This is a genomic window from Leucobacter luti, from assembly GCF_004217175.1.
In the GTDB taxonomy this organism is placed as follows: domain Bacteria; phylum Actinomycetota; class Actinomycetes; order Actinomycetales; family Microbacteriaceae; genus Leucobacter; species Leucobacter luti.
In genome coordinates this window covers 1-55,175 of record NZ_SHKI01000002.1, presented here as the reverse complement: position 1 = coordinate 55,175, position 55,175 = coordinate 1, and the positions used below count along the sequence as shown (strand labels likewise).

55 protein-coding genes, 1 tRNA gene, 1 rRNA gene and 1 pseudogene (1 of these 58 running past the window's edge) are annotated in these 55,175 nt (G+C 69.1%); 20 read left to right on the top strand and 38 right to left on the bottom strand.

The features are described 5' to 3' along the window. The 4 genes in view from cmtR to EV139_RS00290 are tightly spaced (each overlapping or abutting the next) and all read left to right on the top strand, a layout consistent with a single transcriptional unit that may run on beyond the window. Positions 1-298: the 3' portion of a Cd(II)/Pb(II)-sensing metalloregulatory transcriptional regulator CmtR gene (gene cmtR, locus EV139_RS00305; protein ID WP_130452339.1), read on the top strand. The gene continues 62 nt to the left of window position 1, outside the view; the window shows 298 of its 360 coding nt (coding positions 63-360); the start codon falls outside the window, past its left edge; it ends in the stop codon at positions 296-298. Continuing rightward, positions 295-2,208 (top strand): heavy metal translocating P-type ATPase, encoded by a 1,914-nt coding sequence (locus tag EV139_RS00300; RefSeq protein WP_198677426.1) that lies wholly within the window; start codon positions 295-297, stop codon positions 2,206-2,208. Before cmtR ends, EV139_RS00300 begins: the two co-directional genes overlap by 4 nt. Further along, positions 2,205-2,771, top strand: a complete 567-nt coding sequence (lspA, locus tag EV139_RS00295; RefSeq protein ID WP_130452337.1) for a signal peptidase II — start codon at positions 2,205-2,207, stop codon at positions 2,769-2,771. The genes EV139_RS00300 and lspA overlap by 4 nt, the downstream gene beginning before the upstream one ends. Further along, positions 2,768-3,076: a hypothetical protein gene (locus EV139_RS00290; protein ID WP_130452336.1), complete on the top strand. Its 309-nt coding sequence runs from the start codon at positions 2,768-2,770 to the stop codon at positions 3,074-3,076. The genes lspA and EV139_RS00290 overlap by 4 nt, the downstream gene beginning before the upstream one ends. 133 nt (positions 3,077-3,209) lie before the next feature. On the opposite strand, the gene EV139_RS00285 is transcribed toward EV139_RS00290, so the two are convergent. From EV139_RS00285 to EV139_RS16035, 14 genes are all read right to left on the bottom strand, one after another. Beyond that, complete coding sequence (locus tag EV139_RS00285) at positions 3,210-3,617, bottom strand: arsenate reductase ArsC (protein WP_130452335.1); 408 nt, start codon at positions 3,615-3,617, stop codon at positions 3,210-3,212. 11 nt (positions 3,618-3,628) lie between these two features. After that, positions 3,629-4,636 carry a metalloregulator ArsR/SmtB family transcription factor gene (locus EV139_RS00280; protein WP_130452334.1) on the bottom strand — a complete coding sequence of 336 codons (1,008 nt, stop codon included), beginning with the start codon at positions 4,634-4,636 and terminating at the stop codon, positions 3,629-3,631. After that, complete coding sequence (gene arsB, locus EV139_RS00275; RefSeq protein ID WP_130452333.1) at positions 4,633-5,721, bottom strand: ACR3 family arsenite efflux transporter; 1,089 nt, start codon at positions 5,719-5,721, stop codon at positions 4,633-4,635. Before arsB ends, EV139_RS00280 begins: the two co-directional genes overlap by 4 nt. Beyond that, the gene (gene trxA / locus EV139_RS00270) at positions 5,718-6,044 is read right to left on the bottom strand and encodes a thioredoxin (RefSeq protein WP_130452332.1); all 327 of its coding nucleotides are present in this window, start codon (positions 6,042-6,044) and stop codon (positions 5,718-5,720) included. The genes arsB and trxA (EV139_RS00270) overlap by 4 nt, the downstream gene beginning before the upstream one ends. Further along, a complete protein-coding gene (gene trxB, locus EV139_RS00265; RefSeq protein WP_130452331.1) occupies positions 6,041-7,015 on the bottom strand; it encodes a thioredoxin-disulfide reductase in 975 nt (324 codons plus the stop codon). The genes trxA (EV139_RS00270) and trxB overlap by 4 nt, the downstream gene beginning before the upstream one ends. 89 nt (positions 7,016-7,104) lie before the next feature. After that, a complete protein-coding gene (locus EV139_RS00260) occupies positions 7,105-8,385 on the bottom strand; it encodes a hypothetical protein (RefSeq protein WP_130452330.1) in 1,281 nt (426 codons plus the stop codon). A 464-nt stretch (positions 8,386-8,849) separates the two neighbouring features. Further along, positions 8,850-9,176: a helix-turn-helix domain-containing protein gene (locus EV139_RS00255; RefSeq protein ID WP_130452329.1), complete on the bottom strand. Its 327-nt coding sequence runs from the start codon at positions 9,174-9,176 to the stop codon at positions 8,850-8,852. Positions 9,177-9,180: 4 nt separating this feature from the next. Next, the gene (locus EV139_RS00250; RefSeq protein WP_130452328.1) at positions 9,181-10,260 is read right to left on the bottom strand and encodes a tyrosine-type recombinase/integrase; all 1,080 of its coding nucleotides are present in this window, start codon (positions 10,258-10,260) and stop codon (positions 9,181-9,183) included. Positions 10,261-10,607: 347 nt separating this feature from the next. After that, positions 10,608-10,988, bottom strand: coding sequence for a rhodanese-like domain-containing protein (locus EV139_RS00245; protein ID WP_130452327.1), 381 nt, complete (start codon positions 10,986-10,988; stop codon positions 10,608-10,610). 11 nt (positions 10,989-10,999) lie between these two features. Then, complete coding sequence (locus EV139_RS00240; RefSeq protein ID WP_130452326.1) at positions 11,000-11,593, bottom strand: DUF4395 domain-containing protein; 594 nt, start codon at positions 11,591-11,593, stop codon at positions 11,000-11,002. Continuing rightward, positions 11,590-12,378, bottom strand: a complete 789-nt coding sequence (locus EV139_RS00235) for a sulfite exporter TauE/SafE family protein (protein WP_130452325.1) — start codon at positions 12,376-12,378, stop codon at positions 11,590-11,592. Before EV139_RS00235 ends, EV139_RS00240 begins: the two co-directional genes overlap by 4 nt. Before the next feature lie 43 nt (positions 12,379-12,421). Next, positions 12,422-13,852: an MBL fold metallo-hydrolase gene (locus tag EV139_RS00230; RefSeq protein ID WP_130452324.1), complete on the bottom strand. Its 1,431-nt coding sequence runs from the start codon at positions 13,850-13,852 to the stop codon at positions 12,422-12,424. A gap of 194 nt (positions 13,853-14,046) precedes the next feature. Further along, a complete protein-coding gene (gene trxA, locus EV139_RS00225) occupies positions 14,047-14,418 on the bottom strand; it encodes a thioredoxin (RefSeq protein ID WP_130452323.1) in 372 nt (123 codons plus the stop codon). A 25-nt stretch (positions 14,419-14,443) separates the two neighbouring features. Next, a complete protein-coding gene (locus EV139_RS16035) occupies positions 14,444-14,629 on the bottom strand; it encodes a hypothetical protein (RefSeq protein WP_130452322.1) in 186 nt (61 codons plus the stop codon). Between the two features lie 138 nt (positions 14,630-14,767). Here EV139_RS16035 and EV139_RS00215 point away from each other — a divergent pair, with 138 nt between their 5' ends. From EV139_RS00215 to EV139_RS00175, 9 genes are all read left to right on the top strand, one after another. Next, on the top strand, positions 14,768-15,052 hold the full coding sequence (locus tag EV139_RS00215; protein ID WP_130452840.1) for a metal-sensitive transcriptional regulator: 285 nt from the start codon (positions 14,768-14,770) through the stop codon (positions 15,050-15,052). A gap of 113 nt (positions 15,053-15,165) precedes the next feature. Beyond that, the gene (locus EV139_RS00210; RefSeq protein ID WP_237462947.1) at positions 15,166-17,808 is read left to right on the top strand and encodes a hypothetical protein; all 2,643 of its coding nucleotides are present in this window, start codon (positions 15,166-15,168) and stop codon (positions 17,806-17,808) included. 114 nt (positions 17,809-17,922) lie between these two features. After that, a complete protein-coding gene (gene dprA, locus EV139_RS00205; RefSeq protein ID WP_130452321.1) occupies positions 17,923-18,939 on the top strand; it encodes a DNA-processing protein DprA in 1,017 nt (338 codons plus the stop codon). Positions 18,940-19,053: 114 nt separating this feature from the next. Further along, the gene (locus tag EV139_RS00200; protein ID WP_130452320.1) at positions 19,054-19,602 is read left to right on the top strand and encodes a hypothetical protein; all 549 of its coding nucleotides are present in this window, start codon (positions 19,054-19,056) and stop codon (positions 19,600-19,602) included. Further along, on the top strand, positions 19,599-21,413 hold the full coding sequence (locus EV139_RS00195; protein ID WP_130452319.1) for a type IV secretory system conjugative DNA transfer family protein: 1,815 nt from the start codon (positions 19,599-19,601) through the stop codon (positions 21,411-21,413). Before EV139_RS00200 ends, EV139_RS00195 begins: the two co-directional genes overlap by 4 nt. Positions 21,414-21,485: 72 nt before the next feature. Further along, a complete protein-coding gene (locus EV139_RS00190) occupies positions 21,486-21,941 on the top strand; it encodes a single-stranded DNA-binding protein (protein ID WP_130452318.1) in 456 nt (151 codons plus the stop codon). A 5-nt stretch (positions 21,942-21,946) separates the two neighbouring features. Then, entirely contained in the window at positions 21,947-22,561 is a 615-nt protein-coding gene (locus EV139_RS00185; protein ID WP_130452317.1) for a hypothetical protein, read from the top strand. After that, positions 22,503-22,736, top strand: a complete 234-nt coding sequence (locus EV139_RS16245) for a helix-turn-helix domain-containing protein (RefSeq protein WP_130452316.1) — start codon at positions 22,503-22,505, stop codon at positions 22,734-22,736. Before EV139_RS00185 ends, EV139_RS16245 begins: the two co-directional genes overlap by 59 nt. Further along, entirely contained in the window at positions 22,729-23,928 is a 1,200-nt protein-coding gene (locus EV139_RS00175; protein WP_130452315.1) for a tyrosine-type recombinase/integrase, read from the top strand. Before EV139_RS16245 ends, EV139_RS00175 begins: the two co-directional genes overlap by 8 nt. A 229-nt stretch (positions 23,929-24,157) precedes the next feature. On the opposite strand, the gene EV139_RS00170 is transcribed toward EV139_RS00175, so the two are convergent. Together EV139_RS00170 and EV139_RS00165 are read right to left on the bottom strand one after the other, a co-directional pair. Continuing rightward, a tRNA-Pro gene (locus EV139_RS00170) sits at positions 24,158-24,231 on the bottom strand. Positions 24,232-24,563: 332 nt separating this feature from the next. Then, positions 24,564-25,001 carry a pyridoxamine 5'-phosphate oxidase family protein gene (locus EV139_RS00165; RefSeq protein ID WP_130452314.1) on the bottom strand — a complete coding sequence of 146 codons (438 nt, stop codon included), beginning with the start codon at positions 24,999-25,001 and terminating at the stop codon, positions 24,564-24,566. A 177-nt stretch (positions 25,002-25,178) separates the two neighbouring features. Here EV139_RS00165 and EV139_RS00160 point away from each other — a divergent pair, with 177 nt between their 5' ends. Further along, positions 25,179-26,096, top strand: a complete 918-nt coding sequence (locus EV139_RS00160; protein WP_130452313.1) for an NUDIX hydrolase — start codon at positions 25,179-25,181, stop codon at positions 26,094-26,096. Here the strand turns inward: EV139_RS00160 and EV139_RS00155 are convergent. Beyond that, a complete protein-coding gene (locus EV139_RS00155; protein WP_241988924.1) occupies positions 26,041-26,739 on the bottom strand; it encodes a lysoplasmalogenase family protein in 699 nt (232 codons plus the stop codon). The genes EV139_RS00160 and EV139_RS00155 overlap by 56 nt on opposite strands. Positions 26,740-26,770: 31 nt before the next feature. Further along, positions 26,771-27,241, bottom strand: a complete 471-nt coding sequence (gene rraA / locus EV139_RS00150; protein WP_130452312.1) for a ribonuclease E activity regulator RraA — start codon at positions 27,239-27,241, stop codon at positions 26,771-26,773. Positions 27,242-27,381: 140 nt separating this feature from the next. Here rraA and EV139_RS00145 point away from each other — a divergent pair, with 140 nt between their 5' ends. Next, complete coding sequence (locus EV139_RS00145) at positions 27,382-28,104, top strand: TetR/AcrR family transcriptional regulator (protein ID WP_130452311.1); 723 nt, start codon at positions 27,382-27,384, stop codon at positions 28,102-28,104. Between the two features lie 275 nt (positions 28,105-28,379). Further along, positions 28,380-29,927 (top strand): MFS transporter, encoded by a 1,548-nt coding sequence (locus EV139_RS00140; protein WP_130452310.1) that lies wholly within the window; start codon positions 28,380-28,382, stop codon positions 29,925-29,927. 637 nt (positions 29,928-30,564) lie between these two features. Here EV139_RS00140 and EV139_RS00130 read toward each other — a convergent pair. The 9 genes and pseudogenes from EV139_RS00130 to EV139_RS00090 all read right to left on the bottom strand — a co-directional run bounded on the left by EV139_RS00130 (position 30,565) and on the right by EV139_RS00090 (position 39,832). Continuing rightward, complete coding sequence (locus EV139_RS00130; protein WP_237465665.1) at positions 30,565-31,668, bottom strand: DUF817 domain-containing protein; 1,104 nt, start codon at positions 31,666-31,668, stop codon at positions 30,565-30,567. Between the two features lie 252 nt (positions 31,669-31,920). Further along, positions 31,921-33,492 (bottom strand): ribosome biogenesis GTPase Der, encoded by a 1,572-nt coding sequence (der, locus tag EV139_RS00125; RefSeq protein ID WP_130452309.1) that lies wholly within the window; start codon positions 33,490-33,492, stop codon positions 31,921-31,923. Beyond that, positions 33,489-34,271 carry a (d)CMP kinase gene (gene cmk / locus EV139_RS00120; protein WP_130452308.1) on the bottom strand — a complete coding sequence of 261 codons (783 nt, stop codon included), beginning with the start codon at positions 34,269-34,271 and terminating at the stop codon, positions 33,489-33,491. Before cmk ends, der begins: the two co-directional genes overlap by 4 nt. Continuing rightward, positions 34,256-35,365, bottom strand: a complete 1,110-nt coding sequence (locus tag EV139_RS00115; protein ID WP_130452307.1) for a prephenate dehydrogenase — start codon at positions 35,363-35,365, stop codon at positions 34,256-34,258. The genes cmk and EV139_RS00115 overlap by 16 nt, the downstream gene beginning before the upstream one ends. 353 nt (positions 35,366-35,718) lie before the next feature. Further along, positions 35,719-36,426, bottom strand: a pseudogene (locus EV139_RS00110) (pseudouridine synthase); the annotation flags it as partial. A gap of 148 nt (positions 36,427-36,574) precedes the next feature. Then, positions 36,575-37,138 carry an SMC-Scp complex subunit ScpB gene (gene scpB / locus EV139_RS00105; protein ID WP_130452836.1) on the bottom strand — a complete coding sequence of 188 codons (564 nt, stop codon included), beginning with the start codon at positions 37,136-37,138 and terminating at the stop codon, positions 36,575-36,577. Positions 37,139-37,337: 199 nt separating this feature from the next. Continuing rightward, positions 37,338-38,213, bottom strand: a complete 876-nt coding sequence (locus tag EV139_RS00100; protein ID WP_130452306.1) for a segregation and condensation protein A — start codon at positions 38,211-38,213, stop codon at positions 37,338-37,340. 8 nt (positions 38,214-38,221) lie between these two features. Next, the gene (locus tag EV139_RS00095; RefSeq protein ID WP_130452305.1) at positions 38,222-39,076 is read right to left on the bottom strand and encodes a ParA family protein; all 855 of its coding nucleotides are present in this window, start codon (positions 39,074-39,076) and stop codon (positions 38,222-38,224) included. Between the two features lie 273 nt (positions 39,077-39,349). After that, positions 39,350-39,832: an Lrp/AsnC family transcriptional regulator gene (locus tag EV139_RS00090; protein ID WP_130452304.1), complete on the bottom strand. Its 483-nt coding sequence runs from the start codon at positions 39,830-39,832 to the stop codon at positions 39,350-39,352. 191 nt (positions 39,833-40,023) lie between these two features. Here EV139_RS00090 and EV139_RS00085 point away from each other — a divergent pair, with 191 nt between their 5' ends. From EV139_RS00085 to EV139_RS00075, 3 genes are read left to right on the top strand one after another with little or no spacing between them, the layout of a single operon-like run. Then, entirely contained in the window at positions 40,024-41,454 is a 1,431-nt protein-coding gene (locus EV139_RS00085; protein ID WP_130452303.1) for a sodium:solute symporter family protein, read from the top strand. Then, the gene (locus EV139_RS00080) at positions 41,441-42,118 is read left to right on the top strand and encodes an SDR family NAD(P)-dependent oxidoreductase (protein WP_157992954.1); all 678 of its coding nucleotides are present in this window, start codon (positions 41,441-41,443) and stop codon (positions 42,116-42,118) included. Before EV139_RS00085 ends, EV139_RS00080 begins: the two co-directional genes overlap by 14 nt. Positions 42,119-42,148: 30 nt before the next feature. After that, on the top strand, positions 42,149-42,682 hold the full coding sequence (locus EV139_RS00075) for a YbhB/YbcL family Raf kinase inhibitor-like protein (protein ID WP_237465669.1): 534 nt from the start codon (positions 42,149-42,151) through the stop codon (positions 42,680-42,682). Between the two features lie 271 nt (positions 42,683-42,953). On the opposite strand, the gene EV139_RS00070 is transcribed toward EV139_RS00075, so the two are convergent. From EV139_RS00070 to EV139_RS00025, 10 genes are all read right to left on the bottom strand, one after another. Then, positions 42,954-43,958, bottom strand: coding sequence for a site-specific tyrosine recombinase XerD (locus tag EV139_RS00070; RefSeq protein WP_130452301.1), 1,005 nt, complete (start codon positions 43,956-43,958; stop codon positions 42,954-42,956). Then, on the bottom strand, positions 43,958-44,617 hold the full coding sequence (locus EV139_RS00065; RefSeq protein ID WP_130452300.1) for an NUDIX domain-containing protein: 660 nt from the start codon (positions 44,615-44,617) through the stop codon (positions 43,958-43,960). The genes EV139_RS00070 and EV139_RS00065 overlap by 1 nt, the downstream gene beginning before the upstream one ends. After that, the gene (locus tag EV139_RS00060) at positions 44,610-46,316 is read right to left on the bottom strand and encodes a CTP synthase (protein ID WP_130452299.1); all 1,707 of its coding nucleotides are present in this window, start codon (positions 46,314-46,316) and stop codon (positions 44,610-44,612) included. The genes EV139_RS00065 and EV139_RS00060 overlap by 8 nt, the downstream gene beginning before the upstream one ends. Before the next feature lie 54 nt (positions 46,317-46,370). Then, the gene (locus tag EV139_RS00055) at positions 46,371-47,636 is read right to left on the bottom strand and encodes an AI-2E family transporter (protein ID WP_130452298.1); all 1,266 of its coding nucleotides are present in this window, start codon (positions 47,634-47,636) and stop codon (positions 46,371-46,373) included. Positions 47,637-47,805: 169 nt separating this feature from the next. Next, positions 47,806-49,494 carry a DNA repair protein RecN gene (gene recN, locus EV139_RS00050; protein WP_130452297.1) on the bottom strand — a complete coding sequence of 563 codons (1,689 nt, stop codon included), beginning with the start codon at positions 49,492-49,494 and terminating at the stop codon, positions 47,806-47,808. After that, positions 49,491-50,420: an NAD kinase gene (locus EV139_RS00045; RefSeq protein ID WP_130452296.1), complete on the bottom strand. Its 930-nt coding sequence runs from the start codon at positions 50,418-50,420 to the stop codon at positions 49,491-49,493. The genes recN and EV139_RS00045 overlap by 4 nt, the downstream gene beginning before the upstream one ends. Further along, positions 50,417-51,307 carry a TlyA family RNA methyltransferase gene (locus EV139_RS00040; protein WP_198677393.1) on the bottom strand — a complete coding sequence of 297 codons (891 nt, stop codon included), beginning with the start codon at positions 51,305-51,307 and terminating at the stop codon, positions 50,417-50,419. Before EV139_RS00040 ends, EV139_RS00045 begins: the two co-directional genes overlap by 4 nt. Then, positions 51,297-51,476 (bottom strand): hypothetical protein, encoded by a 180-nt coding sequence (locus EV139_RS00035; RefSeq protein ID WP_130452295.1) that lies wholly within the window; start codon positions 51,474-51,476, stop codon positions 51,297-51,299. Before EV139_RS00035 ends, EV139_RS00040 begins: the two co-directional genes overlap by 11 nt. Positions 51,477-51,538: 62 nt before the next feature. Next, positions 51,539-52,579 carry an HAD-IIA family hydrolase gene (locus EV139_RS00030; RefSeq protein WP_130452294.1) on the bottom strand — a complete coding sequence of 347 codons (1,041 nt, stop codon included), beginning with the start codon at positions 52,577-52,579 and terminating at the stop codon, positions 51,539-51,541. Next, positions 52,576-53,628: a hypothetical protein gene (locus EV139_RS00025; protein ID WP_237465671.1), complete on the bottom strand. Its 1,053-nt coding sequence runs from the start codon at positions 53,626-53,628 to the stop codon at positions 52,576-52,578. Before EV139_RS00025 ends, EV139_RS00030 begins: the two co-directional genes overlap by 4 nt. On the opposite strand from EV139_RS00025, the gene EV139_RS00020 reads away from it, so the two are divergent. Then, positions 53,593-55,008, top strand: coding sequence for a hypothetical protein (locus tag EV139_RS00020; RefSeq protein ID WP_130452293.1), 1,416 nt, complete (start codon positions 53,593-53,595; stop codon positions 55,006-55,008). The two genes, EV139_RS00025 and EV139_RS00020, sit on opposite strands and share 36 nt — an antisense overlap. 80 nt (positions 55,009-55,088) lie before the next feature. Here EV139_RS00020 and rrf read toward each other — a convergent pair. Further along, positions 55,089-55,175, bottom strand: a 5S ribosomal RNA gene (rrf, locus tag EV139_RS00015); the annotation flags it as partial.

Below are 55,175 nucleotides of genomic sequence, written 5' to 3'. Positions count from 1 at the left end.
GACGCGCTCCCGGATCCTGATGACCCTGCTCGGCGGCCCGAGCTACCCCGCCGTGCTCTCGCGCGAGCTGGAGCTGACGCGTTCAAACGTTTCGAACCACCTGACCTGTCTGCGCGACTGCGGGATCGTGGTCGCCGAGCCCGAAGGGCGGCAGACGCGCTACGAGATCGCCGACCCACACCTCGCGGCGGCACTGACCGCGTTGGTGGACGTAACGCTCGCGGTCGACGAGCACGCGCCCTGCGTGGACGCTTCGTGCACGGTACCGGGCTGCTGCGGCACCGGAGCGGGCGAGTGAGCGCGGCGTGCGGCTGCGAGCACGACGAGCCCGAGACCACAGTCGGCGAGGAAACTGAGGCGGCGGAGCGCCCCTGGTGGCGGGACCGCGGGATCATGGTCCCGGTCTTCTCCGGCATCGCATTCCTCACCGGCCTGGCCCTGGAGTGGTCCGGGATGGAGATCCCGGCCTTGGCGCTGTTCTGGATCGGCCTACTGCTCGGCGCGTCGACCTTCACCCCCGGCGCGATCCGGAAGCTGTTCAAGGGCAAGCTGAGCATCAGCCTGCTGATGACGATCAGCGCAGTCGGCGCGGTGATCCTCGGCTACGTCGAGGAGGCCGCCGCCCTGGCGTTCCTGTACTCGATCGCCGAGGCACTGGAAGACAAGGCCATGGACCGCGCCCGCGGCGGGCTCCGGGCGCTGCTCAAGCTCGTCCCCGAGACCGCGACCATCCGCCGAGACGGCGTATCGGTCGAGGTCGCCGCGAAGGACCTCGCCGTCGGCCAGCTGATGCTGGTGCGGCCGGGTGAGAGGATCGCGACCGACGGCATCGTCCGTACAGGACGTTCCAGCCTGGACACCTCCGCGATCACCGGGGAATCGATCCCGGTCGAAGTCGAACCCGGCGACACGGTCTCGGCCGGCGCGATCAACACCGCGGGTGCGCTGGAGGTCGAGACGACCGCGGCCGGCACGGACAACTCGCTGACCACGATCGTCGACCTGGTGGAGAAGGCGCAGGCGGAGAAGGGCGACCGCGCCCGGCTCGCCGACCGCATCGCCCGACCCCTCGTTCCGGGCGTGCTTATCCTCGCCGCCCTGGTCGCGATCATCGGGTCGCTGTTCGGCGACCCGGAGCTGTGGATCACCCGCGCCCTCGTCGTGCTGGTCGCCGCGTCTCCGTGCGCGCTGGCGATCTCCGTGCCACTGACCGTGGTGGCCGCGATCGGGTCGGCGAGTAAGTTCGGCGTGATCATCAAGTCCGGGGCCGTGTTCGAACGGTTCGGCGTGATCCGCCACGTCGCGGTCGACAAGACCGGCACCCTCACCCGCAACGAGCCCGCCGTCACCGCCGTGCTGACCGCCGACGGCGTCACCGAGGTGCAGGCGCTGGCCTGGGCGGCCGCGCTCGAACAGCACAGCACCCACCCCCTCGCCGCCGCGATCACCGCCGCCGCACCGGGAGACCCCGCGGCCGAGGGCGTGACCGAGCAGGCCGGGCACGGCATCGAAGGCGAACTCGACGGGGCCCGGATCACGGTCGGCAGCCCCCGCTGGCTCGACGCCGGACTCCTCGGCGACCGGGTCGCCGGGCTCGAGGAGCAGGGCATGACGGTCGTGATCGTGCACCGCGACGGCGAGTCTGTCGCGGCGATCGGCGTCCGCGACGAGCTGCGCCCCGAGGTCCCCGAGGTCGTGCGCACGCTCGCCGCGCAGGGCGTCGGGGTCACGATGCTCACCGGCGACAACGCCCGCACCGCCCGCGCCCTCGCCTCCCAAGCCGGCATCGAGGACGTGCGCGCCGAGCTACGCCCGGAGGACAAGGCCGCCGCGATCGCAGAGCTCAGTGCGAAGGGGTCGGTCGCGATGATCGGGGACGGCATCAACGACGCCCCTGCGCTGGCCGCCGCGGACATCGGGATCGCGATGGGCGCGACCGGGTCGGATGCGGCGATCGAGTCGGCCGATGTCGCGTTCACCGGCCACGACCTGCGCCTGCTGCCGCGCGCGTTCAACCACGCCCGTCGTGGACGCCACATCATCAACCAGAACATCATCCTGTCGCTGCTGATCATCACCGCCCTGCTCCCGCTCGCGCTCTTCGGCGTCCTGGGACTTGCCGCGGTGGTGCTCGTGCACGAGATCGCCGAGGTGATCGTGATCCTCAATGGCCTGCGAGCCGCCCGCACACGCAAGGTCAGCGCGTGACCGCCCAGGACGTCGCTGGGACGGTCAATGAAGAGTACGCGGACCAGCGGACACGGCCGCGGGAGAGGAAAGCCCTTGGCATCGCCCTCGTTGTGGCCGTGCTCGCTGTGGTGCTCGACCAGGGTTCAAAGGCCCTCGCCGTAGCGCAGCTGACGCCGGGCGAACGGGTCCCGCTGGTCGGCGACCTGTTCGGCCTGTCCTTGGTCTACAACCCCGGAGCCGCGTTCTCACTCGGCTCCGGGACCACCTGGATCATCACCCTCATCGGCTTCTTCGCCTCCGTCACTGTGATCGTGTTCGCCGTGCGGCTGCGTGGTGTCCGTTGGGGTCTCGCGCTGGGGTTGGTCCTCGGCGGCGCGGTCGGCAACCTCATCGACCGGATGCTGAACCAGCCAGCGTTCGGGCGCGGGTACGTGACCGACTTCCTCGCCTATGGCGACCTTTTCGTCGGGAACGTGGCCGACGTATTCGTCGTGATCGGGGTCGGACTGGTCTGCCTGAACCTCCTCGGATCTACCCCTCGCGCGGAAGCGGACAGCGAACGTACGGAGCCCGCTTCATGAAGGTCGAATTGCTGCACATCGTCGACTGCCCGAACACGGACATCGCCGAAGCCAACGCACGCGCGGCGCTGGACGCTCTCGGGCTTGGGGGCGTTCCTGTCGAGGTGGTGACGATCCGGACGGAGGCAGAGGCGGCGAGCACTCAGTTCGGAGGGTCGCCCACGATCCTCGTCGATGGCGTCGACTTGTTCCCGACGGCCCCGGTTCGCTCGCTCGCATGCCGGGTCTACGCGACCGAGAGCGGGTTTGCCGGAGCGCCCACACCGGAGCAAATCGAAGCAGCGCTGCGGGGCGCATCTCGATAGAGAGGGAATGATCGGTGACGCGATCACTGGGTCACACCACGGCACAACGGTGTTCGCCGCAGAGATCGAGAACCCAGAAACACAGTGGAGGGGCAGGGCCATTGGCTTCTGCCCCTCCGGTGCTCGTAGCTTCTCAGACGAGCAGTTCTGCGAGAAGGGTCTCGATGCGGCCCCTGATGTCGTCTCGGATCGGGCGCACCGACTCGATGCCTTGCCCGGCTGGGTCGTCGAGCTTCCAGTCCTCGTAGCGCTTGCCCGGGAAGAACGGGCAGGCGTCCCCGCATCCCATCGTGATCACGACATCCGAGTCCTGCACGGCCTCAGTGGTGAGGACCTTCGGCGCCTCGGCGGTGATGTCGATGCCCTCTTCGCGCATCGCCTCGACCGCGACCGGGTTGATCTGTTCAGCGGGCATGGACCCGGCCGAGCGGACCTCGACGCGGTCGCCCGCGAGGTGGCGGAGGTAGCCGGCGGCCATCTGCGAGCGGCCCGCGTTGTGCACGCAGACGAACAAGACGGAGGGCTTCTGGGTTTCGGTCATTCTTGTTTCCTTCATGCTTGGCTGGTGAGAGTAGTGAGGAGGCCACGAACCCGGGCCTCGATATCGTCGCGGATTGCTTCGATCCCTTCGGGGGAGGCAAGAGCCGGGTCGCCCACGGCCCAGTCCTCGTAGCGGACACCGGGGATGATCGGGCATACGTCGCCGCAGCCCATCGTGATCACCACGTCGGCCGCGCGCACGGCGTCATCGGTGAGCGGCTTCGGGAACGCCGTCTCAGCCTCCTGCTCGCCCTCGATCTCGGTGAGCAGAGAGCGCACGTGCGGGTGCACCTCCGACGCAGGGGTGGAGCCCGCCGACCGTGCGATGACGGTACCGTCAGCGAGCTGGTTGACGATGGCGGCGGCGAGCTGGGATCGTCCTGCGTTCTGTACGCAGACGAACAGCACTTGCGGCACCCCAGAGGAGCGATCCTTGGCCAGGTCGGTGAGACGCTGCCGAGCGAACCGTTCGGTCAGCGGGATCATGTGCTGCGTCAGCTTTGCCGACCGCACGAGCCCCGCGTAGGACTCGCGCACGATCGCGATCACGAGATCCCTGCTCAGTCCGGTCAGTTCATCCGCGAGCTCGTCGGCGAGGCGGGTGACCCGGGCGTCCATCTGCTGCAGCGCTTCGGCTCGTTCGGAGGGGCTCTCAGGCTCACCGGAAACTGCAGCCGGTGCGAAGGCATCGAGGAGGGCGGCGACGGCGCGCTGTTTGCCTGGGGCGATCCGGTACCAAACCCAGGTGCCGCGCCGCTCCGACAGCAGCATCCCGGTCTCCTTCAGCACCTTTAGATGGTGGGAGACGGTGGGCTGAGACACCTCGGCCAGCTCCGCGAGGTCGCACACGCAGGACTCGCCGCGCGGCCCGTTCGCGATCGCCGACAGCATCCGCAACCGCAGCGGGTCAGCGAGCGCCTTCAGTGCCCCGGCCACGGTGGTCGCGGTCTCGGCGCCGATCGCGTGCGATGCGGAAGGAGCGCATGCGTCGGCGTCGGCGATGACGGTAGTGTCGGTCATGACGTCCTCGATTCGGTAGCGTAAGGGTTGGTGTGAAACCAGGCTCGCGCAGCCCAGAGCGAGACGTAGACCAGGGCCACGAGCACTGGCACCTCGATGAGCGGGCCGACGACACCGGCCAGCGCTTGCCCGGACGTGGCGCCGAAGGTTCCGATCGCGACAGCGATCGCGAGCTCGAAGTTGTTGCCAGCGGCAGTGAACGCGAGCGTTGTCGACCGGGCATAGCCCAGGCCGAGGGCCTTCCCGAGGAGGATGCCCGCGAACCACATCAGCGCGAAGTAGACCAGCAGCGGCAGCGCGATACGGGCGACGTCCATCGGGTGGGAGGTGACTTGCTCACCTTGCAGTGCGAACAGCAGCACGATGGTGAACAGCAGACCGTACAGCGCCCACGGTCCGATCTTCGGGAGGAACTTCTCCTCGTACCAGTCGCGCCCCTTGCGCTTCTCACCGATGAAGCGGGAGGCGAAGCCCGCGATGAGCGGGATGCCGAGGAACACGAGCACGTTCAATGCGATCTGCCAGACCGAAATCTCCAGCCCTTGTGTATCCAGCCCCAGCCAGCCCGGCAGCAAGGTCAGGTAGAACCAGCCCAGCACTGCGAACATGACGACTTGGAAGACCGAGTTGATCGCGACCAGCACCGCAGTCGCCTCACGGTCACCGCACGCGAGGTCGTTCCAGATGACCACCATCGCGATGCAGCGGGCGAGACCCACGATGATCAGCCCGGTCCGGTACTCCGGCAGATCGGGCAGGAAGATCCACGCAAGAGCGAACATGACCGCGGGGCCGACGAGCCAGTTCAGCACGAGCGAGGAGACGAGAAGCTTCTTGTCTCCGGTGACGGCGGCGACCTTGTCGTAGCGGACCTTCGCGAGCACCGGATACATCATCACCAGCAGGCCCAGCCCGATGGGAATCGAGATCCCGCCGACCTCCATCGCCGAGAGCGCATCTGAAAGTGCGGGCACGAAACGGCCGAGCAGGAGGCCTGCGACCATCGCGAGGCCGATCCACAGCGGCAGCCACTTGTCGAGGGTGGAGAGCCGCTTCGGGGCGGTACGGGTCAGGGCGCCGGTCATGCGAGCAGCTCCTCGATCTTCGCGATGTAGACGGGTTTCGGGTGCGCGCCGATCAGCACGTCGACACGTTCCCCGTTCCGGTAGAAGCCGAGGGTCGGGATCGAGGTCACGCCGGCCGCGGTTACGGTCTGGGGGTTCTGGTCGGCGTCGACCTTCACGATCTTCACCCGGCCCGCGTACTCGCTGGCGAGCTGGTCCAGGATCGGGGCGATCGCCTTGCACGGGCCGCACCAGGTCGCCCAAATGTCGACCACGACGGGCAGCTCGGACTCGAGCACCTCCGCCTGGAAGGTGGTGTCGGTGACGGGAGTGACGGTGCTCATGCGGAGACCTCCCGAACGGGCTCGGAAGGGGTGGCGGGTGCGAGGTTCGACAGGTAGTGCTGGGCGTCCTGCGCGGCCGCGCAACCGGTGCCTGCGGCCGTGATCGCCTGCCGGTATGTGTGGTCGACGAGGTCCCCGGCTGCGAACACCCCGGCCAGGTTTGTCCGCGTTGACGGGTGCGCGACTCGCACGTACCCGTCCGCGTCGGTGTCGACCTGCCCGGTCACGAGCTCGGAGCGCGGGTCGTGACCGATCGCGACGAACACCCCCGTCGCGTCGAGCGTGCGCTCAGCCCCGGTGATCGTGTCGCGCAGCGTGAGCCCGGTGACCTGCTCGTCGCCGAGGATCGCGGCGACCTCGCTGTTCCAGGCGACCTCGATCTTCGGGTCGTCCAGCACGCGCTGTGCCATGATTCTCGACGCCCGGAACTCGTCCCGGCGGTGCACGACGGTGACTTTCGATGCGAACCGGGTGAGGAACAGGGCCTCCTCCATCGCGGAGTCCCCGCCGCCGACCACGACGATCTCCTGCTCGCGGAAGAAGAACCCGTCGCAGGTCGCGCACCAGGACACTCCGTGCCCCGACAGGCGCTCTTCCTCGGGGAGGCCGAGCTTGCGGTAGGCGGATCCCATCGTCAGTACCACCGCCCGCGCGCGGTACGTCGCGTCGGCGCCGGTCTCGATGGTCTTCACGTCGCCGTCGAGATCGAGGCGGGTCGCGTCGTCGTAGACGATCTCGGCGCCGAACCGCTCCGCTTGCGCCCGCATCGCCTCCATCAGCTCCGGGCCCTGCACGCCATCGACGAAGCCTGGGAAGTTCTCGACCTCGGTCGTCGTCATCAACGCACCGCCCGCGGTCACTGAGCCCGCGATCACGACCGGCGCGAGACCCGCACGCGCGGCATAGACCGCCGCGGTGTACCCGGCGGGGCCGGATCCGACAATGATCAGTTCGACTTCTTGATTCGACATACTTCTATATTGACGTGTATCGAATTAGTCGGCAAGTCGAGGAGCCGCTTGAGGGCCAGTGTTTGCCGAAGGTTCACCTTCAGCGGCGGCTATGCGCTGTCGACCGTGGTGTTGGGCGGGTCCGCGACGGTGCGGGCGTAGTGGAGGGCGGTGGCGATGGTGATGCCGAAGAGGTCGCAGACCCGACGAACGTCTCCACCGGTCTGCTCGATCTCGTAGAGGATGCGGTCGGTGCGGAGCGACTGAGCGGAGATTCCGGCCTTCTTCCAGGGGAAGTTGCGGCCGGGCGGGGTGAGCCTGGGTCCGGTCTGCTGAGTCACGAGCAGATACGGGTTCCGCGTCTCGGGCCATCTTCGGGTGCGGTGGTCGAGCCACGCCGTGAGCCGCACGAGCACGGGTTTCGCGAGCGGGATGATGCGGCCGTCTGGCATGGTGAGGCGTCCGTCGGCGACGTCGGTCAGGAGCAGATGCTGGACTTGCCGGGTCGTGAGCGCGTGGAACGCGACGAGGGAGACGGCGAACGCGACTGCTGGGTCGGGACTCGTGAGGGCGTCGCGGATCGAGTTCGGGTGCATCGGGAGCGGTGCGTTGCGCTTCGCTGGACGTAGCGGGATTCGCTTCGTGGGGTCGTGGAAGATCTGCTTCTGCCCGTGCAGGATGCTGAACAACGTGCGTAGGCCGAGCAGCATGAGGTGCCGTGCTGATGGCTCGTCGGGCAGCACGGCACGGATGTCGTCGGTGCTGATCTCGGCGAAGCTCGTGTGCCCATTCTCGGCCCAGGTGGTCACGGCCGGGAGGATGCCGTACATCTGGGCCTTGACTGTCGATGCTTCGCGGGGCTGCCTGCGCGGTGGCTTCGATGACCCGTTCACCATGATGGTTCGCCAGAGCTCGAGTTGGGTGCGCATCGGGTCCGGGATATCCACCGTCTTGCGCGCGAAGAGCAGGTCGAAGCTGGGGGCCCGGTCATCGATGAGGAGGCCGGCGTCTTCGAGGACTTCGATCGTGGAGCGGACGTTGTGGTCGTTGTAGCTGCGTAGCGCGAGAATGTCGGATGCCCGGAACTGGAGGTTCGCGCCGGGGAACACGAGTTGCAGGACCTTGAGGGTGCGCCGAACCTGATTCGTCTGCCGTTTGCTCCAGGCGTACTCGCTGGCGCGGGCGGTGAGGAAGTGCTCGGTTCGGGAGGTGATGTCGCGATGGGCGACCTCGTTCGCTCGCTGCCGCAGCAACTCGGGGTCGGGGTCGACGTGGAAGAGGACCTGCTGGGTGCTCTCGGGCGGTGGCGGCGCGTTGATGAGGAGTAGCGCCTCGGCGATGCCCATCGCTGGCCGCGTTCGGAGCGCGGCAGGTCGGCGAGGGTCGTTCATCGACGCGAAGAAGAGTTGCTGTCCCCACTTCTGTGCGGCGCCGAGATCGAGTGGTTCGCCGGGCTGTTGGTGGTAGCGGGCGGTCTCCAGGCAGAGCCGGCAGTAGCCTTGCTCGCCGGTCGTGACCGTGCGGTGACAGGAGGAGCACTCGCCTAGGGGGTAGTGCTGGAACCACCATCGGCACTTCCAGCAACGCCAGTTGTGCTGCCGATAGACGCCGTAGGCGAGGCAGTCTCGGCAGGAGCCGACGAAACCCGGGCTGCCGGGATGGCAGTGCGCGCAGAGCCCCTGGCTGTAGTAGCTCGCTGACCCGCACTTCCGGCAGGGCGGTGGCGTGAAGGGGCCGCCCGGGAGGCAGTCGTAGCAGTAGTCGACTCGGGGCGTGAGCCACGCGGCCGGATTGACCCCGCACGCGGTGCAGGCCAAGGGTGGGCTGAGCGGCCCGTCCCGGCCGCGGGCGGGACTCATACCGGTGGTGCTGGTCGGTCGGTCGGTCCGAACCGGGGCTTCACCACGCCCGGTGCGTCGTTCACCGCGCCCTTGTCTGCGGGCTGCTGTTTCTGCGAAGCGACTTTGTCGGGTTCGGGGACGAGGAGGTCGGTGGGTTGGCAGCCGAGGACGTGGCAGATGACATCGAGGTCGTCCAGCCGGATCGTGGTCGGGGTGCCGGTCCAGAGGGCCGACATCTTTCCCAGACTGATCTCGAGTCCCGCGTCCGCGAGCATCCGTCGTAGCTCGGCGGACTTCCAGATCCCGCGTTCAGCGGCCTGCACTCGGAGATTCCATTTCATTGCTTCAGCTCATCCCCTCAAATCGGTCTTCAAGTCTCTGGTTCGCGTTCATCCATGACTCCTCCACGTGCCCATCCGAGACGTGTATGTACTGCGTTGTGGTCGAGAGCCATTGGTGCCCGAGAAGTTCTTGCAACGCTTTCAGATCCATGCCCGCGAGATACAGCGACGATGCGCAGTAGTGACGGAGCACATGTGGGGTCATTCGGCCGTCCCAGGCCGGAAGGAAGCGGATCGTTGCCTGCCGCAGCCCGCGGCGCAGGACATCGTCGCTCGCGCGGCAGCACCGTGCGAGTTCGGGATCGAAGCGCTCGGACGGAATCATCGGTGCATCCGGGTTCTCCCAGTCATCGCCAAATCGATGCCGCACGTCACCCAGCCACCAATCGATCAAGCGATCAGTCCCGTTGATCGCCGGCACGAGGCGCTGCTTGGAACCGCGCCCCCGCGATCCTTTCCCGAAACGGACATGCAACTTTCCCAACGAACCGAGGTCCGGACGCCAGTCACGCAAGTCGAGCATCGTGCTCTCGGTAATGCGGATCCCGACCCTGCGCCACAGTGACGCGGCGAAGTAGTTCCGGGCCGCCGGCAGGTAGCGACGCTCGCTCTCCAACGAGGCACCCCAGGACGTGAACAGCTTCTCGACTTCTACGTCAGATGGCGGAACCCGGACCTTGCCCAGCGACGCCCCAGACTGCCGGTTGAACTCGTCGACGGGCTGTTCGATCACGAACTCCGTCAGTGCATTGATGTCGGCCTGGTAGCGGGCGATCGTGAAGTCGTAGAACTGCGCGATTGCACCAGCCCGATTCGCCCGCGTCGAGGCGGCGAGTCCCGCCCGGCGCAGGCCCGCGAGGTAGGCATCCGCATCGGCTGGCTTCGCCTGCCACAGCGGCAACCCGAAGTGGTGGCGGAACTCGAACACCACCGAACGGCACTGCGAGATGTACCCATCGCTCAGCCCGGCAGCGGCCATCGCGAGCGCGAACTGGTCGATGATTTCTTGCTCGAAATCCGCGGCGTCGGCCTCGGTCTGCCACCCGCGGGCAGTCCCGATGCTCCGAACCGCGGCGAGCTTCATCGTCCCGCGTCTTCAGCAATCGCGATCATATTTCGAGAATACGCTGAAATCTTCGGAATTCCTGAACAATCTTCACGATTCTCGATCTGTGTTGTCGTGGAGACCTCCGCAGGCCCGGCGGGCCAGAAGCGCCGAGAACCGGCTCAGCTAGATGCGGGTCTAGAGACAAAACCCCGTAGGCTCACGAATCGTGAACCCTGAAGCAGCGGGAACTCACGGGCGGTGGAAGCCCAGCGCACCTCACGAACCTGAAGAACTCAGAGCGTGACGCGCATGTCCGAACTCACGGCAGTTGAGGCAGGAGGTCGGAGAGATGTCGCTAGCTTGTAGGCACCTGAAAATAGTGCCTACCGCACGATGCTGGTTCCAGTGACCTCCGCGGCTTGTTCGAGTGAGCCGAGGTTCGTGAGACTGGTGAACCCGGCCTGTTCCATGAGAGAGATGGCTTGGCCTGCACGGTTCCCGGAGCGGCAGTAAATGAGATAGTCCGCGTCGGGGTCGAGGTTCGGAATGGCTTCAGCGACCTCGCCAGCGGTGAAGTCGAGCAGTTTCGCTCCGTCGAGGTGCCCTGCCGCGTATTCCTCCGGGGTGCGCACATCGAGAATGATGGCGTCCGCCGGGATATCGGCGGCTTCCGTGGGGGTGGGTGCGCTGGTGCAGGCGGCTAGGCCGAGCGCGAGCGCTCCAGCGGCCAGGGGAAGGGCGATTTTCGAGAGTGTATGGCGCATGAGCGGTCCTTTCATCGTGCGGTTGGATGTTGAGGGAGCGTGGTGAGTGTTGATGCGGGTGCGATGTCGTCCGGGATTTCGCAGGTACCGCCTGCGCAATACTTCGGTGGGGTTTTGGTGAGGAGAGATTGGAGTCTGCAACCGACGCAGATGCCGAACGCGGTTTCAAGGAAGAGCATGGTGAGGCAGATACCGCAGAGGACGAGCGTCACCCAGAGCGGGGCCTGCAGGAGGCCGGTCGCGAGACAGGCCAAGAGTCCCATGCCGTAGCCGAGCCACCAGGCGAACAGCTTTTGGGGCGCCCCGACCCATTCGGGCTGTTGCCGGGAGACGATGATGCGTGCGAGCGCGAGGGAGGGCGCGTATCTGTCGCCGACAAGGACGCGGATCAGCATGTCGAGCACGAACACGGCGCCGAAGGGCTTCAGCGGTTGGGCAGTACCTGCGTGTATGGCGGTGAGGTAGAGCACGATTCCGGGGAGGAAGAGGAGACCTGCGGCGGCTCTGGCTTCGCGTTCGTTGATCACCGGGACGGCGTAGCCGGGGACGATCCGGCCGATGCGCGGCCACGGAGTTGCCGGCGCGCTTCCGGGTGCGCGGGTCACGTGAGGCCTGCCATCAGATTCGGAGCTTCCTGGGCGAGGACGAGTACGCCCATGGCGAGTACAAAGATGCCGAAACTGCGGCGGAGGGGCCGTTCGGGAATACGGCCTGTGAGCCGGGCACCAAGGAGAGAACCGGCGACCGCGACACCGGTGAAGGCGAGCACGATCGGCCAGTCGAGCGGCACAGACATGAGCGCCCCAGTGAGCCCGGAGGTGGTGTTCATGACGATCACGAGCAGGGAAGTCGCGACCGCAGCGGCCATCGGCAGCCCGCCGAGGAGGTTCAGAGCGGGCACGATCAGGAACCCTCCGCCGGCCCCCACGAGCCCGGTCGCGAGGCCCACGAGGAATCCGACGGGCAGGATCCGGGTGAGTGGCGGTCCGACCCCGTCGTTCTGCGTCTGCTCGTCGTTTGCGGGTGCTCTGCGTCCGCGGATCATCGCGGTGGCAGTCGCGATCATCATGACTGCGAACAAGATCATCAGCACAGGCCCGGGGATCCAGTCACCGATGAAGCCGCCCGCGAGTGCCCCGACCATGCCCGCGACGCCGAACAAGGCTCCGGCTCTCCATTGCACGCGCCCTGCCTGTGCATGCGTCATCAGACCGACAGCGCTGGTGACACCGACGACGAACAGGGAGGAAGCGATCGCGGCGCGCGGCTCCATCCCCAGCACATAGGTGAGGATCGGGACAGTGAGGATGGATCCGCCCCCGCCGAGGAGCCCGAGCGAGAGACCGACGAGTACCGCGAGCAGCAGCGCGATGACGAGCGTCAGTTCCATGCACGGACTCCTAGTGAGGAAAGGCTGCAGCCTATGAGACGGGTCAGACCGGGACCGGCGTGCTGGTCTCGGGGGTGTTGCCTGCCGCGGTCCAGGCGGCGTAGCTGCCGTTGAGCTCGGCGATGTCGTAGCCCGCCCGGCGCAGCGCGCTGGCCGCAACGCTGTTGCGGACTCCACTCTGGCAGTACGACACGATCGTCCCGGCTCCGGGATCGGGAAGCAGATCGAGATTCCACATCACCCTCCCGCCCGAGACCTGACGCGCACCGGGCAGGTGCCCCTCCGAATACTCAGTCTTGTTGCGCACATCGAGCAGCATGACCCGCTCGATGCTGTCAAGCTCTTCCGGCTGCACGAGCCTCGGAGTCACCAATTCGAGACCGTCGAACGAGGTGATGTACCCCCGCACGGTGTCGATCCCGACGCGGATCAGGTGATCCCGCATCGCCTCGGCCTCTTCGAGGTCGGCGGCGAGCAGCACTAGGGGGCGCTGCTCGACCAACGGATCCACCACCCAGGCACCGTAGCTCGCGGCCTTGTCGACCCCTGGAATGTTGAGCGAACGCTTCACGGTGCCCAGGTGCACTTCGCTGTTGTGCCGAGTATCGATGAGAATGGCCGTATCGGCGGCAAGTTCCGTCGACAGCTGCTCGGTCGTGTACTCGACGAGCGCGGGCGCCTCGCCGATCACCGCGGGCCCGACCTTGTTCTCCATCTTCATGCGCCCGAAATAGGCGTGCGCATCGGGCTGACCGCTGAGGAGCTCGTCGACGAAGCCCTGTTCGTCGTCGTTCCTCAGGTACTGGCTCCACCAGGAGAAATTGCGTTCGTAGCCGACGGTCGAGGAGGGGATCGCGCCGAGCGCTTTGCCGCAGGCGCTGCCGGAGCCGTGGGCGGGGAGCACCTGCACGTAGTCGGGCAGCGTGAGGAAGCGGTGCTTGAGACTCGCGAAAAGATCCTTCGCACCCTGGAAGCGGGTATCGACGAAGCCCGCGGCCTCGTCGAGCAGGTCTGGTCGGCCGAGATCGCCGACGAACACGAAGTCGCCGGTGAGCATGAACCCGGGCTCCGCCGACTGTGCACCGTCGGTGACGAGGAATGACAGATGCTCGGGGGTGTGGCCGGGAGTATGCACCGCCTCGACCGCGATGTTGCCGAGCCGGATCCTTTGGCCGTGCTTCATCCGCACTGCGCCGTCAAAGTCGGTGCCGTACGTCCAGTCCGGGCCGCCTTCGTCAGAGATGTACATCCGCGCCCCGACCCTCGCGGCGAGCTCGCGCGTGCCCGAAAGGTAGTCGGCGTGGATGTGGGTCTCGGTGACGGCGACAATCCTCATGGTGTGTTTCTCGGCGAGATCGAGGTAAATATCGAGGTCTCGGCGCGGATCGACGACGATCGCCTCGCCCTTCGCCTGGCAGCCGATGAAGTAGCTCGCCTGCGCGAGATCTTCGTCGTAGATGCGTTCCAGCAGCATGATCAGATCCTCCTATGTCGTAAACGGGTGGAGTACGTCAGCGGCAGGTGCAGCGGTCGGCCTTGGGAACCCCGTAGAGAGCTTCCTCGATGTGCTGGCCGCAACCGGTCCAGGTGGGCTTTCCGCAGGTCGAGCAGGTGATTCGAGCGCACATGATGGGGTCCTCTCAAACGATGTGCCGGTGGGGTGGGTGGTCAGGATGCAGGCTGCGCGTCGCGGTCGGCGAGCTGCCTGCGCACGTCTTCCATGTCGAGATCGCGGGCGCCTTGGATCAGCTGATCGAGCTGCGGTGCGCGAAGCGCGCCCGGTTGCGAGTAGACCATGATCCCGTCGCGGAACACCACCAGTGTCGGAATCGACGTGATGCGGAACTCGGCCGCAAGCTGCTGCTCGACCTCGGTATCGACTTTGCCGAACACGATGTCCGGATGCTGCGCAGCAGCCTGCTCGAACACGGGCGCGAACGCCCGGCACGGCCCACACCACGCCGCCCAGAAATCCACGAACACGATCCCTTCACGGACCGTCTCAGCGAAGTCGGTGTGAGTCAGGTTCTTCGTCGCCATAATCCTGCTCCTGTCCTTCAGCGGTTCAGCGCCCGAAGAGACGGGAGAAGAACCCGCCACGTTCGGCCTTCGCCGCGTCGACCTCGGCCCGCGAGTGCTTACCGTTGCACCAATCGGAAGCCGGCACGCTCGTCTTCACCATCGCTACGTGCTGGCCACAGCCCGCCCAGGTCGTCTTCCCACAGGTGCGGCACTTCGTCGCTCGACACATACCGTGCTCCTCAACTTTCAAACCAAACTCAGATACCCCTGGGGGTATTCTTCAATAGTCAAAACTATACCCCATGGGGTATCCTGATTGTCAAGTCCTACCCGGTTCGACACTTGAAAGCAGGCAGCGATGTCAGACATGCCCGCAACCCTCCTCAGCACTGCTTCCCGTGACGAGGAAGCCAAACGCAAGGTAGTGAACCGTCTCCGTCGTGCACACGGACAACTCGCCGCTGTGATCAGCGCAGTCGAAGACGACGCCCACTGCCGAGATGTCGTCCACCAGCTCGCGGCCGTCACGAAAGCACTCGATCGCGCGGGCTTTCTTGTTATCTCCAGTGCGCTCAAGGAGTGCCTCACCGCCCCGGATGGGGAGCCGTCCGATCAGGATGAGCTGGAGAAACTCTTCCTTAGCCTCGCTTGATGAGATAGGAGCGCTTGAGTCCGCCAAGCCCACGAATGGTGGTGACGGGGGACGCACCTGACTAGTGGCCGCCGTCGATCCTGGCGTCGGCGTTTCACTAGTCAGGAGTTCCTATGTCCACAGCGCTCGAACCCGGCCGAGCGGCGAGACCGCCCGGCCGGTTCACCGATCGTGCCGCCGCACTGCTCACGATCCTGCTCATGCTCATCAGCGGCCTCTTCTTCACCACTCTGCCAGCGCAGGCCGCGACCCTCGGCGTCGGGTACGGCAACGAAGACCTATGGCTCGGATCGTTCTCCTCGCATGGCCGGCAGGCGTACTGCATGGACCTCGGAGCGCTCGCACCGTGGGGAACCACGCAGCACCCCGCTCTGACCACGACACTTGACGATCTCACCGCGAGCGAACTCGCTCGGCTGAACTATGTCATGGGCCGATGGGGCGAATCGCGGGACCCGAATGTGACCGCCGCAGTGCAGCTATACGTGTGGGATGTCGCTGACCACGACACCTACGTCGACCGTGGCGGGGATGCCCAACTCGTGACCCGCGTCCCGGCTGACGCACAGAGCACTGTACTTTCAAATCTGGCCGGGATGCGCGACTCGGCAGTCGCGAACGCGGTCACGGACCCGTCGGTCTCCCTGTCGATCGCGATGGGCGACCAGTATCAAGGCACGCTCACCGTCGGCACGAACCCGGCCTCTGCGACGGGCACCGTGACCCTCACGAACGCGACCTTCCCCGACGGGTCCGCGTCGGCAACGCTCGGGGCGGGGACGCAAGAAATCGTCGGTACCCCGCCGGCGACAACCCCGGACTACCAGATCACCGCGACGATGCAGGCTCCCGCGGTCGGGTACGGGGCCGGTGTGGATTTGTTCTACACGCCGGGCGAGCAGCGCATCCTCGGCAGTGCATCGTTCGAACCGTTGTCGGCGATCGCGAAGTCTCCGGTGATCCCGCTGGATTTCCAGCCCGTGATCGAAACGGCGGTGTCGGCGAAGTTCGTGCAGGCCGGTGACCCGTTCCTGGATGACCTGAACGTGTCGGTGACGAAGCATTCCTGGATTAGCGTGAACGGCGCCCCGGTCGAGGTCGTAGCCGAGGGCACCCTGTACGGGCCGTTCGATGCGCAACCCGCCGAAGCGAACGCACCCCCGCAAGGCGCCCCGGTGCTTGGAACCGAATCCCTGGCGCTCACCCGCCCCGGCAGCTACACGTCGCCGGGAACCCTCACGGCACCGGAGTCGGGGTTCTACACGTGGGTGTGGAAGATCGACAGGGACGCGCAGGGTGGGAACGCGAAGTACCTCACCGATAGCTTCACGGACAAGTTCGGCCGGGTCACTGAGACCTCGGTCTCGCCGTTTCAGCCCGGAGCCGTGTCGAAGGCGAACGGCCGTCTCGTGAGGCCGGGGGATGCGGTGACGGACACGATCACGGTGTCCTCGACCAACGGGGCCTGGCTGAAACACAATGGCGAGCCGATCCCTGTGGTCTTCGAGGGCACCGCCTACCAGGTGCCCGGCGCCCTCCCACCTGCACAGAGCGAATCGGTGCCAGCAGGCGCGGTGCCGGTCGGGACCGTGCAGGTCACCGCGACGGGGCCTGGCGAGTACGAATCTCCCGAAGTGCCCCTCCCGGATGCGGGGTTTGTGACCTGGGTGTGGGAAGTGAAGAAGGCGTCGCAGCCCGAGTGGGTGCGACCCTACATCGCCGACGACTGGGAGGACGACTACGGCATCAACATCGAATCGCACTCCGTCCGGTGGCCGCTCACGATCATGTCGGAGGTGCGCGAGTACAACGTGCACCCAGGCGGTCGCGCGTTCGACCGCATCACCGTGGCCGGGTTCCCAGGCAACCACCCCGACTTCGCAGGCGACGGGTACTGGGGAGCAGACGAACAGGAGCTCACCCACACCATCTACGGACCGTTCAAAACCGACACGATACTCACCGAGGATCTCGACCTCGACACCGCGCCGGTGCTGACGACGATCACGACGCCGGCGAAGAACGGGGTCTACGACATCGGCTACACCGACGAGGACCGCATCCAGCCCGAAGACCCCGGCTACTACGTCGTCGTGACCACCTTCACGGGCGATGACCGGGTGCAGCCGTTCCAGAGCTCGGCCGCAGACATTTGGGAGCGGTTCTACGTCCCGCAAGACGGGCAGCCGGTGTCGATGATCACGCAGGCCACCCCGGCTGCAGGTGTCGGTGAGGAGTTCGACGATGCGGCGCTCGTGCAAGGGTCGAAAATCCCGGACGGCGCGTACCTCGTGTTCCGCGCCTACGGTCCCCACGATCCCGACGCTGCGCCAGTGTGCGAGACGCCGTTCTTCACGTCGGAGAAGATCCCGGTCACCCAGACTGGCATCTACCGCTCCGGCACCACCAGCGTTGACCGGGCCGGAAACGTGTACTGGGTCGAAACCCTCTACAACCAGGACGGCAAGATCATCGCCGAAGGGAAGTGCGGGACACCCGGTGAGACGACTGTTGTGACGGATACGCCGCCGAAGACGCCCCCGACGCCCGAGGTGCCGGAGCTGCCGAAAAAGCCCACCGAACTCGCTGTCACGGGTGGTTCCGGGTTCCCGTGGCTGATCGGCGCCGGGGGCGCGGCGGCGCTCCTCGTGGCCGGGATCACGCTGTGGTTCGGGCGCAGGCTCACGCGGCTTCGGGAGCGCGTCGGCGACGTCAGAGAGGAGGACGAAGGTATCGAAGAACTCATGAACGAGTAGCGCACCCCTCAGGGCGGGGCCGGCGGACCATCCCCAGGTCTGCCGGCCCCGCCCGTCCTTGTGTCTGGGCGGGTGCACCTGTTCTCTGACGGTTCGATTCGGAGGAGGCCGGGCATGAGGTACACGGAGGACGAGACCGCCAGGATGCTGCTGGCCGCGCTCGTGGAACCAGGGCACGCTCTGACGGGGCAGCTTGTCCGCCTGATCGGTGCGGCAGAGACCGTGGAGCTGATCCGTGACCCCGGACGCCCGTTCCCGGTCCAGGTCGACCCGCTCGACGGGGAGCACTGGCGGGAGGGCCCGACCGCCAGGTGGACCGCAGGACTCAGCGCCGATCTCAGTGCTGGTTTCGCCGATCAGTTGCGTGCGCGCACTGAGCAGTACGGGCTGCGGCTCCTCACTCCGGGGCGGGCAGGCTGGCCGGTCTCGCTTCAGGACCTCGGCGACCGTGCACCGGTCGCGCTCTGGGCCTTAGGAGACCCCGAACTTCTCACCTCCTCGGTTTCCTCACGGGTCTCCGTCACCGGGGCGCGCGCGGCGACCGCCTACGGGGAGGAAGTCACCCTGTCGATCGTCACGGACCTCGCCGCTGAGCCGCTGATCATTGTCTCCGGTGGTGCCTACGGCATCGACGCCGCCGCGCATCGTGCGGCATTTGGCACCCGCCCCGAGTCAACGATCGCGGTCCTCGCAAGCGGGCTGGATCGCCCCTACCCATCAGGGCACGCCGAGCTGTTCCGGCAGATCACTGCAGCCGGGAGTGTGCTCGTCAGCGAGACCGCTCCGGAGGTCATGCCAACGAAGTGGCGGTTCATCGCCCGCGCCCGCCTGCTCGCAGCCCTCGGCGGGGCAACCGTGATTCCTGAGGCCGGGTACCGTTCCGGGTCGCTCCTCACGGCCGCCCGCGCGAACGAACTCGGCCGGCCCGTCGGCGTGGTCCCGGGTCCGCTCACGAGTGCGGCATCGTCTGGATGCCACCGGCTCATCCGGGAAGGAATGGCCGAACTCGTCACGAGCACCGGGGACGTCACCGAGATGCTCAATCCCCGCCCGTTCCGCCTCGGCCCCGCCTACGAACAGGCCGCCCGCCGCGCCGCCCCCGGCCGCGTCACCGGCCGGCCCGCGCTCTGAACGCCGCCCCGCCGGGTGCACCTTTCCGGCGTGCTCGTTTCGAGCGGGCCTCGTCTCACCCCAGGCCACAGTTCGGGGCTGTTCCCTGGCTGCTAGTGATTGGAGACCTGTCGTATGTCGAAGCGTGATCGTTCGAAACCCGCCGATCTGTCCGTGGTGATGGTGAGGATCACGGTCCGGGATGACGGCAGTCTGGCCGTCACTGTCGACGGGGCACCGTATCTGCCGCCGGAGTTTTCTCCGCCGTGGCAGCGGGGATCGTTCCCAGCGATCGTGGACGCGATCAGTCAGCACACTGGCTGCACCCTCCGCGTCGATGTCATCGAGACCGACGGCCGTGTCATGACCGACTTCTACACCTCGCGCCTACCCCGCCGCCGAGCCGAACCGTCGGCGGAGATGGCGGCGCAGCACGCTCAGCACGCGCCGGCGGTCGCGGCTGCCCCGGTCACACCGCCGCCGCGGCTGGTGCAGTTCGCCGGATCGGGGATGGTGCCGGGTGAGGATGTCGCGGTCGCAATCGTCATCGCCCACACCGAGACCGGGCCAGACGGCATCGCCCGCGCCCTGATCGATTCCCGCTACCTCGACCATGCGCCCACGGGAGAAGCGATCCTCCTCGGCCGCATCTCGGCCACCGTCTGCATCGGGAGACCGCAATGAGCGGCGAACTCCGCCCGACGAGGAGCCTTGGCGACGAACTCACCAACGCCGCACTCGTCGGCATCGCCGCCCTCGCGGTGGTCGCCGTGCTACTCCGCGCCGCGGGCAGTATCGCCGCGTTCCTCACCAGCCTCCCCGAGCCCGGGGCTGGCCTCGGTGCCGGTGCCGGTGTGCTCCTTCATCCCGGCGACCCGGGAGCTGCGCTGGACGCTCCGGGGCTGAACGTGGTCGTGTACTGGTTCGTCGCCGGCTTCCTGCTCCTCGGCGCGGCGATTGGCGCGTGGTGGGTGTGGTCGAGGCTTCGACATCACGGGCGACGGCACGCGATGGACCCATACCGGATCGCCGGGATCGCCAGCCGCGCCGAAGTCGCAAAGGCAGGTTCCCCGCGTGCGTTGCTCGGTCGGGCGGGGAACCTGCGCCCCTCGCTCGAGAACCCCGCCCCAGTGGATGTCGGCTACCGGGTTGGGGCGTCGCGCGGGGTCGAGGTGTGGGCGTCGGTCGAAGACTCGATCCTCCTCATCGGGCCACCCCGGTCCGGGAAGGGCGTGCATGTCGTCATCAACTCGATCCTCGACGCCCCCGGCGCGGTCGTGACGACCAGCACGCGCCCTGACAACGTGACGGCGACGATCCGCGCGAGGGAGCAGGTGGGCCCGGTTGCGGTGTTCGATCCGCAGCACCTCGCCGACGGCATCCCCGCAGGGCTCCGTTGGTCGCCCGTCCGCGGCTGCACCGACCCCCTCACCGCCATGATCCGCGCTGCGGGGCTCGCCTCCGCGACCGGGCTCGGGAAAGGCGGCGTCGAAGGCGGCGACTTCTGGGAAGCAAAAACACGGGTCGCGCTCCAATGCTTGTTGCACGCGGCCGCCCTCGACCAGCGACAACCAGCCGATCTGTTCCGGTGGACGCTCGACCCGTCCGCCGCCGGCGACGCCGTATCCATCCTCGCCACGCACCCACACGCTGCAGGAGGCTGGGCAGAAGCGATGCAGGCGATGATCGAAGCCGACCCCCGCACCAGAGATTCCATCTGGCAGGGCGTCTCGCTCGCTCTCGCTGCGCTCGCCGATCCGCGGGTGCTCGATGCGGTCACGCCGGGGCCGGATGAGGTGTTCGATCCCGAAGCGTTCCTCGCACAGCGCGGCACTCTGTATCTGCTGGCGACTGCGGCGGGAGCGAACAACAGTGCTCCGCTGGTCGCGGCGCTCATCGAAGATGTGGTCGAGGCCGCACGCCGCCTTGCGGCCCGGTCCGCGGGGGCCAGGCTTGATCCGCCGCTGCTGCTCGCGCTGGATGAGGTGGCGAACCTTTCGCCGTTGCCGTCGTTGCCGACGCTCATGGCCGAAGGCGGTGGCACCGGCATCACCACCATGCCCGTGCTGCAATCCCTCGCGCAGGCCCGCGAGCAATGGTCGGAGAACGCCGCGTCTGCGATCTGGGATGCCGCGATCGTGAAGATCATCCTCGGCGGAGCTTCCAACAGCAAGGATCTCCAAGACCTCTCCACCCTCATCGGGGAACGCGACGAAATCACCGACTCCACCTCCGTCGGCGACCACGGCTCCCGCAGCGCGCAACGCTCCATACGCCGCGTGCCGATCATGCCGCCCGACGCGATCCGCCGCTTCCCGTTCGGTACGGGTCTTGTGCTCCTGCGCGCGGCACCCCCGATCGTGACCCGCCTGCGCCGCTGGACCCAACGCCCCGACGGGAAACAACTCATCGCAGACCGGCGCGAGGTCGAAGCACAACTCCACTACCGGCAGGGCACGACCGGCCCAGGTGAGCGGGGTGCCGAGGGCTCGTGAGGCACTGAGGGAGCACCTGACTCGTAGGGATGTCGTGCAGAGCGCGCGACCGTGAATGAGAAGGACAAGGCAATGGAACTGCGCACCAAGACGGCTCTCACGGGCTACCTCTCCCGCACCCCGCAGCTCAAGCGTCTTCCCGATGGACTTGGTTTGTTCATTGGCCAGCTCGGCCAGAAGCAGTACCGAGACGAGGCAGACGGCAGTCTGACGCTCCTCGGCACCAACTACATCAAACTCGTCCTGCTCGGCGAGAACGCCGAGGAAGCCTTCGCCGACTTCGTTGAGGGCGACGACGTGGTGGCCATCGGCGGTTTCAAGACGCGCAGCTACGAGCACCGCGCGCAGAAGGTCGAGGAACGCGAGTTCCAGGCCGTCAAGCTCCTCTTCGACACCACGCGCGCTCGCTACCAGGTCGAACGGAAGCCCCGGCGCCGCATGGAGGTCGCGCGCGAACAACTGCCAATATCGGCCGCGGTCGAGTCCCGGGCAGCTCAGCCCGCCTCTGCTCAAGCACTGGGGCGGTAAGCGAGATGAATAGTGCTCCCGACGTTCCTCACGCTGAGGATGAGCTCGGCGACGACATTGATGCCGAACTCGAAGACGAGGACATGTACGACCTGGTCATGGCCAGCACGACGCTGCCGGAACCGCCCCGCCCGATCAACTGGAATCTGCTCTCGTCCGGTGACGCAGAGGCAGAATGGCTGGCACTGAACCAGTGGGTCGACCAGATCCGCCGCACCTACGGGCTGCCCGCTTCGGTGATCCCACCCTTCTGGTACCGGCACCCCGAACTCGTGTGGGAGCTCTCCGCACTGCATCTGCACTGGATCGCGAGCTACGACCCGGAGCAGGACGCTTCGGGTCCGATTGCCTGGCACACCGATTTCGCGCTCGCACGCGAACGGCTCCGCGAGTGGGTGGCGACCTGCGGCACCCGCCTCGACCGCGACCGCCCCACCCGGCAGACCACCTGGCCGGGAGAAACGCCGCAGCCGCCTATCGAGGATGAGGTGATCGCGAACCGGATGGAGGACTTTATCGCGTTCGTGGCCGCCGACGTGCAGGTGCGCCAGGGCATCGAGGATGAGTTCATTCGTGCGAAGCGAGCGGCTGATCGTGCCCGCAACGACGAGCGAAGTTGAGCCGCTGTGGAACTCGCGTGAAGCATCCGAGTTCCTGAGCGTCTCGCAAGCGACCCTGTCGCGGTGGCGAAGACGGCACGACGGGCCACCGTTCGTGAGCGTCGGCGGTATCGCCCGCTACAACCCGCCGAGCGTACGCGCCTGGGTACTGGAACGCGAGCGCGAGCATGGCTGACCCGCGCCAGCACAAGATGCCACCGATCGGCGTGAAGCTCTCCACCAGCATCGAAAACCGCGGCAGCGGATATCTCGCACGCGTGCGCTGGACCGACCCGCAGACGAAGAAACGGCCCAGCCGCTCCGAGTTTGTCGCGACCCCGGAAGAGGCGGAGGCGTTCTTCGCGACGATGCAGCAGGCGACCGAGACGGGCGCCGATCTGCTCGTCACGTTCGCAGATTACGTCGAGTCGATCGGCGACCGCTGGGAACGCGGCCTCGACGTGACGTCCACCGTTGCGGGATACGGCGCCAGCCTCCGGCTTCGTGTGGTGCCAGCGTTCGGTCATTTCAAGGTCAGCAAGATCAGCACCGGCCTAATAGATCGCACCATCGACCAGTGGGAGAACGAGTACAAGCCATCCACGATCAAAACCTCCATTGGCGTGCTGGTCCGCGTCCTGGACGTTGCCGTGCGCGACGAAGTGATCCCGTCGAACCCCGCGAAGAACCGGGCGCGACGAGCGTTCAACCACGTCCCGGCGCTCGAACCGGGTTCCATGCGCGCGTTCGCGATCCACGATGTAGAGACGCTGAACGCCCTCGCAGCGAAATGCGCGGAGGTGCACCAGAGCTATTCGGATCACGTCATGCTCTGCGCGTTGCTCTCCGCCCGCGGTTCTGAGGTCTCCGGGCTCGAGGTCGGAGACATCGACTGGAAGAACCGCATCGTCAAGATCGAACGGCAAATCTACCCCGGCAAGGGAGGTCTCGTTCGCAAGCAGACCAAGGGCCGCAAGACCCGATTCGTGCCGATCCTCGATGAGCTCGAACCAGTGCTCGTACGCCTCTCCGCAGGAAAGAAGCCCAGCGATCCTTTCCTCCGCGGGCCACGAGGCGGCGTGCTCACGACCGCGACCGTCCGAGATGCGACGAACTGGGACCAGATCGTGCTCGACCTCGGCCTGCCGAATCTCACCCGGCATGGCCTCCGTCACACCGGCGCGACCTGGCTCGCAGATGCCGGGGTGCCGCTCCACGTGCTGCAACGCATCCTCGGTCACGCTTCGATCGAGACGACCAAGGGCTACCTGCATCCCGATCACCGGCAGCTGAACGAGGCAGCCCAACTCGCGAACCAATTCCTCGCACGTCCGAAGACCACGCAGCGCAGGAAGGAGCCAACCCGACGCACAGGACCGCAGCTCTGATGGACAGCCCACCGACCCCGGCTCCGAGAGGGACCGGGACTTGCCGAGCCAGAAAATTGGCCCACTAGATTTCCACTTTTTGGCCCACTAGAGCAAAATCCGACCGGCCAGCGACCGGAGTAAGACGCAGATCGCGGACCCGGTTTCGGACCCGGCCAGAGCCTCGGCGAAGATCACCAAAAACGAGAGAAGCCCTGACAAGAATTGGCTTCTCATCAGGGCTTTTTCGTCGGGATGACAGGATTTGAACCTGCGACCCCCTGACCCCCAGTCAGGTGCGCTACCAAGCTGCGCCACATCCCGTTGTTCTGTTGTTTCGGGCCACTGGGGAGGCTATTGCCTGTAACCCCCAGTCAAGTGCGCTACCAAGCTGCGCCACAGCCCGCTGTCTCCATGACGACGGTTTCCGGTGAGGGATCCCGACGTCGAGGCAACCCCTCTATCTTACCCACACTCTGGGGCACTCCGTGACCATCCGGGGGTTCTCGCGAAACCCGGGCGCGTCACGCCGGGCCCACCGGGCGCCGGATTCCTGCGCAGAACCGCACGACGAACGCCGAAAACGCCAGCAGCACTCGACGCCGCAGCACACTCCGCCCACCGCGCATCGGCACGCCCACCGCGCAGCGGCGCGGTCACCCCTCCTGGACGTCCTCTGGCTGTGGCTCCTCCCCGAACCGGTAGCCGCGCCCGTTCACGGCGTGAACGTCGATCCGCACAAACGTGGGCTTGAGCGTGGGCACGAGCGGGCGCAGCGGCAGATCCGCCACCGCCTCAAGCTCGGCGGCGGTCTCGAGCGCGTGCGCAGTGCCGTGCAGCACCACACTCCAGCCCTCGTCCTCCCCGATCGCGTCCACCTGGAAGGTGACCGCCCTATTTATTGTCAGCGCGGACAGCTTGCTGCCCGAGCCGGTGCGGAAGACGAGGGACTCCCCGTCGACCACATAGTTGACGGGCGCGATCTCGATGATCTCGCCCACCCTGGTTACCAGCCGCCCCAGCGTCACCCCCGCGACGAGTTCCCAGCACGCTGCCGCGCTCAGCACGACCACTGGTTCTTCGCTGCGTTCCATGCCGCCATCCTCCCCCGTTTCCCTGAGAATCGCAGCACGGCTGGGCGGCAGACCACCCCGCAGCACCCGACAGCCCACCGCACAGAGCCCCACAGCGCCCCACTGCACCCCACCGATCCCGCGTCATCCGGCGGAACACCCAGCCGCGCGGATCGCTCCCCCGGGTACGCTGGCAGTATGAGTGACCTTCGAGATGCCGGCGATGCGTGGGTCACGGCCGAAGACGGCGGCCGGTACTGGGGCCGCTTCGGCGCGGCGGGCCTGCTCGCCTACGACCGGGATCGCGACGCGATCCTGCTGCAGCACCGGGTCACCTGGAGCGATCACGGCGACACCTGGGGCATCCCGGGCGGCGCCCGCCACGAGCGCGAGTCGGCCATCGACGCGGCGATCCGCGAGTCGCAGGAGGAGGCCGGCGTCCCCGACGACGCGGTCACCCCGCGACTCACCCACGTGCTCGACCGCGGCGGCTGGACCTACACCACGCTGGTCGCCGACGTGGCCACCCAGTTCGAGCCCGAGATCACCGATCCGGAGAGCCACGCCCTCGCGTGGGTGCCGCTCGACGAGGTGGACCGGCTGCCGCTGCACCCCGCGTTCGCGCACAGCTGGACGCTGCTGCGCCCGCTGCTCGGCCGCACGCCGGTGGTGGTGGTCGACTCGGCGAACGTGGTGGGCTCCGTCCCGGACGGCTGGTGGCGGGATCGCCACGCGGCCGCGATCCGGCTGCGGGATCGGATCGACGCGTTCGTGGCGACCGGCAGCGGGATCCGGGCCGGCTTCTTCGGCCTGCCCGACACCGTGGTGCCAGGCCTCGTCGACGCGTTTCCCGAGTGGATCATGGTGGTGGAGGGCGTGGCGCGCGGCATCGGCGACACCGAGCGCGTCACCGTGGTCGATGCCGAGGGCCTTGGCGACGACGAGATCGTCGCCGAGGTGGAGCGGCTCGCGGCCGCGAACGCCGCGATCACGGTCGTGACGAGCGACGCCGAGCTCAAGGCGCGCGTCCTCGCGGCCGGCGCGGCCACCACGCGCGGCGCTACGAAGCTGCTGAAGCGGCTTCCCGAGGTGCCCGGCGGCGCAGCGCAGCAATAATCCCGGCGGCGATCAGCCCCTGCCCGAGCGTGTAGGTGAGCATCACCACGCCGCTCGTCCAGCCCGGCATCACGTCGGGCAGAAAGATCCGCAGCGACAGCACCGCGTCCGACACCAGGAACCACGCGCCGCCCCACGCCACCACCGGGCCGCAGCGCGACGCCATCGCCGCGGTGCCCACGAGCAGCAGCCCGTACGCGATCACTGGAACGGTGAGCGCCCCGGTGGGCGGGATCAGGATCGCGATCAGCGCCAGGTACGCGGCCACGTAGACGAGCGCCCATGCGGGGATGCGCCGCACGGCGACGCCGCGCGCCCGCCACATGAGCAGCAGGTAGCCCACGTGCGCGAGGCCGAAGCAGAGCAGCATCATCGGCAGCTCGTCCTCGAACATCGGGAAGAACGTGGCCGCGCCGTCGCCCAGCCACGAGAACAGCACCGAGGCGACGAGCAGCGCGATCACGCCCGCGGGCCAGGGCCGGATCGTCGCCGAGGCCCAGATCACGGCCAGCGCGAGCGCCGGCATGAGCAGCAGCTTCGTGGGGCCCTCGATGGGGTGGTCTGCGAAGCGCGCAGCGACGTGCACGATCGACACCACAATGTAGGGGGTGAAGGGCAGCAGCGCCCGGGTCCGTGAGGTCACAGTGTGATCTTACTGGCCCCGGGCGCGCGGATTATGCCTCGACGAGGATCCCGTCCTCGTCGCACCACACGGTCGCACCCGGGCGGAACACGACGCCGCCGAACTCCACCTCGACGTCCACCTCGCCCGCGCCGGTCTTGGTTGACTTGGCGGGGTTTGACCCGAGCGCCTTGACCCCGAACGGGAGGGTGCCGATCGCAACGCGGTCGCGGATCGCGCCGTTGACGATCAGCCCGCACCAGCCGTTGTCGACCGCGAGGCCGGCGATCATGTCGCCGACGAGCGCGGTGGCGAGTGAGCCCGCGCCGTCGATCACGAGCACGGCGCCGTCGCCGGGCGTGGACAGCACCTGCTTGAGCAGCGCGTTGTCCTGGAAGCAGCGGACGGTGCGGACCACGCCAGTGAAGCCCGTCATCCCGCCAATGTCTTGGAACTGCAGTGCAACCGACTGCAGCTGATCGCCACGCTCGTCATACAAATCGGCAGTGCTGATTTGAGCCATGGTGCGTTTCCTCCTTGCGCCGAGCAGCCGGACGGCTGCCCTGAACACGATCCACGCTACCGGGATCCTCGGACAAACGGGGAAGCTTCACAGCGAACGCGACACCTTGCGTCACACGTCGAATTAATGTACAAAAGTACATGTACAAAAGTACAGAAGCTGAGGAGCGCGTGATGTCGGAGCCGGTCGTCCCACAGGACACTGCCCCGCGCCGCCGCGACCCGGAGGCGCGCCGCCGCGAGATCCTCGCCGCCGCCGCCGAGCTCGCCGCCGAGCACGGCCCCGCCGCGCTCACGCACCGCGCCATCGCCGCGCGGGCGGGCGTGCCGCTCGGCTCCACCACCCAGCACTTCGCCTCGATCGACGAGCTGCGCGAGGCCGCCCTGCAACAGCTCGCCGATGAGATCGACGAGTCACTCGAGAGCATCGGCCCGCTGGTGGCCGACATCGTCGAGGACCCGAGCCACGCCGTCGCCGAGATCCTCGTGTTCCTGCGGGATCGGCGTGCGGTGCAATCGGACATCGCGCTCATCGCGAGCGGCAGCACCGACCAGCGGCTCCGGGCCCTCGCCCTGCGCTGGAACGAGCGCCTCGTCGAGATCCTCACTCCCACGCTCGGGCACGACCAGGCGCTCGCGCTCTCGGTCTACCTCGACGGGGCCACCGTCCACGCGAGCCTCCACGAGGAGCCGCTGAGCGCCGAGCACCTCACCCGCGTGTTCACCGCGCTGAGCCGACTCCCGGCGGCACGGGAGGTGCCGGCTCGGCCGGAGGTGCCGGTACGGTCGGGGCCCGCGGGCGATCCGGATCGGGATGACCTCCCGGATCCTGGACCGCGGCGCACCTCGGAACCCACGCACTAGCCGGTCCGGGGCCGCCGCGCACCACCAGCACCCCGGCCGGGGCTCAGATCAGGATCCGAATCGGGCACCGGCAGCACCCGGAGCACGCGCCACATCAGGATCAGGATCAGGGTCCGCTCCCACACCCGCACCACCCGGAGCACCCGAACCACCCGGATCCGGCACCACCTCAGGCGGGATCCCGCAGCACCCGGATCCGGCCCCGCAGCACCGGCTCAACTCTTCTCGGGGCACCCACCAGCCCCACCACACCCGGAACAACCGAAAGGCCACACATGTCCTCCCCTCCAGCAACCCAGACCCCCGCGCAGCAGCTCAGCCGCGCCCGGCGCTGGGCGGCCGTCGCGGTGCTCACGGCGAGCCTGCTCGTGATCACCATGGACATGACGATCCTCAATATCGCGCTCCCGGAGATGGCCGCCGAGCTGCACCCCACGTCTGACCAGCAGCTCTGGATCATCGACGTCTACTCGCTCGTGCTCGCGGGCCTGCTCGTGTCGTTCGCGGCGATCGCCGACCGCTGGGGCCGCAAGCGCATGCTCATGCTCGGCTACACGATCTTCGGCGGGGCGTCGCTCCTGATCCTGTTCGCGAACAGCGCCGAGTCGGTGATCGGCATCCGCGCGCTGCTCGGCGTGGGCGGCGCCATGATCATGCCCATCACGCTCTCACTGATCCGCGTCATCTTCACCGACGCGAAGGAGCGCGCCACCGCGCTGAGTATCTGGGCCGCAGTCTCGGGCCTCGGCGCGGCGGTCGGCCCGCTCGTGGGCGGCCTGCTGCTCGAGCACTTCTCGTGGCACGCGGCGTTCCTCATCAACGTGCCGCTCATGATCGCCGGCGTGATCGCGGGCATCCTGATCCTGCCCGAGTCGCGCGTGGCGCACCCCGGCCGCTGGGACGCGTTCGCTGCGGTGCTCTCGCTCGTCGGCATGACGCTGCTCGTGTGGTCGATCAAGACGTTCGGCAAGGAGGCAAGCTTCCTCGTGCCCGAGGCGCTCGTCGGGTTCTTCGCCGGCGCGGCACTGCTCATCTGGTTCGTGCTGCGGTGCATGCGCAGCCCGTCGCCGCTGCTTGAGCTCAAGTTGTTCCGCAACCGTGCATTCTCGGCCGGCGTGCTCGCCGCGCTCGGCTCTACGTTTGCGATGGTCGCAGCCCTGCTGCTCGTGGCCCAGTGGATGCAGCTGGTCGACGGCGCCTCGCCCGTCGAGGCCGGGATTCGCCTGTTCCCGATCGCGATCACGGGCGCGCTCGCCTCGCTGCTCGCGCCGCCGCTGGCCCGGGTCATCGGCGCGCGCGCCGTGCTCGCGGGCGGCATCGCCTCCGCGGGGATCGGCATGCTGCTCGTCGGCCTCCTGCCGGGCACCCTCACGATCGCGACCGTGATCATCGCGCTCGCGCTCGTGGGTGTGGGCAGCGGCTCGCTCGCGATCGGCTCCGCGATGATCATGCACGGCTCCCCCGAGGAGAAGGCGGGCAGCGCTGGCGCAATCGAGGAGACCTCCTACGAGCTCGGCGCGGTACTCGGCGTCGCGATCCTCGGCAGCGTCGCGGCGCTCCTGTACCGCGCGGAGTTCGCCGGATCACCCGCCGTGTCGAGTATCGATCCCGCGCTGGCCGGCCAGGCGGAGGAGTCGCTCGGCGCCGCCGTGTCGATCGCCGAGCAGCTGCGGCTCCCGGAACTCGCCACCGAGGCCGGGGTCGCGTTCACCCACGCGTTCCAGTGGACCGGGCTCGCCGGCGGCCTCCTGATGCTCGGCGTTGCCGCCGCCGTGTTCTTCATCACCCCGAAGGGCACGGACGTCTCCGCCGCATCACACTAGCGGGCGCTGCGGGTGCGGGGTGGCGGGGCTCGCGCACGCCCAGCCGCCGCCCCGCACCCGCAGCCGCGCGGCCTGCCGCAACCGTGCTCGCCCAGGCTCGACCCCGCACCCGATCCGAACTCACGCAGGAGATCCGAACTCAGGCGGAGAGATTCGGCGGAATCCACCCGCCTGAGTTCGGATCTCCTGCGTGAGCGCGGGCGGCAGAGCGCGGGCGGTAGGGCGCCAGCAGCAGAACGCAGGCAGCAGAGCGCCAGCAGCGGGGCGCAGGCCCCCGGGCAGCCCCTGGTCTCACCCCGCCGCGATCCCCTCGGTACCCGGGTATGACCCCCTCGATACCGCGGTGGGACGCGCTGCACCGGGGTGCCACCGTACCTTTGAAGTATCAGGACGGGAGCGAAATGCAGGCCCGCGAATCGCTCGAAAGGAGCGCACCATGAATACCACCATCTTCCCCGAGACCACGCCCTCGCAGAGCGGCCCGGACTTCGAGCAGACTCAGGCACAGACCCAGGCGCAGCCCCAGGCGCAGACTCCGGGGCACCCGGCCGAGCCGCTGCCCCAGCCCGCGGCGGCGCCGGTCAACCCCGAGACCACCCGCACCTTCGGGATCGTCAGCTTCGTGCTCGGCATCCTTTCAGTGGTCAGCGGCTGGACGTTCTTCGTCCCCGCCGCCGGCCTCGTGTTCGGCATCCTCGCGCTGCGCCGCGGCGCCCCCGACCGCACCCTCACCCTGTGGGGCGTCTGGCTGAACGGCGTGATGCTCGCGCTCACCGCGCTCGGCCTGCTCATCGGCGCGGTCGCGCTCGGCTTCGGCCTCTTCGCGATCCCGTTCTTCGGGCTCGTCGGATAGCGGTTCCGGATCGGTACCCGCCGCAGCGATATCGCGCGGCGGGTACACCCATGTCACCATGACCACCGAGATGATCATGAGCAAGAACCAGGCGACGAGCTTCTGCGGAGACACGAGCTCCCAGCCGCCCTCCTGGTGCGGATAGAGCCACGCGCCCGCCCAGGTCGCGATGTTCTCCGCGATCCAGATGAACACGGCAACGCCGCCGAACACCAGCAGCAGCGGAACCCGCAGCGTCACCCGCCACACGCGGAAGTGCATCACCGTGCGCCACCACAGCAGCGCAACCACCGCGATCAGCACCCAGCGCACGTCGACGATGAAGTGGTGCGAGAAGAAGTTCACGTAGATCGCCGCGGCCACGATCGTGGTGGCCCACACCGGCGGGTACCGCGTGAATCGCAGGTGGTGCAGCCGGTACACGCGCACCATGTACGAGCCCACCGCCGCGTACATGAACCCGCTGAACAGCGGCACGGCCCCAATGTGCAGCACGCCCTCGGCCTCGTACGCCCAGGACCCGGCGTCCGTCTTGAACACCTCCATGGCGGTGCCCGCGACGTGGAACATGAGGATCACCCAGAGCTCGCGCCCGCTCTCGAGCTTGAACACGAGCATGCCGATCTGGATCAGGATCGCCGCGATCGTGAGGGCGTCGTTGCGGGCGAGCGCCGCCTCGTCCGGGTACCAGAGGCGTGCCGCCACGATCACCACGAGCAGCAGCGCGCCGAAGATGCACGCCCACGCCTGCTTGAGCAGGAACACCGCGCACTCGACCAGCACCGCACGCGCGCCGCGGTGGGGTGCGCCCGCGAGCACGCGCTGCGCGGCCCGATCGATCGTGCGCTCGAGCGGGGTCATGCTGCGCTCGGCGCCCGGTGAATCCATTCACTCACCCTATGCCAGCGGTCCTGGGGGCCGCGTGCGACGGGGCGGCGGGAGGGAGTCGGGCAAGGCCGGGCCCGGAAACGCAAACGAGAGCGCCGGTGCGCACCGGTTCCCAGTGGGAACGGTGCACACCGGCGCTCTCGCGGGGGCGGCCAGCGCCGAGCGCCCAGGGCGGCCAGCGCCCAGGGCGGCCGCCACCCAGTGGCAGCCAGCACCCGGCGACTCAGCCCCCGGGCGCGGCCGGCCGCAGCGCTAGGCGCGCTGGCGCTTCTCCCTGATGCGCATGTTGATCACGATCGGGCTGCCCTCGAAGTTGTAGCGCTCGCGCAGGCGGCGCTGGATGAAGCGGCGGTAGCCCGGATCGAGGAAGCCCGAGGTGAAGAGCACGAATGTGGGCGGCCGGTTCTGCACCTGCGTGCCGAACAGGATCTTCGGCTGCTTGCCACCGCGCAGCGGGTGCGGGTGCTCCTGCACCAGCTCCGCAACGAACGCGTTGAACTTTGCGGTGGGGATACGGGTGTCCCAGGACTCGAGCGCGCGCTCAAGCGCGGGGACGAGCTTCTCCAGGTGGCGGCCGGTGCGCGCCGAGATGTTGACGCGGGGCGCCCAGTCAACGTGCGCGAGGTCCTGCTCGATCTCGCGCTCAAGGTAGCGGCGGCGATCCTCGTCGAGGAGGTCCCACTTGTTGAACGCGAGCACGAGCGCGCGGCCCGACTCGAGCACCAGGTCGATGATGCGCAGATCCTGGTCGCTGATCTCCTGCGTCACGTCGATGAGCACCACGGCGACCTCGGCCTTTTCGAGCGCCGCGGCGGTGCGCAGCGAGGCGTAGAAGTCTGCGCCCTTCTGCAGGTGCACGCGGCGGCGGATGCCGGCGGTGTCCACAAAGGTCCACACGCGGCCGGCGATCTCGACCTGCTCGTCCACTGGGTCACGCGTGGTGCCGGCGACGTCAGAGACCACCGCGCGCTCCTCGCCGGCCGCCTTGTTCAGGAGGCTCGACTTGCCCACGTTGGGGCGGCCGAGCAGCGCGACGCGACGGGGGCCGGTGAGCTTCGGCTGCGCCACCGCGGACTCCTCGGGGAGGCCGGCGATGACCTGGTCGAGCAGGTCGGCGACGCCGCGGCCGTGCAGCGCGGAGACCGCGTGCGGCTCGCCGAGTCCGAGCGACCACAGCTGCGCGGCCTCGGGCTCCAGCACCGCGTCGTCCACCTTGTTCGCGACGAGGAAGACCGGCTTGTTGGTGCGGCGCAGCAACTGCACGACGCGCTCGTCGGTGGCGGTGGGCCCCACGCGGGAGTCGACCACGAACATCACGGCGTCGCAGAGCTCGATGGCGACCTCAGCCTGCAGCGCGACGGACGCGTCGATGCCCTTCGCGTCGGGCTCCCACCCGCCCGTGTCGACGAGCGAGTAGCGCGTCCCGTTCCACTCGGCCTGGTAGGTGACGCGGTCGCGGGTCACCCCGGGGACGTCCTCCACGACCGCCTCGCGGCGGCCGAGGATGCGGTTCACGAGCGCGGACTTGCCCACGTTCGGGCGGCCCACGATCGCGACGACCGGCAGCGCCTCGGCGGCGGGCTCGGCGAAGCCGATGAACTCGCCGTCCTCGTTCATGAGGGCGATGTCGTCCTCTTCGAGGTCGAAGCCGTCGAGGTTCGAGCGCATTGCGCGCAGGCGCTCCTCGTCGGTCACCCCGTCGTCGAGGAGCTCGGGCGTGAAGCCCTCCCCCACGATGATCTCGTCGGCGTCGATCGCGGCGGCGTCGAACACCTCCGGTTCGTTCATTTCGGCGCCGTGCGCGCCGGTCTGTTCAGTGCTCATAGCCTGCTCTTTTCCTCTGCAGCGTTCTGCGCCGCTCGTACGATATCGACCACAGCCTGTACGGACTGCTCGAAATTCAGGGTGCTCGTATCAACGAGCGTGACGCCGGGCGCCGGGGTGAAGAAGTCGACCACGAGGGCGTCCTTCGCGTCGCGCGCCTCAAGGTCGGCGAGCACCTGCTCGGGGCTGAGCCCCGGGAGCTCGCCGGCCCGCCGCGCGGCCCGCACCTCGGGCGACGCGGTCAGCAGGATCCGCACGGGGGCGTCTGGGGCGACCACGGTGGTGATGTCGCGCCCCTCGATGACCACGCCGGGCAGCCCGGATCCGGCAACCGTGCGCCGGAACATCGCGTTGAGCCGCTCGCGCACCGCGGGGTGCTTCGAGACACGGCTGACCTGGCCGCTCACCGCGTGATCGCGGATCTCGGTGGTGATGTCCACGGGCTCGGCCAGCGTGGGAGCCGCCGCACTGAGCCCGCCGGTAACGGCGACTGTGACGCGCTGCTCGCCGCGGAGCGTGATGCGGTAGCTCCACGCGTCGAGCAGGGTCTCCATCGCCGCGGCGTCGTCGAGGTCGAGACCGATGCGCCGAGCCGTCCACGCGAGCGCGCGGTACGCGGCGCCCGTATCGAGGATCCCGAAGTCGAGGCGCTCGGCCGCGGTGCGAGACACGCTCGACTTGCCGCTCCCGGCCGGGCCGTCGATCGCGACGAGGATCGGCGGGTGCGCGTCGGTTCCTGGGGTGCCCCCATTTCCAGCGTCAGTCACAGCGTCCTCCATCCGCGTTCGACCAGGTCGGCGACCGCCCGGTCTGCCACCTCGGGCAGCACCGCGATCTCCGCAAAACCGATCTGCGCGCCCGGCGAGTGCTCAAGGCGCAAGTCTTCCATGTTAATGCCCAGTTCTCCGAGTTCGGTGAGCAAGAGTGCAAGTTGGCCCGGTCGATCGTCGATCAGCACCGTAATCGTGGTAAATCGCTCGGACGAGCCGTGCTTGCCGGGGATCCGGCTCACCCCGCTGTTGCCTGCCTGCAGCAGGTCGGCGATCCGCCGCTTGGCGCCCTGCTGCGCCGGATCGCGGAGCGCGTCGGCGAACGCGGCGATGTCGGCGCCGAACGCGTCGAGCAGCTCAACCACGGGCTCCCGGTTCGCGCCGAGGATCTGCATCCACAGCTCCGGGTCGCTCGCCGCGATCCGCGTCGTGTCGCGCAGGCCCGCGCCGGCCAGGCCGATCGCCTGCTCCGTCGCCGGGACGAGCCGGGCGGCGAGCAGGCTCGACACGACCTGCGGCAGGTGCGAGACGAGCCCCACGGAGCTGTCGTGCTCCTCGGGGGTCATCTCGATGAGCACGCCGCCGAGATCGAGCGCCACGCCCTCGACGAGCGCGAGCGCCGCCGCCGGCGTCTCCTCGTCGCGGCAGATCACCCAGGGGCGCGCCACGAACAGGTCGGCGCGCGCCATGATCGCGCCGCCGCGCTCGCGGCCCGCCATCGGGTGCGAGCCGACGTAGTTGGTGAGGTCGACACCGCGGCGGGTCAGTTCGAGGAGCGGGGCGAGCTTGATGCTCGTCACGTCGGTGACCACGGCGCCGGGGAACGTGGTGAGCGCGCGCTCAACGGCGTCAGCGGCCACGTCGGGCGGGGTGGCCACGATCACGAGGGCGGGTGCCGGATCGTCCGCCGTGCGCACCCGGCCCGCGCCGTAGTCGGCTGCGAGCGCCACGGTGGTCGGAGAGAGGTCTTCGAGGGTCACGTCGATCCCGCGCTCGCGCAGGCCGAGGCCGACGCTCGAACCGAGCAGCCCGGCGCCGATCACATGGACAGGGCCCGTGGTACGGGGGGCGCGGCTCCCGGTGCGCGCTCCTGCCCCGCTCATCGCTGCCCCCGCTGCGGACCGCGGCCGGAGCCGCCCTGACCACCGGAGCGGTTGCCGCCGAACTGCCCGCCGCCGGACCTGCCGCCGCCGGGCTTGCCACCGCCGGGCTTGCCGCCCTGCCCCGCGGGGCCGCGACCGCCCTGGCCGCCGGGCTTGGTGCCGCCGGACCTGCCGCCGCCGGGCTTGGTGCCGGTGTCGCTCCCGGGGCCGCGTCGACCGTGCGGGTTGCCCTTCGCCGCGATCCCGCGCATCCCCTGCGCTCCCTTGCCGTCGCCCGGGCGCCCCGAGGTGACCGGGCGCCGCGCGCCGCGCTTGCCGCCCGAGGTGTCGTCTGCGTCGTCCACGGAGGTCGCAGACAGCAGCGCTCCGCGCTCGGCGGGCGCGAGCTCACGCATCTCACCGATCCGCAGCGTGCCGAGGTGCAGCGGCCCAAACTGGCGGCGCACCAGCTCCACCACGGGGTGTCCCACGTCGGCGAGCATGCGCCGCACGATGCGGTTGCGGCCGGAGTGCAGCGTGAGCTCCACGAGCGAGTGCGCGCTGCCGGATCCGTCCGGGAGCAGCTTCGCCCGGTCCGCGTGGATCGGGCCGTCCGACAGCTCGATACCGTCCTTGAGGCGCTGGATCACGGCGGGCGTCACCTTGCCGCGCACCTTCGCCACGTAGGTCTTCTGCACGCCGAAACTCGGGTGCGAGAGGCGGTGCGCCAGCTCGCCGTCGTTCGTGAGGATCAGCAGGCCGCTCGTGTCGGTGTCGAGCCGGCCCACGTTGTAGAGCCGGTCGTCGATCTGATCGGTGAACTCGCGCAGGTCGGGGCGGCCGTCCTCGTCGCTCATGGTGGAGACCACGCCGCGCGGCTTGTTGAGCACGAAGTAGCGCTTGGTCGCGTCGAGCTGCACCACGACGCCGTCGACGCGCACCTCGTCGGCGCTCGGGTCGATTCGGGAGCCGAGTTCGCGCTGCGTCTCACCGTTCACGGTGACCCGCCCGCTCGTGATCAGGGTCTCGCAGGCGCGCCGCGAGGCGATGCCGGCGTGCGCGAGGGCCTTCTGCAGGCGGATCCGGCCGTCGTCCTCGGGTGCTCCGTCCGCACCGTCCGCGCCGTCCCGGCCACCGTCGGAGCCTGCGCGGTCACCCGGCCAGCCGAACTCGGCGAGGTCAACCTCAACGTCGGAGCCGTCGACGGAGAACGACCCGCCGAGGCCCGAATCAGAGCGACTCATGTGCAAACCCTTCTGAAGGATCGTCCAGTAGCGGGGCGATCGGTGGCAGCTCGGAGATGTCTCCGATGCCGAGATGTCCAAGCAGCGCGTCGGAGGTGCCGTACAGCGTCGCGGTGGTCTCCGGATCGTGGCCGACCTCGGTGATGAGGCCGCGCGCCAGCAGCGTGCGCACCACCGAGTCGACGTTGACGGCGCGGATCGAGGCGATGGCGCCGCGCGCGATCGGCTGACGATACGCGATCACGGCGAGCGTCTCGAGCGCCGCCTGCGAGAGCCGCGCCGGGCTCTGCTGGTGCACGAAGTCGGCCACAATTGGGTCGAGACTCTCGCGCACGTAGAAGCGGTAGCCGCCAGCCACCTCGCGCAGCTCGAAGCCGCGCTGGCTACCGTCCGCGGTGCCGTCGAAGTCAGCGGCGAGCGCCACGAGCGCCGCCCGCACCTCGCGCACGGGCCGGTCGGTGGCCGTCGCGAGGGCCACCGCGCTCAGCGGCTCGTCGGCGACGATCAGCAGCGCTTCGAGCTGCTGCGCGAGCGTGTGGGCGGCGCGCACCGCCGCGAGGTCGGCGGGCGCAGCACCGGGCGCGGCGGAATCGGACGCGGCGGAATCGGACGCGGCCGGCGCACCGACCGCGCGCTCCGCGGCGATCGCGGCGGCATCCGACGCGGCCGGATAGGCGGCAGTCGCTTCCGCGGCGGCGATGTCGGCGCTGGGCGCGGCGACGATCGAATCGGCGTTTTCGGCGGTGGGCTCAGTCATAGTCGTTCCCCAGTGTCGCGAGTTCGTCGTCGGACCAGCTCTCCCCGGTCCACTGCACCAGCAGCTCCCCGAGCGGCTCGGCCTGCTCGAAGGTGACGGCGGCGCGGCGGTAGAGCTCAAGGATCGCGAGGAAGCGGGCCACGATCACGCCGCGCTCGGACACCCCGGCGATGAGCTCGCGGAAGCTGCGGGCGCCGCCCGAGCGGAGATGCGAGACCACCACGGCGGCCTGCTCCCGGATCGAAACGAGCGGGGCGTGCAGGTGGTCGAGCCCCACGATGGGGATCTCGCGCGGCGCGAACGCGAGCGTCGCGATGGCGGAGAAGTCGGCGGCCGAGAGGGTCCACACGAGCTCGGGCCCGCGCTCGCGGTACTTCGCATCGAGCGGCACGAGCCGCGGGTGGCGGGCCTCCTCCGCGGCGAGGCGCTCCCGGAACCACGCCGTCGCCTGCTTGAACGCGCGGTACTGCAGCAGGCGGGCGAAGAGCAGGTCGCGGGCCTCGAGCAGGGCGATGTCCTCGGCGTCGACCGCTTCCCCCTGCGGCAGCAGGCTCGCGATCTTGAGGTCGAGCAGCGTGGCCGCGACCACGAGGAACTCGGAGGCGCGATCGAGCTCCACGATCCCCTGCCCCTCCAGGGTGGCGAGGTACGAGATGAACTCGTCGGTGACGAGGCTCAGCGAGACCTCGGTGATGTCGAGCTCGTGCTTGCCGATCAGGTTGAGCAGCAGGTCAAACGGGCCGTCGAACACCTCGAGCGAGACGCGAAACTCATCGCCGGCGGCGGGCTCGGCGTGGGCTTCGGGCGCGCTCGACGAACCGGGCGCATCGCGCACGCCCGGCTCCTGGTTCGTGTCGAGCGCTGCCATGACCGTGGTTACGCGACCACACCCCGCTGCACGAGCTCGCGAGCGAGCTTGAGATACGCCTCGGAGGCGGCGTTGGCCGGTGCGTAGTCGAGCACCGACTTCGCCGCGATCTGCGCGTCCGGAAGCTTGACTGTGCGGCCGATCACCGTGTCGAACACGCTGTCGCCGAAGGTGTCGACCACGCGCTCAAGCACCTCGCGGGCGTGGAGCGTGCGCGGGTCGTACATGGTGGCGAGAATGCCGTCGAGCTCAAGCGCCGGGTTGAGGCGATCCCGCACCTTGTCGACCGTCTCCACGAGCAGGGCGACGCCGCGCAGCGCGAAGTACTCGCACGCGAGCGGGATCAGCACGCCGTGGCTCGCCGTGAGGGCGTTCACGGTGAGCAGGCCGAGTGACGGCTGGCAGTCGACGAGGATCACGTCGTAGTCGTCAACGACCTTGCGCAGCACGCCGCCGAGGATCTGCTCGCGGGCCACCTCGGAGACGAGGTGCACCTCCGCGGCGGACAGGTCGATGTTCGCGGGGATCACGTCGAGCCCGGGAGTGCCGGTGTGCTGGATCGCCTCGTGCGGATCCTTCACCTTGCCGAGCATCAGGTCGTAGATCGTCACCACGTCGTGCGCGGGCACGCCGAGACCCGCGGACAGCGCGCCCTGCGGATCGAAGTCGACGGCGAGCACGCGGCGCCCGTACCGCGCGAGCGCGGCAGCCAGGTTGATCGTGCTGGTGGTCTTGCCGACCCCGCCCTTCTGGTTGCACATCGCGATGATGCGCGCGGGTCCGTGCCGTTCAAGCTTTGCGGGCGCAGGGATGATGCGCTCGGGTCGGCCGGTCGGGCCCAGCTCGACCTTTTTTTGCGCCATTCCCTGACCTTCCTCTCGCGTGCCTCGCTAACGCTCCATCCTATCGTGGCCGCGGGCGGCGGCGAGCGCCACCCCTACGCGGCCCCGCCCGAATTCCTGAAGCGCTGATTCGTGATCGCCGTGGGGCGCGGCGGAGCCCATCGAGCGAGCTGCTCCCGAGGGGGCCACGCCTCACTCGAACTCACGCAGGAGATCCGAACTCACGCAGGGAGAATCGGGCGAATCCGTCCGCCTGAGTTCGGATCTCCTGCGCGAGCGCCGCGGAGCCGGGCGCTACAGATCGAGCAGGTCGAGCGCCTGGACCTTCCGGTGGGAGACGAGGCTGCCCAGAATGACGGAGCTCTTGGTGCGCGTGACGACCGAGCACGCGGAGATTGCGAGAAGCACCTCCTGCAGGTGCGTGGTGTCGCGCGCCACGACGCGGCACTGCACATCGGCGCTCCCGGTGGTCGAGAACGCTTCAATGACATGCGGCATCGCCGCCAGGTGTGCCCGAACCTCTTCGAGGCCCTCCTGCTGCACGTTGAGCTGCACCCACGCCTGCACCTCAAATCCCATTGAGGCGAGATCGAGCTGAGTTTCGTGACCGATGATGGTGCCGCTGTCCCAGAGCCGGTCGAGTCGCGCCTTAAACGTAGTCCGAGACACCCCGACGCTCTCTGCGAGCTCACCGAGCGTGGCGCGGGGCTCGTCGCGGAGCGCGCGCAGCACACGTCGATCAAGGTCATCGATTGCCTGATCAGCTCTCCGGTTCATCCTCTGCCCTTTCCTCCGGCCCAGCCGCAGAAGCCCACGGTCACGCCGCAACCATCCTAGTGCGCGAGCGGCATTCGTGCGCCTTTTATGCACCCGAAACCGATCTTCACTTGCATTTTTAAAAGTAGATATGTAATTTGATTATCAGATTGAACGCAGTGAGGCGATCAACTAAACCTTTTGGAGAGTTCGTGAATCTCGGAATCACCCTGATGATCATCGCCTACCTGGCGGTGATGTTCCTCGTGGCCGCGTGGTTGCGCAAGCGAGTGAAAGACGACACTGACTACCTACTCGCCGGCCGCAAGATGGGCGCAGGGCTGATCGCCATTATGCTCCTCGCCACGAACTTCGGCGGCGCGTTCGTTCTGGGAACGAGCCAGGACGCCTACTCGGTTGGCTTCGCGGCCATCTCGTTCGCAATCGGCATCTTTGTCGGGCTGCTGTTCCTCGCGCTGTTCGTGGCAAAGCGCGTGCGCGCCGGCAACTACGTCACGGTGCCAGATTTCCTCGACTCTCGCTTCAATAGCCAGCCCGTCCGACTGCTGGCGTCGACGCTCTCGGTGCTGGCGCTCACCGGCATTCTCGCCGGTCAGGTGGGAGCCGCCGCCTCGTCCCTCACCGCGCTCGGCCTCAATCACACCTGGGGCGCCGTGGTGGGAGTCGTGCTCATCATCGCGTTTACCGTGCTTTCGGGCATGTGGGGCGTTGCAGTCACCGACGCGATCCAGTTCGTGGTAATCGTCGTCGGTCTGCTCATCGTCATGGTCATCGCGGTACAGGCCGCCGGGGGCCTCGGAGAGATCACCGCCACGTTCGCTGCCGCGGGTGTGGGAGAACCGTTCAACCCGCTCAACCAGGGGTGGTCGTTCCTGCTCGGCGCGGCGCTCCCCGTGGTGGTCCACAAACTCGTGGGCCAGGACGTGATGCAGCGAGTGTTCTCGGCGAAGTCGGCGCGCGCCGCCGCCATGGGGGCCGGCGTCGCCGGCGTGCTCACCGCGCTCTTCGCGGTGGTCCCGGCAATCGCTGGCATGGCCGCCCGCGTCATCTTCCCGGATCTCGACCCGACGGTCGGCGTGATGCCGGCGCTCATCAGTTCCGTGCTTCCCGTGTGGGCGGCGGGCATCTTGGTTGCGGCGATTATCTCCGCGGTGGTCTCCACGGCCGATGCGCTCCTGCTCGCCGCGGTGAGCAACATCTCCAACGACTTCTTGCTCCGAGTCAAGAGCCTGCGCGAGAACCCCGCCGCGCAACTGCGCTGGTCCCGGATCCTCACGGTCGCGCTCGGAGTGATCGCACTCGGCATCTCGCTCATCGTGCCGGGTATCATCCAGGTACTCACCATGGCGTTTACCATGTACGGATCTGGAGTGTTTGTGGCGTTCATGTTCGGCCTGTTCACTCGCTTTGGCGGCCGCTGGGCGGCGCTCAGCTCAATGGTGACTGGCGCGATCACGGGCCTGCTCGGACTCACCGGGGTGATCGTGATCGGCGGCGTGCCGACCATCGTGGTCGCGGTCGCGGTGTCCCTTGCCACGTATGTGCTCGCGGCGTTCCTCGCCCGCGAGACGAACGCGGGGAGTGGCGCCCTGGCGCGGACGGACGAGCATGTCGTTGCCTAGCCGCCGCGTTGTCGTCACGGGAGCCGGATCCGGGATCGGGCTCGCCGTCGCGGAGCTGCTCGAAGCGACGGGCACCGAGGTCGTCCGGCTCGACCGCAGCGGGGAGTCCGGAAGCACCGAGTTTGACGTGACCGATGAGCCGAGCTGGGCGGCGCTCAGCGCGGTCGGGGTCACCGGACTCGTACATGCCGCGGGGATCCGCTCCCGCGCGCCCCTCGCCGAGACCTCGCTCGCCGACTTTCGACGCGTCCTCGACGTGAACACCACGGGCACGTTTCTCGCGCTTCGCTGGGCAGCACGCAACGCTCACGCAGCGCTCTCGGTCGTCACGATTTCGTCCGCGGTCATCGACCGCCGCGTCGAGCACCAGCCGGGCTACAACGCGTCCAAGGCCGCGGTGGCCGCGCTCACACGATCCGCGGCGCGTGAACTCGCTCCCCTCGGCACCAGAGTGAACGCCATCGCCCCCGGATCGATCCTCACCCCCATGACCGCCGCGGGGTGGGACGACGCCGCGCACGCCGAACGCATGCGCACCGAGATTCCACTCGGACGCGCGGGCACGGCCGCCGACATCGCAGCGGCCGCGGCGTTCCTGCTCAGCGATGCAAGCGCGTACACCACCGGCACGATCTTGACCGTCGACGGCGGCTGGACCAGCTAGACCGCCACTCACCCCAACGAAAGGACTGCTTTGACCTACGATCCATACGCCGCGCTGCCCGCGGTCGCAGAGTTCACCCTGACCTCGGAGTCCCTGCAGGACGGCGGCCGCATGCCGCTCGCGCAGGTCGCCGGCATGATCGGCACCGGCGGGGGCGACCGTTCGCCGCAGCTGAGCTGGAGCGGCGCGCCCGAGGGCACGCGCAGCTACGCGTTGACGTGCTACGACCCCGATGCCCCCACAGCGAGTGGCTTCTGGCACCTCGCCGCGTACAACCTCTCCCCAGAGCTGAGCTCGCTCGCCGAGGGCGCCATCACCCTCGATCAGGTACTCCCCGAGTACGAGTCCTCGCTCACGCTGCTCCGAAATGACGGCGGCGTGCGCGGGTTCGTGGGCTCCGCTCCGCCCCCCGGGCACGGCGACCACCGCTACATGTTCGTGGTGCACGCACTCGACGTTGCGTCGATCGACCTCGACGAGCTCGCCTCCCCGGGGTTGCTCGGTTTCCAGATGTTCGGTCACACGCTTGGCCGCGCTCGGCTGACCGGAGTTTTCGGGCACTAAAAGTCCACCGTTCGGCACCCGCGGGGCCCCGGAGCACACGCTTCCGGGGCCCCGCTGTGTTCCCGCCCGAGCTCACGCAGGAGATCCGAGCTCACGCAGGAGATCCGAACTCAGGCGGGGAGAATCGGGCGAATCCGTCCGCCTGAGTTCGGATCTCCTGCGTGAGTTCGGCGGAGCGCCGGCGCGCAACGGACCGCGAGCCCGGCGGAATGCGAGTGCGGCGGAGCTGGGCGCGTGCGCGGTGGCGAATGGGCAGCAGCGCGGCAGGCCGCTACCGGGCGCGGGGGTGCGCGAGCAGGTAGTGCTCGCGCAGGGTGTCGGCCGTCACCTGGGTGTAGATCTGCGTGGTGGTCACGGAGGCGTGGCCGAGCAGCTCCTGCACGGTACGCACGTCGGCCCCGCCCGCGAGCAGGTGCGTGGCGAACGAGTGCCGGAGCGTGTGCGGCGACACCTCGGCAGTGATCCCGGCGCGCTCGGCGGCGGCGCGGATCACCAGCCACGCGCTCTGTCGCGAGAGCCGCCCGCCACGGGGGCCAACGAACAGGGCTGGGGTGCCGGATCCGGCAGCGGCCATCTGCGGGCGGGCCCGCACGAGGTACGCGGCGAGCGCGCGCCCCGCGTAGCTGCCGTAGGGCACGATCCGCTGCTTCGAGCCCTTGCCGGTCACCTGGATGAAGCCGCCGTCGGTGAGCGCGCCCTCCGGGTCCAGCCAGGTCTCCCCCGTGCCTGTGCCCGTGAGCAGGTCGTCGAGGTCGAGCGCCGTGACCTCGCTGATACGAGCGCCGCTCGCGTAGAGCAGCTCGAGCAGGGCCCGGTCGCGCAGCGCGACCGGCTCGTCGGATCCGCCACCGCCAGCACCAGCTCCACCGCCAGCACCAGCTCCACCGCCGGCCGCGGCGAGCAGCGCCTCAACGTCCTCAATCGCGAGGGCCTTGGGGAGGCGCTGCGCGCGCTTCGGGGTGCGCACCCCGCTCCCGGCGTGGGTGTCGAGCAGCCCCTCTTCGAACAGGAAGCGGTGCATGCCGCGCACAGTCGAGAGCCGACGCGTGATCGACGCCGGGGCGAGGGGCTGCGCCGGGTCGCCGAGCGCCACGACGTAGGCTGACAGCGTCTCGGGCGTCACCTGGCCAAGGTCGGTGATCCCCTGCTCGGCGAGCCACGCGGTGTACGCGGTGAGGTCGCGCCGGTAGGCCGCCTGGCTGTTCACGGAGAGGCCCAGTTCGAGGGCGACGTGGCGCAGGAAGCGCTGCGCGCCCTGTGCCGCGCTCACACCCATCAGGAGGAGCGCTCTCCCCGGGCGGCCGCGCGCGCCGTCCACGGCAGATCAGCGTCGCGCACGGTGCGCCAGCTGGCGGCGCGGGCCGCGGCCGCGGCGAGCACGGCGCTGACGGTCACGGCGTTCTGAATCCGGCCGTCGAGGGCCGCCGCAACGGCGTCGTCGAGCGGCACCCAGTGCGGCACCAGCTCGGCTTCTTCCTCCGAGCGGACGTAGTCGTGAGTCGCCTCGTGCACGTCGCGCGCGATGAAGATCCGCATTGCCTCGCTCGTGCCGCCGGGCGACAGAAAGAGGTCAAGCAGGATCCCCCAGCTCTCGGCGCGCAGGTCCGCCTCCTCGGCGAGTTCCCGCTGCGCACCCACGAGCCCGGACTCCCCCGGCATGTCCATGAGGCCGGCGGGGATCTCCCAGTCGCGGTGGCCGATCGCGTGCCGGTACTGCTGGATCAGCAGCACGCGGTCCTCGGCGTCGAGCGCGAGCACCGCGACCGCGCCGGGATGGTCGAGGTAGTCGCGCACCAGCTCGGCGTCGCCGAACTCGAACGTGTCGCGGCGCACGTCCCAGACGTGCCCGCGCACGAGCAGCTCGCTGTCGAGCACGACCACGTCGGCCGGCTCGTCGGCGAGCTGCTCGCTGCCCGCAGGGGGCTCGTTACGCACTGACCGCTGCCTCGGCGTCGCCGTCGAAGAGGCGCGCGGCGTCGCGGCGATCAATTGCCGCCCCCACGAGGCCCGCGAACAGCGGGTGCGGGGTGCCGGGCCGCGAGCGCAACTCGGGGTGCGCCTGCGTGGCGATGTAGAACGGGTGCTGGTCCGTGGGCAGCTCGACGTACTCGACGAGCTCGCCATCGGGGCTGGTGCCCGAGAAGGAGAGCCCGGCGGCCGCGATCTGCTCGCGGTAGCGGTTGTTCACCTCGTAGCGGTGGCGGTGCCGCTCACTCGCGGTGGGCGCCCCGTAGAGCTGCGCGGCGAGGGAGCCCTCGGCGAGCGCCGCCTCGTACAGGCCGAGGCGCATGGTGCCGCCCAGGTCGCCGCCGTCGATGATGTCCACCTGCTCGGCCATGGTCGCGATCACGGGCACCGCGGTGTCCGGGTCGAACTCTGAGGACGATGCGCCCTCCAGGCCGGCGACGTTGCGCGCGTACTCGATCACCATGCACTGCAGGCCGAGGCACAGGCCCAGGGTGGGGATCCCGTTCTCGCGGGCGAACCGCAGCGCGCCGAGCTTGCCCTCGATGCCGCGGATGCCGAAGCCGCCGGGCACGCAGATCCCGTCGACGTCGCCGAGCGCCTCGCGGGCCCCGTCGTGCGTCTCGCAGCTGTCGGACGGCACCCAGCGCAGGTTCACCTTGGTGGAGTGCGCAAAGCCGCCGGCGCGCAGCGCCTCGGTGACCGAGAGGTACGCGTCGGGCAGGTCGATGTACTTGCCGACGAGCGCGAGGGTGACCTCGCCCTTCGGGTTGTGCACCGCGTCGAGCACGGGCTGCCAGGCAGCCCAGTCGACCTCGGCGGCGCGCTGCTGCAGGCCGAAGTTCTCGACGATGATCGAGTCGAGCCCCTGGTCGTTGAGCAGCGTGGGGAGGTCGTAGATGCTGGGCACGTCGACCGCGTTGATCACCGCACGCTCTTCGACGTCGCACATGAGCGCGATCTTGCGCTTGTTCGACTCGGTGACGGGGCGATCCGAGCGCAGCACGAGCGCGTCGGGCTGGATCCCGATCGAGCGCAGGGCGGCGACCGAGTGCTGGGTCGGCTTCGTCTTCTGTTCACCCGACGCGCCCATGAACGGCACGAGCGAGACGTGCACGAAGAACACGTTGCCGCGGCCGAGCTCGTGGCGCACCTGACGTGCGGCCTCGAGGAACGGCTGCGACTCGATGTCGCCCACCGTGCCGCCGACCTCGGTGATGATCACGTCTGGCTGGGGCACCTCAGCCGACTGCAGGCGCATGCGGCGCTTGATCTCGTCGGTGATGTGCGGGATCACCTGCACGGTCTGGCCGAGGTACTCGCCGCGGCGCTCCTTGGCGATGACCTGCTGGTAGATCTGTCCGGTTGTCACGTTGGCCGCCTGCGACAGGTTGATGTCGAGGAAGCGCTCGTAGTGGCCGATATCGAGATCCGTCTCCGCGCCGTCGTCGGTCACGAAGACCTCGCCGTGCTCGAACGGATTCATCGTGCCCGGATCCACGTTCAGATAGGGATCCAGCTTCTGCATGACGACGTGCAGTCCGCGCGCTGTCAGGAGATTGCCGAGGCTCGCGGCCGTCAATCCCTTGCCGAGCGAGGAGACGACACCCCCGGTCACGAAGATGTGTTTGGTTGTACGGGCCTGGTCCGTGCTCTGCTCTGTTCCCACGGGCTTCGATCCTATCAGTTGTGTCCGGGTGTGGCGTGCGAGTTCGGCTGCGGGTTACCGCAGCTCTTGTCGCGGCACCCACACCTGCTTGATCACCATGAGCACCATCGCGGTGACGGGGATCGAAATCAGGGCGCCGAGCAGGCCGAGCAGCGTGCCGCCGGCGAGCGCGCCGATCACCACGAGCGAGCCGGGGACCGACACCACGCGGTTCATGATGCGCGGGGTCAGCACGTAGGACTCGATCTGCATGTAGACCAGGTAGTACGCGGCGGCGATAATCGCGGTCATCGGCGAGTCGAACAGTGCGACGGTGGCGACGAGCACGGTCGCGACGACCGAGCCGATGAGGGGGATCATCGCGAGCAGGAACACGCCAACAGCGACCAGGCCCGCGAACGGGACCCCCACGATCGTCATCATCACGAAGCCCAGCACCGAGTTGATAAACGCGAGCACCACCATGCCGCTCAGGTAGCCGCCCACCGACTTGGTGACCTGCTCGGTGATGTCCATCACCTTCGCGCGCCCGGAGCGCGCCACGAGCGAGTAGAACGCGCGCTTGATGGTGCGCAGCGAGGCGAGGAAGTACAGGGTGAGGATCAGCACGATCAGGCCCGCGGTGAGGCCGTTTGCCACGCCGACGCCGGCCTGCCACACGCCGCCCGCAACCTGCGCCCAGTTCTCGGGCTTACTGACCAGGTCCTGCCCGGTCTTGAGGAGCCCGTCGAAGTCGATGAACTTGCCGAAGTTCTGGTTCATTTCAACGAACCACTGCTGGTGCGTGATGTCGCGGAACAGCGTCGGCGCGCTCCGGATCAGGAGCGTGACCTGGTTGGCGATCATGGGGATGATGACCGCGAGCAGCGCCGCGATGATCACCACGAAGCCGCCGAACACCACGCCGATGCCGAGCCCGCGCCCGAGACCCTTGCGCTCAAGCCAGCGCACCACCGGGTCGAGGCCGAGCGCCACGAACAGTGCGGCGACCACGTACATGATGATCGTGGTGAGCTGGTCGACCATCCCCCCGAAGAGCATCGCGACGAGCACGCCCAGCGTCACCGTGAAGCCGAGCTGGAACGGCCCGCGGATCACGAACTCGCGGGTCGGCACCTTCGAACGCTCCTCGTGCGCGTCCTGCGCCGCCTCGCGGGCGTCGCGGTACATCTCACGCGTGTCAGCGTCCATCTGCTCGATATCCGCGTGCACCACGTCCGGATGCGAGTCGAGATACGCCGCTTTCGCGGCTTCATCCGCCCCCGGAGTCGGAGTGGACGGGGCCCCCTGTTGCCGTCGTCGGCCGAACAACTTCACCATGTGTGGAGCGTAGCAGCCCGCGCGCCCCGCGCGGCAGAACTCGCGGCGGAATGCGCGGCCGGACCGGCCAGTCCGCGGGCTCGGCCGGCCATCAGGTGGGCCGGCGGATCACGCGGCGATCCCGGCGGGCTCGTCCCGGCGGGTCGCCCCGTCCGGCTCGGCGGCGAGGCTACTCCTCGCGCAGGGCCAGCAGCTCGGCGGCGTGCTCAAGCGCGCTCTCCGAGTCGCTCAGCCCCGAGAGCAGGCGCGCCATCTCGGCGAGCCGCTCGTCGCCGTCGAGGCGGCGGCAGCTCGACTCCGTGAAGCCGCCGGCCGAGTCCTTGACCACCTGCAGGTGGTTGCCCGCGAACGCGGCGACCTGCGCGAGGTGGGTGACCACGATCACCTGCGACGAGCGGGCCAGGCGCGCGAGGCGCCGGCCAATCTCGATCGCGGCGGCACCGCCCACCCCCGCGTCGACTTCGTCAAACACGAATGTCGGCACCGGATCGACGCCGGCGACCACCACTTCGAGCGCGAGCATCACGCGCGACAGCTCGCCGCCCGATGCGCTCTTGGCAATTGGCCGCGGCGTGGCGCCGGGGTGCGGGCTCAGCAGCAACTGCACCTCATCCGCGCCGGCGCCGCCGAGCGCGTCGAGCGGGGTCACGAGCACGGTGAACGCCGCGTCGGGGAGCGCGAGCTGGCGCAGCTCGACGGTCACGAGCTCGGAGAGTCGCGCCGCGGCGGCCGTGCGCAGCTCGGTGAGGCGATTCGCGAGGCTCCGCTCCTGAGCGGTGACGTCGTCGAGCTGCCGGGCGAGCTCGCCAATCAGCTCGTCGTCGCCCTCAAGCTCGGTGAGGCGGACCGCGCCGTGGGCCGAGTACTCGATCACCGCGGCCGCGTCGACGCCGTACAGCCGGAACAGGCCGTTGAGCGCCGCGAGCCGCTGGTTGGCGCGGGCGAGCTCGCCCGGCCCCTCCACGTCGAGGTCGTCCACGTACGCGGCGAGCTCGCGGGCGGCGTCGGCCACCTGAAAGCTCACGCTGCGCAGCGCTTCGAGCACCGTGCCCAGGCGCTCGTCGTGCGCGGCGACGCGCTCAAGCTCGCGCACGGCGGCGTCGATCAGGCTGCCGGCGTCGCGGCTCATCGGGTCGTCCGACTCGGTCGCAAGCGCCTCGTGCGCCTCCGCGGTGGCGGAGCGCAGGGCCTCGACGTTGCTCAGCAGGTCGATCCGCGCGGTGAGCTCTGCGTCCTCCCCCGGCTGGGGGTCCACGGCGGCGATCTCGTCGAGCTCGGCTTTCAGCCGGGCGGCCTCCGCGGCCCGCTCGTCGCGGGCGGCCGTCAGCTCGGCGACCCGCTCCGCGAGCTCGCGCCGGGCGCGGTGCGCGGCGCGATACTCGGCGAGCACCCCGCCGAGCTCGGCCCCGCCGAAGCGGTCGAGGGTGTCGCGCTGCGCCGCGGCCGAGCGCAGTCGCAGCTGCTCCGACTGGCCGTGCACGGCAAAGAGCCGTTCGGCGAGCTTCGCGAGGCTCCCCACCGGGGTGCTCGCGCCGCCCACGCTCGCGCGGCTGCGCCCCTCGGCGGAGACCGTGCGGCTGAGCACCAGCTCGCCGTCCTCGACGTCGCCGCCGAGCTCGTCGACCAGTTCGGCGACCGCCGGATCCGCCGTGTGGATGAGGCCGTTGACGCGCGCCTGCGCGGCGCCCGCGCGCACGGCACCCGCGTCGCTGCGCTCGCCCATGAGCAGACCGAGCGCGCTCACCACCATCGTCTTGCCCGCGCCGGTCTCGCCCGTGATCGCCGTGAACCCGGGCCCGAGCGGGAGGGTCGCGTCGGCGATCACGCCGAGGTCGCGGATCCGCAGCTCGTCGATCATGCGCGCCCCTCGCGCCCGTTGCCGCGCCACCCGGATACCGGGAGGTGGAACTTCCGCACGAGGCGGTCTGAGAACGGCGCCTCCGTGAGCCGCGCGAGCCGCACCGAGTGCGGCGAGCGACGCACGCGCACGATCGACCCGGCGGGCAGTTCGGTGCGCCGCCGGCCGTCGCACCACAGCACGCCGGGACCCACGTTCTCGGGCAGGATCCGCACGCTGAGCTCGGAGTCGGTGCCCGTAACGAGCGGCCGGCTGAACAGCGCGTGCGCCGCGATCGGCACCATCAGCATCGCCTGCACGCCCGGCCACACGACGGGGCCGCCCGCCGAGAACGCGTACGCGGTCGACCCGGTGGGGGTGGCCACGACCATCCCGTCGCACGCGAACGAAGAGACGGGCAGGCCGTCTACCCCGATCTCGACCTCCAGCATGCGGCGACGCTTCTCGACGCTCGCCTCGTTGAGCGCCCACGTGTCGGCGATCACTTCGCCGTCAAGGCTCGCGGTGACCTCGAGCGTGAGGCGTTCCTCGACCGTGTAGTCGCGCCACAGCACGCGCTCGATCGTGGACGCGAGGTCGAAGCTCTCCATCTCGGCAAGGAACCCGACGTGGCCGAGGTTGACCCCGACGATGGGACACTGCGAGCCGCGCAGCAGCTCGGCCGCGCGCAGGATCGTGCCGTCGCCGCCGAGCACGATCGCGACCTCAAGCTGGGTGACCGCCACGTCGACGCCGAGGCGCGCGACACGCGACACGTCGAGGTGCGGCGCAAACTCGTCGCAATCATCGCTGTCGAACACCGGCACCACGCCGGCCCCCTGCAGCGCGGACACGGCCGCGAGGGTCGCCGCGACCGCCTCTTCTCGGTGCGTGTGTGACACGATGAGGAATCGCCGCGGTTCACCGCCTGGCACCGTGGTGGTCATTGCGCTCCCTCCGCTCGCCCCGAGTCGGTCCCGTGAGCAGACTGCGGCAGACCGCACAACTGCGCGATCCGCCCCTCCCATTCTGTCGGATGGGCCCCCGAACCTGGCACAAAGTGCGCCAGGAATTCACGGTTCCCGCTGCCGCCCGCGATCGGCGAGGCGGCGAGGCCGGCCGCCGAGAACCCCTGCGCAGCGGCTGCGCGGAGCACGATCCGAATCGCCTCGGCCCACTTCTCCGGCGAGGTGACCACGCCGTCGCGCACGCGGCCCACCTCGAACTGCGGTTTGACGAGCAGCACGAGATCGGCGGTCGCGGCGGCGACGCGCGCGATCGCGGGAAACACCAGCGACAGCGAGATGAACGAGAGATCGGCCACCACGAGATCGGGCGCCTCGGCCACCCCGGTGTCGGCGGCCAGGTTCTCGGCGGTGAGCTCGCGCGCGTTGCGACCCTCGACGAGGCGCACGCGCGGATCGTCGCGGAGCTGCTGCGCGAGCTGATCCCGCCCCACGTCGATCGCCTGCACCACGCGCACGTCGCGCTCAAGGAGCACCTGCGTGAAGCCGCCGGTGGAGGCACCGAGGTCGAGCGCCGTGCGGCCGGCGACCGGGATCTCAAACGCGTCGAGCGCCGCGATCAGCTTGTGCGCCGCCCGGCCCACGTAGTGGTCATCGCCCGCGACGTCGATCCGGGAGCCGGGCGAGACGCGCAGCCCGGGCTTGACGGCAACCCGGCCGTCAACGCTCACGCCGCCCGCGGCGATCAGCTCGGTCGCCCGGCTGCGCGAGCGCGCAAGACCGAGCTCGGGCAGCACCCGGTCGAGGCGGCCGGGCTCGCCAGCCCAGACCGCGCTGGAGCGCGCGGTGGCGGCGGGTTCAGGCGCCACCGTGGTCGCCCCGCTGCAGCTCTGCGAGCAGCTCGTCGTGCAGCTGCTCAAACCCGGCCGCGCGCTGCTGCAGCGGCTGGGACTCAATGATCTCGATGCGTCCGAGCAGGCCGTCGTCGCTCGGACCCGCGGCCTCCGCGGCTGGAGTAGTCGGCTCGAAATCGGTCATGTGACCAGCCTAGCCCCAGCCTCCGACGCGCGCGCCGAGCGACGTGCGGGGCGCGCGTCAGCTCAGCTCCAGTGATCCTCGTACAGTCGCTCGGGCACCTGGAGGCCGTAGATCGCGAGCCCGGAGGCCCAGATCGCGGCGCACCCGGCGCGAAGCAGGTTGATCGCCGAGTCGCCCTCGGCGTCGATCCGCACGATGTGCCCGTCCATTCCGACGCGGGCCGTGCCCACCTGCATGCTGCCGTCCTTGCGCTGCACCGTTTCCGGGTACGGCTCATGCAGCTCCGCGAGAGAGGCCACGATGAAGTCCGGGTGCATGTCGCGTGACGCGGCAACAAGCTGCTTGGGACGGTCGACGCCGGTGAGCACGTGCAGCGACGGGATGCCGGCGGCGCGCGCGCCCTTCATGTCGGTGTCGAGCCGATCGCCGATCATCAGCGCGTTGCGCGTTCCGAAGCGGTCGAACGCCGCCTCGAAGATCGGGGTCTCGGGCTTCCCCGCGAACACCGGGAGCCGCTGCACTGCCGTGTGCACGGCGGAAACGAGCGTGCCGTTTCCGGGTGCGAGGCCGCGGGCGACCGGGATCGTCCAGTCGGTGTTCGTCGCGATCCAGGGCAGCGGGTCGCGGCCCGGCTGCTCGGCCAGCGCAAACGCGGCCTCCGCGAGGTGCACCCAGCCGACCTCGGGCGCGAAGCCCTGCAGTACCGCGTCGGGATTGTCGTCGGCGCTGCGCGTCACCTCATAACCGGCCTTCGCCAGCTCATCGGTGAGGCCCTCGCCACCCACCACGAGCACGCGGGCGCCCGGCGCCAGCGTCTCGCGCAGCAGCGCAACCGCCGCCTGCGGCGAGGTGACCACGTCGCCGGGAGCGGCGTGGAGCCCGAGCTCGCTGAGGTGGGCTGCCACCGCCACGTCGGTGCGGGATGCGTTGTTCGTGATGTAGCCGAGCTGGACGCGCTCGCCCGCGCGGTTCAGTTCGGCGACCGCGCCCGGGATCGCGCCGGGCCCGCGGTAGACCACGCCGTCGAGGTCCGCGAGCAGCAGCTCGCGGCCCTCGATGGGCGCCGCCCCGAGCGGAGTGGGCTTGCGACCGAAGAGGCTCACTCCGACCGCTCCTCGGCCTCCGGCTCCGCGGGAGCGTCATCGGTGATGCCGGCCGCGGCGAGTAGCTCGTCGACCTCGTCCTCGATCGAGATGTCCTCGACCGCGGGATCCTCGATAGCGGGCCCCTCGGTAGCGGGCTCCTCGGTCTCAGGCTGCTCCGCTTCGGGCTGTTCGGTCTCGGGCTCTGCCCCCACGGGGTCGGCCGCTTCTGCCTCGGCTTCGGCCTCGGCCTCGGCCTCGGCCTCGGCGGCATCAGCATCAGCATCAGCATCAGCATCAGCATCAGCATCAGCATCAGCATCAGCGTCGTATTCTGCGTCGAACTCGGGCTCGAGCTCGGACTCCTCGATCTCGAAGACCTCGAGCTCGTCGCTCCCGCCGTGGTGCTCGGCGAGCGCCGCGAAGGCGCGGTCGGCGTGCTGGTTCCAGGTCTTCGCCTCGGAGGCGCGACCGAGGTCCTCGAGCACGGCCGCGTAGGCCGCGAACAGTGCCGGGCTCCACGAGAACGCCTTCTTGGGGTTCAGCTCAGGGATCTCAAGCTCGAACAGCGCCTGCTGCGTCTGTCCCAGGTCAAGCCGGGCGCCCGACATCGCGATCGCGAGGTGCACGCGCGCGTCGGTGTCGAGAGTCTGTGCATCAACCTCGAGGCCCGTCTCGATCGCCTTCTCCGGGCGGCCGAGGCCCCGCTCGCAGTCGACCATCAGGGCCACGTGCCCGTCGAGCCCGCTGAGGCGGCGGTAGGTGCGGAACTCGCGAAGCGCGAGCGCGTAGTCGCCCGTGCGGTACGCCGTGATCGCGAGGGTCTCGCGGGCGACCGGGATCCGGCCGGCCCGGCGGCTCGCCGAGACGGCGTGCTGGTGCGCGAGCTCGGGATCGTCGTCAATCAGGAACGCAACCATGGCGAGGTGCCGCGAGACGCGCTCCTGCACGTCCGGCTGGAGCGTCTTCAGCTCATTGCGCGCCGAGGGGTGCAGGTCGCGCGCGTCAACCTCGTCCGGGATGAGAGGGTCCGCGTGCTCGGCACGCACGGGGCGCAGCTCGTGCTGCAAGCGCTCTGCCTCGGTGAACTCGCGGTCGCTGCCGCCGCGGTCACTGCGGCCGCCGCCGCGGGTGCCACCGCGGCCGTAGCTCTCGCGCGGGTCACGCTGCCGGTCACCGCGGGGCGCCTGGCGGGAGTCGCGGTCGCCACGGTACGGCGGGCGGCCGCCGCGATCGTCACGGTCACCGCGCTGCGGGCGGCGGTCGTCACGGTCGTTGCGGTCGTTGCGGTCGCCGCAAGGCGACTGCCGGTCGCCGCGATCGTTCCGGTCATTCCGGTCGCCACGGTACGGGGCCCGCCCGTCGCGGTCGTCACGCTGCGGGCGGCGCGAGTCGCCGTCGGTCCAGGTGGGACGGCGGTCGCCGCGGTCCTCGCGGAAGCCCTGGCGCTGGCCGCGGTCACCGCGGTCGTCACGCTGCGGTCGCCGGTCGTCGCCGCCGCGGTAGTTGGGGCGATCGCCCCGATCCCCGCGATCGCTGGGCCGCTCGTCGCGGTTTCCGCGGTATGCGGGGCGCTCCCCGCGGTCGTCGCGCTGGGGACGACGATCGTCGCCACCACGGTAGCTCGGACGGTCACCGCGGTCGTTCGGACGCGAGTCGCGGTCGCCGCGGTAGGCCGGACGCCCGCCGCGATCATCGCGCTGCGGGCGACGGTCGTCGCCACCACGGGAGTTCGGGCGATCGTTGCGGTCGCCGCGGTACGGGGCGCGCCCGTCGCGGTCATCCCGCTGCGGCCGGCGATCATCGCCACCCCGATAGTTTGGGCGGTCACCGCGGTCGTCCCGCTGCGGCCGGCGATCGTCGCCACCGCGGTAGTTCGGGCGGTCACCGCGGTCGTCCCGCTGCGGCCGGCGATCGTCGCCACCACGATAGTTCGGGCGGTCACCACGATCATTTGGACGCGAGTCGCGGTCGCCGCGGTAGGCCGAACGCCCGCCGCGATCATCGCGCTGCGGGCGGCGGTCGTCGCCGCCACGGGAGTTCGGGCGATCGTTGCGGTCGTTGCGGTCGCCGCGGTACGACGGGCGGTCGCCACGGTCGTCGCGCTGCGGGCGGCGATCATCGCCACCGCGATAGCTCGGGCGATCACCGCGATCGTTCCGATCGTTGCGGGGCGCGTAGCCGCCGCGCTGACCCTCGCGTGCGGGCCGCTGGCCGCCGCGATCATTGCGATCGCCACGGTCGTTCCAGCTGCCGCCCTCGCGGCGCTGCTGCGGCCGCCCGGAGTCCGAGCGACCCGACCGGTCGTCCTGACGCGAGCGCGGGCCGTCGGCCCGATCTCCCCGGTACGGGGATCCCTCGCGGCGCTTGCGGGGGGCGCCGTCGTCCGGGCGCTCTCTGTTGTCCCGATCGTTCATAAAGCTGCCTCCCGCTGCACGCTATTGAAATAAAAAGTCTATAAATGAGTCGAGGGTCGCATCCAAGGATAACCATCACTGGTTTCCCTTGGATACGACCCTCGATAAAAGGTGTCCGGCGGTGTCCTACTCTCCCACACCCTCCCGAGTGCAGTACCATCGGCGCAGTCAGTCTTAGCTTCCGGGTTCGGAATGTGACC

Excerpts from the sequence above, each read along its gene's own strand:
- EV139_RS00285 (WP_130452335.1), bottom strand. The coding sequence starts at position 3,617 with ATGACCGAAACCCAGAAGCCCTCCGTCTTGTTCGTCTGCGTGCACAAC.
- EV139_RS00035 (WP_130452295.1), bottom strand. The coding sequence starts at position 51,476 with ATGACCGATTTCGAGCCGACTACTCCAGCCGCGGAGGCCGCGGGTCCG.
- EV139_RS00245 (WP_130452327.1), bottom strand. The coding sequence starts at position 10,988 with ATGCGCCATACACTCTCGAAAATCGCCCTTCCCCTGGCCGCTGGAGCG.
- EV139_RS00090 (WP_130452304.1), bottom strand. The coding sequence starts at position 39,832 with ATGAACCGGAGAGCTGATCAGGCAATCGATGACCTTGATCGACGTGTG.
- EV139_RS00115 (WP_130452307.1), bottom strand. The coding sequence starts at position 35,365 with ATGAGCGGGGCAGGAGCGCGCACCGGGAGCCGCGCCCCCCGTACCACG.
- EV139_RS00200 (WP_130452320.1), top strand. The coding sequence starts at position 19,054 with ATGTCGAAGCGTGATCGTTCGAAACCCGCCGATCTGTCCGTGGTGATG.
- recN (WP_130452297.1), bottom strand. The coding sequence starts at position 49,494 with ATGATCGACGAGCTGCGGATCCGCGACCTCGGCGTGATCGCCGACGCG.
- rraA (WP_130452312.1), bottom strand. The coding sequence starts at position 27,241 with ATGGCTCAAATCAGCACTGCCGATTTGTATGACGAGCGTGGCGATCAG.
- EV139_RS00215 (WP_130452840.1), top strand. The coding sequence starts at position 14,768 with ATGCCCGCAACCCTCCTCAGCACTGCTTCCCGTGACGAGGAAGCCAAA.
- trxA (WP_130452323.1), bottom strand. The coding sequence starts at position 14,418 with ATGGCGACGAAGAACCTGACTCACACCGACTTCGCTGAGACGGTCCGT.
- EV139_RS16245 (WP_130452316.1), top strand. The coding sequence starts at position 22,503 with ATGAGTTCATTCGTGCGAAGCGAGCGGCTGATCGTGCCCGCAACGACG.
- EV139_RS00250 (WP_130452328.1), bottom strand. The coding sequence starts at position 10,260 with ATGAAGCTCGCCGCGGTTCGGAGCATCGGGACTGCCCGCGGGTGGCAG.
- der (WP_130452309.1), bottom strand. The coding sequence starts at position 33,492 with ATGAGCACTGAACAGACCGGCGCGCACGGCGCCGAAATGAACGAACCG.
- EV139_RS00255 (WP_130452329.1), bottom strand. The coding sequence starts at position 9,176 with ATGAAATGGAATCTCCGAGTGCAGGCCGCTGAACGCGGGATCTGGAAG.
- EV139_RS00185 (WP_130452317.1), top strand. The coding sequence starts at position 21,947 with ATGAATAGTGCTCCCGACGTTCCTCACGCTGAGGATGAGCTCGGCGAC.
- EV139_RS00100 (WP_130452306.1), bottom strand. The coding sequence starts at position 38,213 with ATGGCAGCGCTCGACACGAACCAGGAGCCGGGCGTGCGCGATGCGCCC.
- EV139_RS00055 (WP_130452298.1), bottom strand. The coding sequence starts at position 47,636 with ATGGTGAAGTTGTTCGGCCGACGACGGCAACAGGGGGCCCCGTCCACT.
- EV139_RS00290 (WP_130452336.1), top strand. The coding sequence starts at position 2,768 with ATGAAGGTCGAATTGCTGCACATCGTCGACTGCCCGAACACGGACATC.
- EV139_RS00190 (WP_130452318.1), top strand. The coding sequence starts at position 21,486 with ATGGAACTGCGCACCAAGACGGCTCTCACGGGCTACCTCTCCCGCACC.
- EV139_RS00280 (WP_130452334.1), bottom strand. The coding sequence starts at position 4,636 with ATGACCGACACTACCGTCATCGCCGACGCCGACGCATGCGCTCCTTCC.
- cmk (WP_130452308.1), bottom strand. The coding sequence starts at position 34,271 with ATGGAGGACGCTGTGACTGACGCTGGAAATGGGGGCACCCCAGGAACC.
- EV139_RS00165 (WP_130452314.1), bottom strand. The coding sequence starts at position 25,001 with ATGGAACGCAGCGAAGAACCAGTGGTCGTGCTGAGCGCGGCAGCGTGC.
- EV139_RS00210 (WP_237462947.1), top strand. The coding sequence starts at position 15,166 with ATGTCCACAGCGCTCGAACCCGGCCGAGCGGCGAGACCGCCCGGCCGG.
- trxB (WP_130452331.1), bottom strand. The coding sequence starts at position 7,015 with ATGTCGAATCAAGAAGTCGAACTGATCATTGTCGGATCCGGCCCCGCC.
- EV139_RS00130 (WP_237465665.1), bottom strand. The coding sequence starts at position 31,668 with ATGGATTCACCGGGCGCCGAGCGCAGCATGACCCCGCTCGAGCGCACG.
- EV139_RS16035 (WP_130452322.1), bottom strand. The coding sequence starts at position 14,629 with ATGTGTCGAGCGACGAAGTGCCGCACCTGTGGGAAGACGACCTGGGCG.
- EV139_RS00045 (WP_130452296.1), bottom strand. The coding sequence starts at position 50,420 with ATGACCACCACGGTGCCAGGCGGTGAACCGCGGCGATTCCTCATCGTG.
- arsB (WP_130452333.1), bottom strand. The coding sequence starts at position 5,721 with ATGACCGGCGCCCTGACCCGTACCGCCCCGAAGCGGCTCTCCACCCTC.
- EV139_RS00080 (WP_157992954.1), top strand. The coding sequence starts at position 41,441 with ATGTCGTTGCCTAGCCGCCGCGTTGTCGTCACGGGAGCCGGATCCGGG.
- dprA (WP_130452321.1), top strand. The coding sequence starts at position 17,923 with ATGAGGTACACGGAGGACGAGACCGCCAGGATGCTGCTGGCCGCGCTC.
- EV139_RS00070 (WP_130452301.1), bottom strand. The coding sequence starts at position 43,958 with ATGGGTGTGAGCGCGGCACAGGGCGCGCAGCGCTTCCTGCGCCACGTC.
- EV139_RS00095 (WP_130452305.1), bottom strand. The coding sequence starts at position 39,076 with ATGGCGCAAAAAAAGGTCGAGCTGGGCCCGACCGGCCGACCCGAGCGC.
- EV139_RS00195 (WP_130452319.1), top strand. The coding sequence starts at position 19,599 with ATGAGCGGCGAACTCCGCCCGACGAGGAGCCTTGGCGACGAACTCACC.
- EV139_RS00145 (WP_130452311.1), top strand. The coding sequence starts at position 27,382 with ATGTACAAAAGTACAGAAGCTGAGGAGCGCGTGATGTCGGAGCCGGTC.
- EV139_RS00140 (WP_130452310.1), top strand. The coding sequence starts at position 28,380 with ATGTCCTCCCCTCCAGCAACCCAGACCCCCGCGCAGCAGCTCAGCCGC.
- EV139_RS00230 (WP_130452324.1), bottom strand. The coding sequence starts at position 13,852 with ATGCTGCTGGAACGCATCTACGACGAAGATCTCGCGCAGGCGAGCTAC.
- EV139_RS00260 (WP_130452330.1), bottom strand. The coding sequence starts at position 8,385 with ATGAACGACCCTCGCCGACCTGCCGCGCTCCGAACGCGGCCAGCGATG.
- EV139_RS00235 (WP_130452325.1), bottom strand. The coding sequence starts at position 12,378 with ATGGAACTGACGCTCGTCATCGCGCTGCTGCTCGCGGTACTCGTCGGT.
- trxA (WP_130452332.1), bottom strand. The coding sequence starts at position 6,044 with ATGAGCACCGTCACTCCCGTCACCGACACCACCTTCCAGGCGGAGGTG.
- EV139_RS00175 (WP_130452315.1), top strand. The coding sequence starts at position 22,729 with ATGGCTGACCCGCGCCAGCACAAGATGCCACCGATCGGCGTGAAGCTC.
- EV139_RS00160 (WP_130452313.1), top strand. The coding sequence starts at position 25,179 with ATGAGTGACCTTCGAGATGCCGGCGATGCGTGGGTCACGGCCGAAGAC.